Origin of the sequence: Spirulina sp. CCY15215 (assembly GCF_016888125.1) — a bacterium.
Taxonomy (GTDB): domain Bacteria; phylum Cyanobacteriota; class Cyanobacteriia; order Cyanobacteriales; family Spirulinaceae; genus CCY15215.
The window spans coordinates 1-57,475 of sequence record NZ_JACSWA010000352.1; the positions used below are offsets into that span (position 1 = coordinate 1).

47 protein-coding genes and 1 pseudogene are annotated in these 57,475 nt (G+C 42.6%); 24 read left to right on the forward strand and 24 right to left on the reverse strand.

Annotated elements, in window-relative coordinates; genetic code table 11:
• Nucleotides 1-248: 248 nt before the first annotated feature.
• From JUI58_RS08485 to JUI58_RS08500, 4 genes are read left to right on the forward strand one after another with little or no spacing between them, the layout of a single operon-like run.
• A complete protein-coding gene (locus tag JUI58_RS08485) occupies nucleotides 249-914 on the forward strand; it encodes a glutathione S-transferase (RefSeq protein WP_204103332.1) in 666 nt (221 codons plus the stop codon).
• An 18-nt stretch (nucleotides 915-932) separates the two neighbouring features.
• Nucleotides 933-1,235, forward strand: a complete 303-nt coding sequence (locus tag JUI58_RS08490) for a hypothetical protein (protein WP_204103333.1) — start codon at nucleotides 933-935, stop codon at nucleotides 1,233-1,235.
• A 33-nt stretch (nucleotides 1,236-1,268) separates the two neighbouring features.
• Nucleotides 1,269-1,448: a hypothetical protein gene (locus JUI58_RS08495; RefSeq protein WP_204103334.1), complete on the forward strand. Its 180-nt coding sequence runs from the start codon at nucleotides 1,269-1,271 to the stop codon at nucleotides 1,446-1,448.
• Nucleotides 1,449-1,474: 26 nt separating this feature from the next.
• Nucleotides 1,475-2,392, forward strand: coding sequence for an alpha/beta hydrolase (locus JUI58_RS08500; protein ID WP_204103335.1), 918 nt, complete (start codon nucleotides 1,475-1,477; stop codon nucleotides 2,390-2,392).
• Between the two features lie 17 nt (nucleotides 2,393-2,409).
• On the opposite strand, the gene hisD is transcribed toward JUI58_RS08500, so the two are convergent.
• Complete coding sequence (gene hisD / locus JUI58_RS08505; RefSeq protein WP_204103336.1) at nucleotides 2,410-3,720, reverse strand: histidinol dehydrogenase; 1,311 nt, start codon at nucleotides 3,718-3,720, stop codon at nucleotides 2,410-2,412.
• Nucleotides 3,721-3,817: 97 nt separating this feature from the next.
• A complete protein-coding gene (locus JUI58_RS08510) occupies nucleotides 3,818-4,048 on the reverse strand; it encodes a hypothetical protein (RefSeq protein ID WP_204103337.1) in 231 nt (76 codons plus the stop codon).
• An 80-nt stretch (nucleotides 4,049-4,128) separates the two neighbouring features.
• On the opposite strand from JUI58_RS08510, the gene rpsT reads away from it, so the two are divergent.
• The 8 genes and pseudogenes from rpsT (at nucleotide 4,129) to JUI58_RS08550 (ending at nucleotide 18,105) form a co-directional block, all read left to right on the forward strand.
• Entirely contained in the window at nucleotides 4,129-4,464 is a 336-nt protein-coding gene (gene rpsT / locus JUI58_RS08515; protein WP_204103338.1) for a 30S ribosomal protein S20, read from the forward strand.
• A 72-nt stretch (nucleotides 4,465-4,536) separates the two neighbouring features.
• Nucleotides 4,537-5,316 carry a TatD family hydrolase gene (locus JUI58_RS08520; RefSeq protein ID WP_204103339.1) on the forward strand — a complete coding sequence of 260 codons (780 nt, stop codon included), beginning with the start codon at nucleotides 4,537-4,539 and terminating at the stop codon, nucleotides 5,314-5,316.
• A 50-nt stretch (nucleotides 5,317-5,366) separates the two neighbouring features.
• A complete protein-coding gene (gene rpoB, locus JUI58_RS08525; protein ID WP_204103340.1) occupies nucleotides 5,367-8,759 on the forward strand; it encodes a DNA-directed RNA polymerase subunit beta in 3,393 nt (1,130 codons plus the stop codon).
• 86 nt (nucleotides 8,760-8,845) lie between these two features.
• Nucleotides 8,846-10,729 carry a DNA-directed RNA polymerase subunit gamma gene (locus JUI58_RS08530; protein WP_204103341.1) on the forward strand — a complete coding sequence of 628 codons (1,884 nt, stop codon included), beginning with the start codon at nucleotides 8,846-8,848 and terminating at the stop codon, nucleotides 10,727-10,729.
• A gap of 203 nt (nucleotides 10,730-10,932) precedes the next feature.
• Nucleotides 10,933-14,739, forward strand: a pseudogene (locus tag JUI58_RS08535) (DNA-directed RNA polymerase subunit beta''); the annotation flags it as partial.
• 630 nt (nucleotides 14,740-15,369) lie between these two features.
• A complete protein-coding gene (locus JUI58_RS08540) occupies nucleotides 15,370-15,699 on the forward strand; it encodes a metal-sensitive transcriptional regulator (protein WP_348539864.1) in 330 nt (109 codons plus the stop codon).
• A 98-nt stretch (nucleotides 15,700-15,797) separates the two neighbouring features.
• Nucleotides 15,798-16,772, forward strand: coding sequence for an undecaprenyl-diphosphate phosphatase (locus JUI58_RS08545; RefSeq protein ID WP_239121341.1), 975 nt, complete (start codon nucleotides 15,798-15,800; stop codon nucleotides 16,770-16,772).
• 16 nt (nucleotides 16,773-16,788) lie between these two features.
• Complete coding sequence (locus JUI58_RS08550) at nucleotides 16,789-18,105, forward strand: TIGR03279 family radical SAM protein (RefSeq protein ID WP_204103343.1); 1,317 nt, start codon at nucleotides 16,789-16,791, stop codon at nucleotides 18,103-18,105.
• Here the strand turns inward: JUI58_RS08550 and JUI58_RS08555 are convergent.
• The 14 genes from JUI58_RS08555 to ftsZ form a co-directional block, all read right to left on the reverse strand.
• Nucleotides 18,097-19,215 (reverse strand): glycosyltransferase, encoded by a 1,119-nt coding sequence (locus JUI58_RS08555; protein WP_204103344.1) that lies wholly within the window; start codon nucleotides 19,213-19,215, stop codon nucleotides 18,097-18,099. The genes JUI58_RS08550 and JUI58_RS08555 overlap by 9 nt on opposite strands.
• A gap of 5 nt (nucleotides 19,216-19,220) precedes the next feature.
• Nucleotides 19,221-21,044 carry a hypothetical protein gene (locus JUI58_RS08560; RefSeq protein WP_204103345.1) on the reverse strand — a complete coding sequence of 608 codons (1,824 nt, stop codon included), beginning with the start codon at nucleotides 21,042-21,044 and terminating at the stop codon, nucleotides 19,221-19,223.
• Between the two features lie 45 nt (nucleotides 21,045-21,089).
• Nucleotides 21,090-22,928, reverse strand: a complete 1,839-nt coding sequence (locus JUI58_RS08565; RefSeq protein WP_204103346.1) for a hypothetical protein — start codon at nucleotides 22,926-22,928, stop codon at nucleotides 21,090-21,092.
• Between the two features lie 22 nt (nucleotides 22,929-22,950).
• On the reverse strand, nucleotides 22,951-24,069 hold the full coding sequence (locus JUI58_RS08570) for a glycosyltransferase family 4 protein (RefSeq protein WP_204103347.1): 1,119 nt from the start codon (nucleotides 24,067-24,069) through the stop codon (nucleotides 22,951-22,953).
• Nucleotides 24,066-24,917, reverse strand: coding sequence for a glycosyltransferase family 2 protein (locus JUI58_RS08575; RefSeq protein WP_204103348.1), 852 nt, complete (start codon nucleotides 24,915-24,917; stop codon nucleotides 24,066-24,068). The genes JUI58_RS08570 and JUI58_RS08575 overlap by 4 nt, the downstream gene beginning before the upstream one ends.
• A complete protein-coding gene (locus JUI58_RS08580) occupies nucleotides 24,914-26,071 on the reverse strand; it encodes a glycosyltransferase (RefSeq protein ID WP_204103349.1) in 1,158 nt (385 codons plus the stop codon). Before JUI58_RS08580 ends, JUI58_RS08575 begins: the two co-directional genes overlap by 4 nt.
• A gap of 28 nt (nucleotides 26,072-26,099) precedes the next feature.
• Nucleotides 26,100-26,663, reverse strand: a complete 564-nt coding sequence (locus tag JUI58_RS08585; protein WP_204103350.1) for a Uma2 family endonuclease — start codon at nucleotides 26,661-26,663, stop codon at nucleotides 26,100-26,102.
• 36 nt (nucleotides 26,664-26,699) lie between these two features.
• Entirely contained in the window at nucleotides 26,700-27,536 is an 837-nt protein-coding gene (locus JUI58_RS08590; protein ID WP_204103351.1) for a hypothetical protein, read from the reverse strand.
• Nucleotides 27,529-28,593 (reverse strand): glycosyltransferase family 2 protein, encoded by a 1,065-nt coding sequence (locus tag JUI58_RS08595; RefSeq protein ID WP_204103352.1) that lies wholly within the window; start codon nucleotides 28,591-28,593, stop codon nucleotides 27,529-27,531. The genes JUI58_RS08590 and JUI58_RS08595 overlap by 8 nt, the downstream gene beginning before the upstream one ends.
• 12 nt (nucleotides 28,594-28,605) lie before the next feature.
• Complete coding sequence (locus JUI58_RS08600) at nucleotides 28,606-29,700, reverse strand: glycosyltransferase family 1 protein (protein ID WP_204103353.1); 1,095 nt, start codon at nucleotides 29,698-29,700, stop codon at nucleotides 28,606-28,608.
• 9 nt (nucleotides 29,701-29,709) lie between these two features.
• Nucleotides 29,710-30,564 (reverse strand): class I SAM-dependent methyltransferase, encoded by an 855-nt coding sequence (locus JUI58_RS08605; RefSeq protein WP_204103354.1) that lies wholly within the window; start codon nucleotides 30,562-30,564, stop codon nucleotides 29,710-29,712.
• A 6-nt stretch (nucleotides 30,565-30,570) separates the two neighbouring features.
• Nucleotides 30,571-31,860: a polysaccharide ABC transporter ATP-binding protein gene (locus JUI58_RS08610; protein WP_204103355.1), complete on the reverse strand. Its 1,290-nt coding sequence runs from the start codon at nucleotides 31,858-31,860 to the stop codon at nucleotides 30,571-30,573.
• Nucleotides 31,861-31,895: 35 nt separating this feature from the next.
• The gene (locus JUI58_RS08615; RefSeq protein ID WP_204103356.1) at nucleotides 31,896-32,477 is read right to left on the reverse strand and encodes a hypothetical protein; all 582 of its coding nucleotides are present in this window, start codon (nucleotides 32,475-32,477) and stop codon (nucleotides 31,896-31,898) included.
• Between the two features lie 301 nt (nucleotides 32,478-32,778).
• Entirely contained in the window at nucleotides 32,779-34,068 is a 1,290-nt protein-coding gene (gene ftsZ, locus JUI58_RS08620) for a cell division protein FtsZ (RefSeq protein WP_348539865.1), read from the reverse strand.
• Between the two features lie 188 nt (nucleotides 34,069-34,256).
• Between ftsZ and JUI58_RS08625 the strand changes: the two genes are divergently transcribed.
• Both JUI58_RS08625 and JUI58_RS08630 read left to right on the forward strand, forming a co-directional pair.
• Nucleotides 34,257-34,760: a DUF29 family protein gene (locus JUI58_RS08625; RefSeq protein WP_204103357.1), complete on the forward strand. Its 504-nt coding sequence runs from the start codon at nucleotides 34,257-34,259 to the stop codon at nucleotides 34,758-34,760.
• A gap of 69 nt (nucleotides 34,761-34,829) precedes the next feature.
• Complete coding sequence (locus tag JUI58_RS08630) at nucleotides 34,830-38,054, forward strand: efflux RND transporter permease subunit (RefSeq protein ID WP_204103358.1); 3,225 nt, start codon at nucleotides 34,830-34,832, stop codon at nucleotides 38,052-38,054.
• 70 nt (nucleotides 38,055-38,124) lie between these two features.
• On the opposite strand, the gene JUI58_RS08635 is transcribed toward JUI58_RS08630, so the two are convergent.
• Nucleotides 38,125-38,382, reverse strand: coding sequence for a hypothetical protein (locus tag JUI58_RS08635; protein WP_204103359.1), 258 nt, complete (start codon nucleotides 38,380-38,382; stop codon nucleotides 38,125-38,127).
• 155 nt (nucleotides 38,383-38,537) lie between these two features.
• Here JUI58_RS08635 and JUI58_RS08640 point away from each other — a divergent pair, with 155 nt between their 5' ends.
• The 6 genes from JUI58_RS08640 to JUI58_RS08665 all read left to right on the forward strand — a co-directional run bounded on the left by JUI58_RS08640 (nucleotide 38,538) and on the right by JUI58_RS08665 (nucleotide 45,414).
• Entirely contained in the window at nucleotides 38,538-38,969 is a 432-nt protein-coding gene (locus JUI58_RS08640) for a hypothetical protein (protein WP_204103360.1), read from the forward strand.
• Between the two features lie 264 nt (nucleotides 38,970-39,233).
• On the forward strand, nucleotides 39,234-39,920 hold the full coding sequence (locus tag JUI58_RS08645; protein ID WP_204103361.1) for a Uma2 family endonuclease: 687 nt from the start codon (nucleotides 39,234-39,236) through the stop codon (nucleotides 39,918-39,920).
• 65 nt (nucleotides 39,921-39,985) lie between these two features.
• Entirely contained in the window at nucleotides 39,986-40,138 is a 153-nt protein-coding gene (locus tag JUI58_RS08650) for a hypothetical protein (protein WP_204103362.1), read from the forward strand.
• A 7-nt stretch (nucleotides 40,139-40,145) separates the two neighbouring features.
• Nucleotides 40,146-43,802, forward strand: a complete 3,657-nt coding sequence (gene smc / locus JUI58_RS08655; RefSeq protein ID WP_204103363.1) for a chromosome segregation protein SMC — start codon at nucleotides 40,146-40,148, stop codon at nucleotides 43,800-43,802.
• Nucleotides 43,803-43,826: 24 nt separating this feature from the next.
• Nucleotides 43,827-44,156 (forward strand): hypothetical protein, encoded by a 330-nt coding sequence (locus JUI58_RS08660; protein ID WP_204103364.1) that lies wholly within the window; start codon nucleotides 43,827-43,829, stop codon nucleotides 44,154-44,156.
• Between the two features lie 133 nt (nucleotides 44,157-44,289).
• Nucleotides 44,290-45,414 carry a 5-(carboxyamino)imidazole ribonucleotide synthase gene (locus JUI58_RS08665; RefSeq protein WP_204103365.1) on the forward strand — a complete coding sequence of 375 codons (1,125 nt, stop codon included), beginning with the start codon at nucleotides 44,290-44,292 and terminating at the stop codon, nucleotides 45,412-45,414.
• 13 nt (nucleotides 45,415-45,427) lie between these two features.
• Here JUI58_RS08665 and JUI58_RS08670 read toward each other — a convergent pair whose 3' ends face one another.
• Both JUI58_RS08670 and JUI58_RS08675 read right to left on the reverse strand, forming a co-directional pair.
• Entirely contained in the window at nucleotides 45,428-46,066 is a 639-nt protein-coding gene (locus JUI58_RS08670) for a pentapeptide repeat-containing protein (RefSeq protein ID WP_204103366.1), read from the reverse strand.
• Complete coding sequence (locus JUI58_RS08675; protein ID WP_204103367.1) at nucleotides 46,067-47,443, reverse strand: DICT sensory domain-containing protein; 1,377 nt, start codon at nucleotides 47,441-47,443, stop codon at nucleotides 46,067-46,069.
• A gap of 275 nt (nucleotides 47,444-47,718) precedes the next feature.
• On the opposite strand from JUI58_RS08675, the gene cysK reads away from it, so the two are divergent.
• From cysK to JUI58_RS08690, 3 genes are all read left to right on the forward strand, one after another.
• Nucleotides 47,719-48,678, forward strand: coding sequence for a cysteine synthase A (gene cysK / locus JUI58_RS08680; protein ID WP_204103368.1), 960 nt, complete (start codon nucleotides 47,719-47,721; stop codon nucleotides 48,676-48,678).
• 155 nt (nucleotides 48,679-48,833) lie between these two features.
• The gene (locus JUI58_RS08685) at nucleotides 48,834-50,186 is read left to right on the forward strand and encodes a sorbosone dehydrogenase family protein (RefSeq protein WP_204103369.1); all 1,353 of its coding nucleotides are present in this window, start codon (nucleotides 48,834-48,836) and stop codon (nucleotides 50,184-50,186) included.
• A gap of 86 nt (nucleotides 50,187-50,272) precedes the next feature.
• Complete coding sequence (locus JUI58_RS08690; protein WP_204103370.1) at nucleotides 50,273-51,460, forward strand: hypothetical protein; 1,188 nt, start codon at nucleotides 50,273-50,275, stop codon at nucleotides 51,458-51,460.
• Between the two features lie 72 nt (nucleotides 51,461-51,532).
• Here JUI58_RS08690 and der read toward each other — a convergent pair whose 3' ends face one another.
• Both der and JUI58_RS08700 read right to left on the reverse strand, forming a co-directional pair.
• Entirely contained in the window at nucleotides 51,533-52,891 is a 1,359-nt protein-coding gene (gene der, locus JUI58_RS08695; RefSeq protein ID WP_204103371.1) for a ribosome biogenesis GTPase Der, read from the reverse strand.
• Nucleotides 52,892-52,993: 102 nt separating this feature from the next.
• A complete protein-coding gene (locus tag JUI58_RS08700; RefSeq protein ID WP_204103372.1) occupies nucleotides 52,994-53,545 on the reverse strand; it encodes a hypothetical protein in 552 nt (183 codons plus the stop codon).
• 65 nt (nucleotides 53,546-53,610) lie between these two features.
• On the opposite strand from JUI58_RS08700, the gene JUI58_RS08705 reads away from it, so the two are divergent.
• The gene (locus tag JUI58_RS08705; RefSeq protein ID WP_204103373.1) at nucleotides 53,611-54,699 is read left to right on the forward strand and encodes a tetratricopeptide repeat protein; all 1,089 of its coding nucleotides are present in this window, start codon (nucleotides 53,611-53,613) and stop codon (nucleotides 54,697-54,699) included.
• On the opposite strand, the gene JUI58_RS08710 is transcribed toward JUI58_RS08705, so the two are convergent.
• From JUI58_RS08710 to JUI58_RS08720, 3 genes are all read right to left on the reverse strand, one after another.
• Nucleotides 54,696-55,466, reverse strand: coding sequence for a hypothetical protein (locus JUI58_RS08710; RefSeq protein WP_204103374.1), 771 nt, complete (start codon nucleotides 55,464-55,466; stop codon nucleotides 54,696-54,698). The genes JUI58_RS08705 and JUI58_RS08710 overlap by 4 nt on opposite strands.
• 18 nt (nucleotides 55,467-55,484) lie before the next feature.
• Nucleotides 55,485-56,222, reverse strand: coding sequence for a hypothetical protein (locus JUI58_RS08715; RefSeq protein ID WP_204103375.1), 738 nt, complete (start codon nucleotides 56,220-56,222; stop codon nucleotides 55,485-55,487).
• Nucleotides 56,223-56,853: 631 nt separating this feature from the next.
• A partial coding sequence (locus JUI58_RS08720) for an RNA-guided endonuclease TnpB family protein (RefSeq protein ID WP_204103376.1) occupies nucleotides 56,854-57,475 on the reverse strand: 622 nt, incomplete at its 5' end.

Consider the following 57,475-nt stretch of genomic DNA (forward strand, 5'->3'; position numbering starts at 1 on the left):
TGTCGTGACCCAAATAACGTAGTACGCGGGGTACTTAGTCTGGTCAGAATGGCTTGTTAGATTTCTCTTTCAAGCCTCACGCCTTTAGGCTGAGGTTTCTGACAATCCTAACATTAGAAGTTAAAGTTTGGGGTTGCCCGTCAGACCGAGAAGAGGGGGTGATAACACGAGGGGAGTAGACCCCGATGACCTTATTCTCCTAATCTTTAGATAGATTCCCAATTTTTTTGCTCCTTCACTCATCGATTATGCTATTACTCCAATTCAGTACCTCTCACTACTGTCGCAAAGCGCGATTGGCACTGGGCTATAAAAAAATCGCCTATGAGGTTGAAAATTTGACTCCGGGGTTGCATATTTTAAAACTTAGACCCCTTACAGGTTTAACAACAGTGCCAGTGCTACTCCCTCAAAAGGCTGGAGAACCCGAGGCGATCGCCGATTCAACGGCAATTTTTAAATATTTGGACAAAATTTGTCCCGAGCCGTCTTTATACCCCACTGAGCCAATTTTAAAAAAGCAAACAGAGTTACTAGAAGATTGGTTAGATGAGAGCATCGGCACGGCAACCCGCTTTGTTTATTATGACTATAGAGCGGGAGAAGGGCAATCAATCGATCCGTCTTTATTCTCTCGCTTGCTGATCAATGTGGTTCGCCGTCAATATGGAATCACCCCTGGAGCGGTCAAGTTAGCGCGATCGCGTTTGCTTCTGGCAATGCAGGTGTTATCTTCTTGGCAGGAAAGTTCCACTCTCATTGGCGATACTTTCAGTATTGCAGATCTAGCGGCGGCGGCGTTATTGAGTCCCCTGGCTTTACTTCCCGAATACAGAGAAGCCTATCCTTGGATTTTCGATCGCATTCGGGAAGTTCACGATCGCTGTAATGAATCTTTACCTCCAGGATTTTAATTAGTTACCAGTTGCAGAATGATGAATAAATTATTATGTTTGGGTATTGGACTTAGTTTTGGGTTGGTGGGAATACAGGAGGGTTTGGCTTTACCGCCTCCAGAAGATATACCCGAAGAGGTATTGCGAAATGAGATTATTTTAGAAGCGCGATCGCCTCTTGACGGCGAACTGCTGACGGCGGCAGAATATGCGGAACTAGAAGAAAAACTCTCTCAACCCCAAGCCTTTATCGATCTAGATCCCAATCTCGAACAGCTTATTCTCTTACTCCACATTCGCAAAACAATTAACACGCTGATTCCTTTTGCTAACTTTTAACAATCAAGAAATATTGTTCATTAATTGTTGAAAATGGGTAGACAATCTAAACGCAAACAAATCAAAAAAGAAACCCCTTCGCCATCTCAATCCTCCGAAGGGAATTCCAATCCCAACCAATTTATAAGCCAAGTTGAAAAACAAGGATATCGATTTGAACAGATCGATCGCTCTCCTGATATTCCCCAAGATAAAATTGAGCCAGAAGTTTAATCAGTAAAATTCCTAATTAATTCTCAATGCAAGACTGGTGGGAAGATACTTTTCCAAAAGGAAAGCAAATGCTAACGATTACCGATGCAAATGAGGCATCGGTACAGATTGCTTATGGCGAAAAAGGAACAGGAAAACCGCTCATTTTGGTGCATGGTATTGCCAGTTGGAGCTATAGTTGGAGACATACGATCGCCCCTCTTGCAGAGCATTTTCGCGTCCTTTGTATTGATGCAAAAGGACATGGTTTTTCCGATAAACCTTTAAGCCCCGATAAAATTGGACATCAAATCATTGAACTGCAACGCATTATTGAAGCATTGTGCGATGAACCTGTTACGATTATTGCCCAATCTTTAGGGGCATTAATTAGTTTAGCCCTCGTACAGCAAAAACCAGAATTATGCGATCGCCTCATTCTCATTAATGTACCAATTTTCTTGGATACTTTGCCCACGTGGTGGATGCAATTCTTGGCTTATTTACCCTTAGAAATAGTGCAGTTTGTGGATCGATCGCGCCTATTGAAAAAAACTGCACCATTAGCAAGGGGAATAACCGGATATTTTCGGCGCGAAGTTGTTGCCGATCCTGCTTTAATTAATCCTACAGATGTTTATTGGATTACCTATCCTTATATCGAAATGGAAGGGGCGATCGCCAAATATGCCGAAGATATCCAATTATCAATCAAAGTGATTCAAGGTATATCTTCCGACCCCACCAATTTTATTCGCAGAGTACGAGAAAATTTAGCAAATACTCATAATTCTTGCCTAATTATTTGGGGCGATCGCGATCGCTGGTTTCCTTATACCCACGGAGAACAACTACACCAATGTTTGCCCAATTCGCAATTTAAACTCCTCAAAAACTGCGGACACGATGCCTCTGGGAGTTGTTCGGAACAAGTTAATTCAGCACTGTTAGATTTTCTACTTTAACAATATAACTAAAAACTTCAAAGTCTTTCCTCTTTTATTTCCGTCCGCAAACGGACTGACTCTGCATGAGAATGTAATCCTTCCGCATTAGCTAGAGTTTGAATTGCCCGAGAAACTTTACTTAATGCCGTTTCAGAATATTGAATTAGACTTGAATGTTTCATAAACGTTTCTACTCCTAATGCAGACGCATATCGTGCCGCCCCAGAGGTGGGTAAAGTATGATTGGGTCCTGCCAAATAATCCCCCACTGCTTCAGGAGTTGAATTCCCCAAAAAAACCGCTCCCGCATGACGAATGCGATCGAGTAAACTCCAAGGATCGGCAATTTCTAACTCTAAATGTTCCGGTGCAAATAGATTAGAATAATGCGCCGCCGTTTCCAGAGAATCAACAATTGCAATTAAGCCATAATGGGCGATCGCCTTTTCCGTTAAAATGCGGCGAGGATGATTTTCTAATTGTTTTTTAACTTCTAATTTGACCCGTTGTGCCAATTTTTCCTCAGTAGTCAGTAAAATAGCTGCCGCTAGAGGATCGTGTTCCGCCTGCGCCAACAAATCCGCCGCAATATGAACTGGGTTAGCATGGCGATCAGCAATAATTAAAACCTCCGAGGGACCCGCTAGGGAATCAATACCCACGGTTCCATAAACCATCTTTTTCGCTAGGGTGACATAAATATTCCCAGGTCCCGTAATCACATCGACATTAGGGATAGTTTGCGTCCCATAAGCCAGCGCCGCGATCGCCTGGGCTCCCCCAACGCGATAAATTTCCGTTACCCCCGCTTCTTGAGCCGCAACTAAAACAGCAGGATTAATTTTGCCATCCTCGGCTGGGGGTGTAACCATGACAATATAAGGAACTGCGGCCACTTTTGCTGGGATAGCGTTCATCAATACTGTACTGGGGTAGGCACCCCGACCACCCGGTATATATAAGCCCGCTCGATCGACCGGGTGATAGCGCTTGCCCAAAACAACCTCATCATCGCCAAAATGTACCCAAGACTTAGGGATGCGCTGGCGATGAAAGGCTTCAATTTGACGGCGAGCCAAGGCGATCGCCTCGAGTAATTCCTTCGAGACTTGTTGGTAAGCAGCATCCAATTCCGAGCCACTCACCCGCAATTGCTCTATCGTTAAAGTCTGCCCGTCAAACTTTTCCGTGTAATCAAGTAAAGCGCGATCGCCCTCTCGTCTCACGGTTTGAATAATTTCCCGTACTGCTTCTTCTTGAGGTAGCATCCCGCCATTGTGAGTACGACTGCTGATGCGCTCCAGTTCGGTTTTAGCTTCAGTTGGTTCGGTAATGATTCGCAGCATAGAATCCCAGTGCCTTTGCTACTTGGTGGGTTAGAGTTTGGACTCTGACACTTTCTAAAGACGCATCTCCAGATTTAGCCGATTCCTAATTTCTTTTCTATAGCTTAACTTGGATTCCCGATTGGTTGCTTGTTCCTCCTGCTAGAGATCGAGAAAACTTTTCCGAACCCAGACTCAAATTCTCTCTCAATTCAGTGACAATTCCTTGCACGAGTCTCAAAAATAGTGCTATATTAGTATGTCCACAGTCTGTGCCTAGACTGTCTCGACTCGATCGCCAGCAAAGAATAATTTGCGATCCTAGCGCGATCCCCCAAATACAACCCATTCTCAAGGGCTGTGACCGGGGTTTGAGTCCCACCAACCTAAAATCCAAAATACGTTTCCCCCTAAAGTTTTAAGACAACCGTGGCTAACTCTAAATCTGCAATTAAACGCATACAAATAGCCGAACGCAATCGGCTGAGAAATAAAGCATATAAATCTGCTGTAAAAACCTTAATGAAACGCTATTTTACTGCTGTAGAGGCTTATGTTGCTTCTCCGACAGAGGCAGGGAAAGCAGAAATCGATCTGGCACTATCCAAGGCATACAGCAAAATCGACAAGGCTATCAAACAAGGCACTCTGCACCGCAATACTGGTTCGCGCAAAAAATCCCGTTTGGTCAGATTCTGGCAACGGACGAGCGCAACACTTCAAGATTCATCTTCCTCAACTTCATCGGCAGAAATCGCGTCTTAAAATAAATTCAATTTTGTATACGATCGCTCAACTCAATTCGGCTCAATAATCAGTTCGGCAACACGGGTTTAAATGCAGTTAATCGATACGCACGTTCATCTGAACTTTGATACATTCCAAGGAGATTTAGACGCTCTGCAAACCCGTTGGCAAGACGCTGGAGTAGTTCAACTTATCCATTCTTGTGTAGATCCCAGCGAATTCCCCCAAACCCAAAACCTCGCCGATCGCTTTGGGAATCTTTCTTTTTCAGTGGGTTTACACCCCTTAGACGCGGACAAATGGAAAGCCGACTCGCAAGAAGAAATTCGCACCCTAGCCATTTCCGATCCGCGAGTCGTTGCCATTGGCGAATTGGGTTTGGACTTTTATAAGGCTGAAAACAAAGAGCAGCAAAAAAAAGTCTGTCAGGCTCAACTCGAACTAGCAGTAGAACTCGATCTCCCGGTTATCGTGCATTGTCGCGATGGGGCAGATTCATTGCAAGAGTTAATCGAGACAGTGAATCGAGACAAAGGAGAGATACGAGGGGTGATGCACTGTTGGAGCGGAACTCCAGAAGAAACCCAAAGATTTCTCGATTTAGGGTTTTACGTGAGTTTTAGCGGAATTGTCACCTTTAAAAAAGCAGAAACCGTCCAACAGTCTGCTCGTATTGTTCCCAGCGATCGCCTGCTCATTGAAACCGATTGTCCCTTTCTCGCTCCCGTTCCCAAACGAGGCAAGCGCAACGAACCCGCCTTTGTTCGCTACGTTGCCGAAGAACTCGCCAAATTGCGCGAGTGCGACCTAGAAACCCTAGCAGCGCAAACCACAGCCAATGCTTGTCGGCTATTTAACCTAAAAATTTAGTATTTATTTGTTGTTTGTCGATCGCCCCCAACACCCCAACTCCAATCCTTATGAGCGAACTCACCCACCATCTTCTCCCGGATTTTATTGCCATTCAACGGTCGAGTTTTCGTTGGTTCTTAGAGGCTGGACTCATTGAAGAACTCAACAGTTTCTCTCCGATTACCGATTACACGGGAAAACTGGAACTACACTTTGTCGGTCACGAATATAAACTGCATTCCCCCAAATATGACGTGGATGAAGCCAAGCGTCGGGATGCCAGTTATTCCGTACAGATGTATGTACCGACCCGATTAATCGATAAAGAAAACGGCACCATGAAAGAGCAAGAAGTCTTTATCGGCGATCTGCCCTTAATGACCGATCGCGGTACTTTTATTATTAATGGGGCAGAACGGGTCATCGTCAACCAAATTGTGCGATCGCCTGGGGTTTATTACAAATCAGAAACCGACAAAAACGGTCGCCGTACTTACTCAGCCTCCCTCATCCCCAACCGAGGTGCGTGGTTAAAATTCGAGACGGATAAAAATGGGTTGGTGTGGGTTCGCATTGACAAAACGCGGAAACTCTCCGCCCAAGTTCTCCTCAAAGCCCTAGGCTTATCAACAGGGGAAATCCTCGACGCTTTGCGCCACCCAGAATACTATCAAAAAACCCTCGACAAAGAAGGCGATCCCAGCGAAGAAGAAGCCTTAATGGAACTCTACAAAAAACTGCGCCCAGGAGAACCCCCCACGGTTAACGGCGGTAAGCAGTTACTAGAATCGCGCTTCTTCGATAATAAGCGTTACGACTTGGGTAAAGTTGGACGCTACAAACTCAACAAAAAATTGCGCCTAAATATCGCCGATACCATTCGCGTGCTGACCTCTCGCGATATTATGACGGCGATCGATTATCTCATTAACCTTGAATTTGATATCGGTCAAATCGACGACATCGATCACTTAGGCAACCGTCGGGTGCGATCGGTGGGAGAACTCCTGCAAAATCAAGTCCGGGTAGGTCTAAACCGCTTAGAGCGCATCATCCGCGAGCGAATGACCGTCAGCGAAGCCAATGCCCTTACCCCCGCTTCCTTAGTCAATCCTAAGCCCCTAGTTGCCGCCATTAAAGAGTTTTTCGGCTCCTCGCAACTCTCCCAATTCATGGATCAAACCAATCCCTTAGCCGAATTAACCCACAAGCGTCGCCTCAGCGCCTTGGGACCCGGCGGTTTGACCCGAGAGCGGGCAGGTTTTGCCGTGCGAGATATTCATCCCTCCCACTACGGGCGCATCTGTCCCGTAGAGACCCCCGAAGGACCGAACGCAGGGCTAATTGGCTCCCTTGCCACCTACGCCCGCGTTAACGAATATGGTTTTATTGAAACCCCCTATTACAAAGTCGAAAATGGGCGAGTTTTGCGCGATCGCGATCCCGAATATCTCACCGCAGACCAAGAAGACGATCTGCGAGTCGCACCGGGAGATGTCGCCACGGATGAGAACGAAAATATCATCGACGAGCGCATTCCCGTCCGCTACCGCCAAGAATTTTCCACCACTACCCCGGAACAGGTGGATTATGTAGCGGTTTCCCCAGTGCAAATCGTCTCGGTAGCAACCTCTTTGATCCCCTTCCTCGAACACGACGACGCGAACCGCGCCCTGATGGGATCGAATATGCAGCGTCAAGCAGTACCTTTATTGCGCCCAGAACGTCCCTTAGTAGGAACAGGCTTAGAGGCACAGGCCGCCCGAGATTCCGGTATGGTCGTGGTCTGTCGAGTGCCAGGAGTTGCCGTTTACGTGGAAGCAACCCGCATCATTGTTAAATCCAATGTTGAAGCCAGCATCGATGGCATCGTTGGTTCCGAAGACTACAAGTTTGATATTCGCGAATACGACGAATTAAAACGCAAAGACCTCAACCAATTCGACGCTAAATATGGGGATTGTATCGAATACGAAATCCAAAAATATCAGCGTTCCAACCAAGATACTTGTTTGAACCAACGCCCTTTGGTTTACCAAGGAGAAGATGTTGTTCCAGGTCAAGTCTTGGCAGATGGTTCTGCCACAGAAGGGGGAGAAATTGCCCTCGGACAGAACATTGTCGTCGCCTATATGCCCTGGGAAGGCTACAACTACGAAGATGCCATTCTCATCAGCGAACGGCTAGTCATTGATGATGTTTATACCAGCATCCACATTGAGAAATATGAAATCGAGGCACGACAAACCAAACTCGGGCCAGAGGAAATTACGCGAGAAATTCCCAATGTTGGGGAAGATTCCCTGCGTCAATTAGACGAACGCGGCATCATTCGCATTGGTGCTTGGGTAGAAGCGGGAGATATTCTCGTGGGTAAAGTCACCCCCAAAGGAGAATCGGATCAGCCCCCAGAAGAAAAACTGCTCCGCGCCATTTTTGGGGAAAAAGCACGGGATGTTCGCGATAATTCCCTGCGGGTGCCTAATGGAGAAAAAGGCCGGGTGGTTGACGTGCGGGTGTTTACCCGAGAACAAGGGGATGAACTCCCCCCCGGTGCGAATATGGTGGTACGAGTCTACGTTGCTCAAAAACGCAAAATTCAGGTGGGGGATAAAATGGCAGGCCGCCACGGCAATAAGGGGATTATTTCTCGGATTTTACCCGCCGAAGATATGCCTTATCTTCCCGATGGTCGTCCGGTGGATATTGTCCTCAATCCTTTGGGTGTTCCTTCCCGAATGAACGTTGGGCAGGTGTTTGAGTGCTTGTTGGGATGGGCTGGAGAAAACTTAGGCGTGCGCTTTAAAATGACTCCTTTTGATGAAATGTACGGCGAGGAAATCTCTCGAGAATCCGTACATGGCAAACTGAAAGAAGCCAGTGAGAAACCAGGGAAAGACTGGGCGTTCAATGAGTCTAGTCCAGGGAAAATTCAAGTCTATGACGGTCGTACCGGAGAACCCTTCGATCGCCCCGTCACCGTCGGAATTGCCTATATGTTGAAATTGGTTCACTTAGTGGATGATAAAATTCACGCCCGCTCTACGGGACCTTACAGTTTAGTCACCCAACAACCGTTGGGAGGCAAAGCACAACAAGGAGGACAGCGTTTTGGAGAAATGGAGGTTTGGGCTTTGGAAGCCTACGGAGCCGCCTACATTCTGCAAGAGTTGCTGACGGTCAAATCCGACGATATGCAGGGGCGCAATGAAGCCTTAAATGCGATCGTCAAAGGCAAACCCATCCCTCGCCCTGGTACGCCAGAATCCTTCAAGGTTTTAATGCGAGAACTTCAATCTTTGGGCTTAGATATTGCCGTTCATAAAGTCGATTCTTCTGCTGATGGCATGAGTAACGATATTGAAGTGGACTTAATGGCGGACAGCGATCGCCGTCGCGCCCCCTCGCGCCCCACCTACGAATCCCTGAGTAGCGAAGAACTACAGGAAGAGGAAGTGTAATTAGTTGACAGTTGATAGTTAATAACACACAACCAACAACTATTAACTATCAACGAGTAACCAGTAAGGAACAACGAGTAACAAAAATGAGCAGAACCCAAAACGAACAGCGTTTCGACTACGTTAAAATCGGTCTGGCTTCCCCAGAGCGGATTCGCCAGTGGGGGGAGCGGACTTTGCCCAACAGTCAACTGGTGGGAGAAGTGACCAAACCGGAAACCATTAACTATCGCACCCTAAAGCCCGAAATGGACGGCTTATTCTGCGAGCGCATTTTCGGTCCCGCCAAAGATTGGGAATGTCATTGCGGTAAATACAAGCGGGTACGCCATCGCGGTATCGTTTGCGAGCGCTGCGGGGTGGAAGTCACGGAATCGAGGGTGCGTCGCCATCGTATGGGCTTTATTAAATTAGCTGCTCCGGTGACTCACGTTTGGTATCTAAAAGGTATTCCCAGTTATTTAAGTATTCTCTTAGATATGCCTTTAAGGGATGTAGAGCAAATTGTCTACTTTAATGCCTATGTGGTGTTAGAGTCGGGTAATGCCAGCAATTTATCCCAGCGTCAATTGTTGACGGAAGACCAGTGGTTGGAGTTGGAGGAACAACTTTACGCAGAAGATGCGGAATTGGCAGGGATTGAAGTTGGCATTGGTGCCGAAGCAATTCAGCGCTTATTGGAGGAAATCGACCTCGAAGCAGAAGCCGAAAAGTTGCGGGAAGACATTGCTGGATCTAAGGGACAAAAGCGAGCCAAATTGATTAAACGCTTGCGGGTGATTGATAACTTTATTGCCACCGGCTCCCGACCCGAATGGATGATTTTAACGGTTATTCCTGTGATTCCGCCGGATTTGCGCCCGATGGTGCAGTTGGATGGGGGACGCTTTGCGACTTCCGATCTCAATGACTTGTATCGGCGAGTGATTAATCGCAATAACCGTTTGGCACGGTTGCAGGAAATTCTCGCCCCCGAGATTATCGTGCGGAATGAAAAGCGAATGCTGCAAGAAGCGGTAGATGCCTTGATCGATAACGGACGACGGGGACGGACGGTAGTGGGAGCGAATAATCGCGCCCTCAAGTCCTTGTCAGATATTATTGAAGGAAAACAGGGACGCTTCCGCCAAAACTTGTTAGGAAAACGAGTCGATTATTCCGGGCGATCGGTCATCGTCGTTGGACCGAAGTTAAAGATATATCAGTGCGGTTTGCCCAGGGAAATGGCGATCGAACTGTTTCAACCCTTTGTGATTCACCGCTTGATCAAGGGTGGTTTGGTCAATAATATCAAGGCTGCGAAAAAGTTGATCCAGCGTGGCGAAGGAGCCGTTTGGGATGTTTTAGATGAAGTCATTGCCGGGCATCCCGTCATGCTCAACCGCGCTCCAACGCTGCACCGTTTGGGGATTCAGGCCTTTGAACCAATTTTAGTAGAAGGGCGGGCGATTCAGTTGCATCCCTTGGTCTGTCCGGCGTTTAACGCGGATTTTGACGGCGACCAAATGGCGGTTCACGTCCCTCTCTCCTTAGAGGCTCAAGCGGAGGCACGATTGTTAATGTTAGCCTGCCACAATATTTTATCCCCAGCAACGGGGAAACCGATTGTTGCACCTAGTCAAGATATGGTACTGGGCTGTTATTATCTAACGGCAGAAAATCTGGCGGCACAAACCCCCGAGAAGGGTGCGGGGCGCTATTTTGCTTCGATGAAGGATGCTCTACAAGCCTTCGAGCAAGGTCTAGTAGATATTCATGCTTATGTCTGGCTGCGCTACAACGGTGAAATAGAAACAATGGAGGGAGATGACTCTCCCCAGATTGAAGAAAAACCCGATGGTAGCAAGATATATCAATACAAATGGCGAAAAGTGCGGGAACTCCCCGATGGACAGCGCTTTCAATATGTTAAGACAACCCCAGGACGCATTATCTATAACAAAACAATTCAAGATGCTTTAGTTAGTTGATAGTTGATAGTTGATAGTTGATAGCGGGGAGGAAGAGATTCTAACCGATCGCTAATTGCTTAGGACTTACGCATTAACGGGCAAGATGCCCGCACTACTATAACAAGAGAATACAGTAGTGGGAGCGTCTCGCTCCTTGGCTGCATCAGTCCTATCACTAATAAATAAAAACTAAACAAGAACCAATACACACCAACAAAGTCATGACAGAACAACCCGCTTTTTACAATCGCATTGTGGATAAAAGTCAGTTAAAAAAACTGATTGCTTGGGCGTATCGGCAGTATGGAAGTTCTCGCTGTGCAAGCGTGGCGGATGAGTTGAAAGCAATGGGCTTCCGCTATGCGACGCGGGCGGGGGTTTCAATTAGTGTAGATGATTTGCAAATTCCTCCTATCAAGAAAGAATTGCTGGCGGAGGCGGAAGCAGAAATTGCTAAAACCGAGGATCGCTATCGCACGGGTAAGATTACGGAGGTGGAACGTTTCCAAAAGACCATCGATACTTGGAATAGCACTTCTGAGGCCTTGAAAGATGAGGTTGTTCTCAATTTTGAGAAGACAGATCCTCTCAATTCTGTCTATATGATGGCCTTTAGTGGGGCGCGGGGGAATTTATCTCAGGTGCGTCAGTTGGTGGGAATGCGAGGTCTAATGGCAGATCCGCAAGGGCAAATTATCGATCAGCCGATTAAAACTAATTTCCGGGAAGGACTGACGGTAACAGAATATATTATCTCCTCCTATGGAGCGCGGAAGGGGTTGGTGGATACGGCGCTACGGACGGCGGATTCGGGTTATTTAACTCGCCGCTTGGTGGATGTGAGTCAAGATACAATCGTGCGGGAATTCGATTGCGGTACGGATCGGAGCTTGGTTTTAGGCTCGATGATGGATGGCGATCGCGTTTTGATTCCCCTCGAAACTCGTTTATTTGGGCGGGTATTAGGAGAAGACGTGGTAGACCCCAAAACAGGGGAAGTCATTGCCAAACGCAATCAAGATATTGATGAGGCTTTGGCGAAAAAAATTGCCGATCGCGTTGATGAAGTCACCCTGCGATCGCCTTTGACTTGTGAAGCGGCGCGGAGTTGCTGTCAGCATTGCTACGGCTGGAGTTTGGCTCATGGGAAAATGGTAGATTTGGGGGAGGCGATCGGCATTATTGCAGCGCAGTCGATCGGGGAACCGGGAACCCAGTTAACCATGCGGACTTTCCATACCGGGGGGGTATTTACCGGGGAAGTAGCTCGGAGTTTTAAGGCCAGCCGACAAGGTACGGTGAAATTTGGCAAAGAATTGCGGACAAGGGGGGTACGGACGCGCCACGGAGAGGATTTGGAGCAAGTCGAGGTGGCGGGTAACATCATTGTAGAATTTGCTTCCGGGAAATCTCAATCCTATCCTCTCAATCCAGGTACGCTCCTGCACGTCAGAGAGGGGGATGCGGTAGGGAAGGATCAAGTGTTAGCGGTGGTTCCGTTGATGAAGCGACAATCCACAGAGAAAGCCACCAAGGATGTAGCCTCGGATTTAGCTGGAGAGGTTTTATTTGCTGGACTCATCGGCGAAGAAAAAACCGATCGCCAAGGCAATATTACTCATATCGCTCAACGGGGGGGGTTGATGTGGGTGCTGTCTGGGGAGGTTTATAATTTACTGCCTGGGGCGGAACCGGTGGTGAAAAATGGCGATCTTGTCAAACAGGGGGATGTATTGGCTCAGACCTTATTGCGGACGGCTCACGGGGGCATTGTCCGCTTGCAGGAGAATAGTCGGGAAATCGATATCGTAACGGCAAAAGTCTCCTTGGATCGGGCGATCGTGAAACGAGAGAGTACAGCAGGACGGGAACAACATATTATCGAAACAGCATCGGATCAGAAGTTTCTGTTAAAGGCAACTCCAGGCACGAAGATCTTAGAACATCAGGTGGTGGCAGAATTGTTGGACGATCGCTATCGCACGGAGATGGGGGGCATTCTCAAGTATGCCGGAGTCGAAGTTGGTAAGAGTCGCGGCAAGAAACAGGGCTATGAGGTATTGAAGGGGGGAACTTTGATCTGGATTCCCGAGGAATGTCACGAAGTCAACAAGGATATTTCTTTGTTGGTGGTGGAGGAAGGCCAATATGTAGAAGCCGGCACTGAGGTGGTGAAGGATATTTACTGCCAGTCCTCGGGAATTGTAGAGGTGGTGCAGAAGAATGACATTCTACGAGAAATTGCCATTAAACCAGGAGACTTACATTTATTGGAAGAACCCCCCTTAATAGAAGCGGATGGGGTGTTATTATCACCGGGAACGGAGGTACTGCCTGGACTGGTTTTAGAGAGCTTAAAATACGGAGAGTATATTGATACGACGGAAGGCATGGCGCTGCTCTTGCGTCCGGTGGTAGAGTACACCGTGGAGGATTCCCCCCTGGTGCCCTCCCAATCTATTGATAAGGGAGCCGGACCGAATATTTCTTTGCGGGCAGTGCAACGCTTGTTCTATAAAGATGGAGAACGAGTCAAGTCTGTTGATGGGATAGAATTACTGGGAACCCAATTGGTCTTTGAGATCGATGTGGCAGAAAGTATCAGCAATGAAGGCGGTTTAAGTGCGGATATTGAACTCATTCCGGTTTCCAAGGATGAGGAGGAATTGGCGATCGCCCCTACCCCCCTTAATAAGGAGGGAAAAGAAGGGGAGAGCCTAGAGGAAGAATCAGAAATGACCCTCACTGGCCCATCCCAACCCACCTCCGAGACTTCCATTGAAGAGTATCATTTACAGATCGTGATTTTGGAATCTTTAACCATTCGTCGGGATGTAGAAGGAGATGTCACCAGTGGCGGGACGAGGACTAAACTGGAAGTGGATGATGGGGATGAGATTCCTAAAGGAGCCGTGGTCGCTAAAACGGAGATTCAGTGTAAGGAATCCGGAGAAGTGCGGGGTATTGCCTCGGGAGCAGAGGCGATTCGTCGTATTCTTTTGGTGCGGGAGAGCGATCGCTTTACGGTGGAGTATGAAGGAGAATCGTTAGTATCCGTGGGAGATTTAGTGGTTTCGGGCAGTGAAATTACCCCAGGGGTAGCACTGGAGAAATCCGGCCACGCGATCGCCATCGAAAAGAATAAGATTGTTTTTCGGGCAGCACGTCCCTATCGGGTATCCGCCGGAGCGATGTTACAAGTAGGAGATGGGGACTTAGTACAACGGGGAGATAATTTGGTCTTGCTGGTATTCGAGCGATCGAAGACCGGGGATATCATTCAGGGTTTGCCTCGCATTGAGGAACTTTTGGAAGCGCGACGACCCAAGGAGGCTTGCGTTTTGGCACGGCAACCGGGGACGGCACAGGTGGTCTACGGTGAAGATGACGTAGTGGACGTAAAAGTAGTCGAGGCAGATGGAACTATTTCTGATTATCCCATTAGTCCGGGGCAGTCGGTGATGGTGGCAGACGGTCAAAATGTGAAGGTGGCAGAACACTTAACCGATGGTATGGCTAATCCTCACGAAATTTTAGAGTGCTTTTTTGAGTACTATCGTGAGGAAAAGGGGATTTATGAAGGGGCGCTCTATGGGTTACAGCAGGTACAGCGCTTCTTGCTGGAAGGGGTGCAAGGGGTGTATCAATCCCAAGGCATCGATATTTCCGATAAGCATATCGAAACCATTGTGCGTCAGATGACCTCGAAAGTGCGAATCGATGATGGAGGAGATACCACTATGCTGCCTGGTGAGTTAATCGAGTTGCGCCAAGTGGAACAAGTGAATGATGCGATGGGGATTACCGGCGGCGCTCCGGCACGCTATACTCCCGTCTTATTGGGAATAACCAAGGCATCCCTCAACACCGATAGCTTTATTTCGGCGGCTAGTTTCCAAGAAACCACGCGGGTTCTCACGGAAGCGGCGATCGAAGGGAAGTCGGATTGGTTGCGCGGGTTGAAGGAAAATGTCATTATTGGGCGTTTGATTCCGGCGGGAACCGGTTTTAATACCCATGAGGATGTACCCTTGGGAGGCGGTAGTAGCATGGACTGGGGGGGACGCGATACGGGAATGATGCCTGAGCCAAACATTTCCCGAGGGGGACGAGAGGATGGCACCGTTGCCAAAACGAAGAAGTCTTCTGGGAAAAGTAGTTCCTCGCGCTCGAAAGGGATAATTTTAGAAGAGAATACTCTGAAGGGAACGGATATTGGCTCTTCCTCTCCTGAAGCTAAATCTACTAATTTTTCGGAGGCAATAGATATTCCCCCGACGGATACGGAGACTCGAGGCGTTGATGACACTTTAAACTCACCCCAGAGCGGTTCTTATGGGGAAAGTCCTCTCTCTGAGCTTCGAGGGGATTATGAGGATAATATGATTCTTGACGACCAGACCGCTCGTGCCTATAACTTGGATTACACAATTCTCCCAGATGGGGATGAAGATGAGGATGGGGATGAGGATGAGGATGGGATGATCGCCGGGAATTCCCTAAAATCGCGCTCGGCTCTTGTCGAACCGACGGAAGAAGAGGAGAATTCTTTTTTAGCTGAGGAGGAGTAAGTGCAAGAAGAAAAGCGAGGCAAAGGAGAAGGGAAACAAGAAGAAAACGAAATTCCCCCTTCTTTTCCCCCCTTAATAGGGCGGGGGATTGCCCATCCTCACTCCCACAACGGTTCTGCCCCTGAGACTAAGGGCGATCGCCATCATGTTCACAATACTGATTCCCAGCGTCGCATCCTCAATCGCTTATCCCGCATTGAGGGTCACGTGCGGGGGGTTAAGACGATGGTGCAGAATGATACTTACTGCCCCGAGGTTTTAATTCAAATTGCGGCAGTGCGCGGGGCTTTAGATCGCGTGGCGAGGTTGATCCTCGACGAGCATTTAAGTGAATGCGTGGCGAGGGCGGCGCAGGAGGGCAATATCGAGGCGGAATTACAGGAACTCAAGGAAATTTTGGATCGTTTTTTGCCATAGTTTTTATGAGTTATGGGTTTTTAGCAATTGGAGGTTGACCAACTTTGAAGCGATACACCCTGCGGATACGCAAGCGAACGCAAAAATCGAGACATTTCTTGATACAATTTGCTCGCCATCGGCTCGATCTTTTGAGTGAGATGGCTTTGGGTTTGGCTTTGGCGATCGCGCTTTCGGCTTTATTCGCCCAGTCTGGCGGGGCGCAAGATGCGGTAGGGACGTTGCCTGCAGCGTCTCTAGATTGGTGGCAGGCTTTTATCTTGGGGATGGTACAGGGACTCACGGAGTTCATTCCTATTAGCAGTACGGCGCATTTAAAGGTCGTTCCGGTGATGTTGGGCTGGGGGGATCCGGGGGTGACATTTGCGGCCACGATTCAGTTGGGCAGCATTGGGGCGGTATTGTGGTTTTTTTGGCAGGATATTGTTGATTTAACGCGGGGGGCGATCGGGGCTTTTCGCAAGGGTACTTATGAGGTGGTGGAATTTCGCATTGCTGTGGGAATTGCCCTGGGGACTTTACCCATTGTCGCTTGCGGGTTGTTATTGAAAAAATTGGTGCCGGATTTGGATAACTCTCCCATTCGCAGTTTGACGGCGATCGCGATCGCCTCGATTGTGATGGGGATTCTCTTAGGTGTGGGAGAAAAGTGTGGTCGTCGCTGGCGAGATTTTCAGCAGTTAAGTGCGCGGGATGGGGTTTTGATGGGATTGGCGCAAGCATTGGCGCTGATGCCTGGAGTGTCGCGATCGGGGGCTACCATTACGGCGGGGCTGTTTATGGGCTTGGAGAGGGCAACGGCGGCACGATTTTCGTTTTTGTTGGGTATTCCGGCGATTACTTTGGCGGGGTTAGTACAGTTTAAAACTGATGTTCTGGATGCCTCGGTGAGTAGCAATGAACTGTGGGTTTTATTGGTGGGGACCCTTTCTGCGGCGGTTTTTTCCTATGGCGCGATCGCTTGGTTAATTGGCTATTTACAACAACAAAGTACCTGGGTTTTTGTCTGGTACCGCGTCATTTTTGGGTGTTTAATTTTAGGCGGAGTTGCTTTAAATTGGTTGAGTAATTAATAGTTGATAGTTGAAAATGACTCGTATTACCAAAGTTTATCCTAATTCTATCGGCGCAGAAATTGGCTTTGAGCCAGGAGATGCGATCGCGTCTATCAATGGGATTAAACCCAGAGATCTAATTGATTATCGCTTTCTTTGCAGTGATGAAGTTTTAGAATTAGAAGTTATTGATGCTTCAGGAAAAGTGCATCAGATTGAAATTGAAAAAGAATATGATGACGATCTGGGATTAGAATTTGAAACGGCGCTTTTTGATGGGTTAATTCAATGTAATAATCATTGTCCATTTTGTTTTATCGACCAACAGCCACCGGGAAAGCGAAAAAGTTTATATTTTAAGGATGATGATTATCGACTTAGTTTTCTTTATGGCAGTTATTTAACTTTAACAAATCTACCAGAAAAAGAGTGGGATCGCATTGAACAAATGCGTCTTTCTCCTTTATATGTTTCGGTTCATGCCACAGAACCCGATCTGAGAATTAGCCTCTTAAAAAATCCTCGGGCGGGACAAATTTTAGAGCAATTTCGCTGGTTTCAAGAACGACGCTTACAAATTCACGCTCAAGTTGTTGTTTGTCCTGGAATCAATGATGGGACACATCTCGAACAAACTTTACTCGATCTCGCTGCTTTTCATCAAGGAGAAATCCCGACTATTATTTCTGCGGCAGTTGTTCCAGTAGGTTTAACTCGCTTTCGTCCCCTAGAGGATGAACTTGTTCCGGTTAGTTTAGAAAAAGCGCAAGAAACGATCGCCTTGGTTAAAAAATTACAAGCACAGTTTCAACAGTCTTTAGGGACAACATTTGCTTGGTTAGCGGATGAATGGTTTTTAATAGCTGGAGAAGAGTTACCGACGGAAAGCCATTACGAAGATTATCCACAAATTGGCAACGGTGTTGGCTCTATTCGTCAGTTTATTAAAGATTTTCAAGCACTAGCCGAGGAGATTTTACCACAAAAACTGCACTCTAGGCGGTCTTATACTTGGGTTGTAGGAAATGCTGTGGAAATGGCGTTTCAACCTTTAGTGAATCAATTGAATGCTGTGGAAGGATTGGAGATAAAGTTGGCAGCGTTGAAGAGTATTTATTGGGGACAAGAAATGACTGTAACGGGATTATTGACGGGACAAGATTTAATCTCAGAATTGTCAGAAAAGGAGTTAGGAGAGGCAATTTTATTACCTTCTCTCATGCTTAAACATGACGATACGAGGTTTCTTGATGATTTAACAGTACAAGAAGTATCAGAACGATTAAATACGCCGATTATTCCTGTTACGGGTATTGAGGAGTTACTGCAAACTTGTATTCGCTTAAGGTGAATTTCGATTAATATTGAAATCAGCAAAAAGACTAAAAATTTCTCGTGCTTGTTTTTGTAAGCTATGGTGAGAGTACCATTCTCGAGCGCAATTAGCAATAGTTTGTCCTTGTTTTAGATTCAAGGTGGAACAATCACTATCTGCTAAATAATAATGGCGATCGCGTTCTAAACCATCCCTTGAAAGGGTGGATCGTCCAGTGATAATCGGAATCAAACCATGAGCGCAATAAGATGCAAATACTGTAGATTTTGCCAAATATTCCGGAGGTATAAAGCATAAAAAACCTGCAACTGCTTCTAACATCAATTGACTGATTGTATCAGCACTTGTGACTCCCATTTCTGTCACGGTGATATCATTTACTGGTGGTAATTGCAAACCAGTAGGAACGCCAATATCATATACTTCCTGAATCTCTAAGGCTTGACAAACTCTTTCAAGGGAAGATAAATTATGCCGATAAACTAGCGTGCGACTGTTATAATGACCGAAAATAATGATCCGTCGCCGACGCTGTTTTAAAGGTAGAATTTCTTGAGGTTCACCGATGTTAGAAAACACAGGAAGAACCAAAATTTCCCGATTTTTTTCATGACTTAACTGTTGGAGAAGAGTGGCATAATTTTGCTTACTGGTAATTGCGCGATCGCTAATATTAAGTAATTTTGTTGCTAGTTTTTTTTGCCAAGGAGATAGCCAAAATGAACTTGTCCAAGGAGGTCCGTGATGATAGGGATAAATTTCATGAAACATGGTAATTAAAGGTTGTTGTGATTCTTTTCGCCATTGTTGTAATCCTTGCAATAACCAAAGAGGATAGCCGCGTTGAGCATAGCCGTATCCTTCATAATTGAGAAAAATAGGGCATTCTCGAGGTAATAAAGACAGAAGAGATTGTGGCGATCGCTGAGAAACTTGACTGATTGCAAAACTTTCAATTTTCGATGCTCCTTGCCCATGAGGATTACCAATAATAAAATGGGTTTGAATCGCAAAATCTCTCGCGATTTGCCGTGCTAAATTTAGAGCATAATCACCGATTCCACCTATTGATGGGGGAAGACTGGGAACAATTTGTAATAAAGTTTTTGAGTCTTTTGTCAGCATAAATTTTAATCAATATTGAGATCTGAAAAATAAATTGAAACATTAGTATCTTGATCGCTCTCAATATCTAGTTTATTCCAAATTAATGCTTGTGGAAATCTCTCTTTTAGTTTAATAAATCGTTGAGGGTTATTTTCAATTAATGGAGAAACAACTAGAATAATGCGTAAATTCTGGGAAGAGAAAAACGGACGATCGCTATAAATACTAAGTGTATCTCCATAACTATGGAAAAAAGACCCGTTAGCTCTAACTAAAGGAATTGTGCGCTGTTTCATTTCTAGCCATGCTTCAAAATTTGTATTTTCATCAATTCCTAAAACAATAATATCTTGAGGTGATGTAATGACTGAATGAATTTGAGAAACAATTGATTTAAGATTAGTTTTTGATAAAATTGGGACATAAAGTTGGTTTTCAGTAGATATATAGGGAAAATTAGAAAGACGTTCAATAACTTTGTCTTTAAGAAAAAAAGAAATATGAAAAAGATTAGGGAGAATAACTAAAAAAGCGATCGCGATCGAGACAATTACTTTTTTTTGTATTGTCTGATAATTCTGTTTCTGAAAGGTTTGAGCTAGTAAATTCCAGAGACTTGCAACTACAATTGCTTCGAGGAGTAAAAAAGAACTAGAGGCATGACGAGTATTATAGATTAAATAATTATAGTTTAGCTTTTGCGCCAAGTAAGCCAAGATAAATAATGGAAAAAAACCTGTCCAACAAGCAAAAACAATAAACTGCGTATCGATGATTTTTCGGGCTTTCAAAACAAGCCAGATTATTAATAATGTTCCCGGAATACCAATGATAGACAAAGGAATTCCTTTTTCATTAAAAGACAAATCGATAAAGGGATTAAAAGAAGTATTAAAATAGATAAGATGAGTAAATAATTGAGATGCTTGAAATAATGATAATCCAGCAGTTCCAATTAAAGCAATCAAGAGAAATATACCATGATTGGTTGGATCGTAATAGTGAGCGAATTCTGTGGAACTTGTAGCTTGATTGATATAATCATAAGACTGAGCAAAAATAAAGTTAATTTTACCTAACAATAGATAAGGAGTCAAAAAAAGTAAAACACTTAGGAAAGTTCCTGTAATCTTTTCTCTTAAACGAGTTTTTTGTTTATATTTTATGAGCCAATAGTATTGCAAATATAAAAATAAACAGAAAGCGACAATAAATGCTGAGTATTTTAGCCAATAAATCCATCCTAAAAGAAAAGAAATGATCGATAAATTTATTACTTTTTTCTTTTGGTTTGTGGCACTTATATTCAACAAATCGGTTATATATAAAACATATAAAAACAACCAAGGCATTATTCCAAAAGGGAATACTTCACCATTGATTAGCTCCGTTGCTCCACCAATGCCTGAAACTGTAGAATATAAGGGCAGAATACAAGCAAAAATACTCAGACTTATGCGATCTATACCGACTCGACTGGCAAGGGTTATCCAACCAAAACATCCTGATAAATAAAAGAAGTAAACTGTTAATTTACTACTAATACCCAAAGGAATTCCTAAAGCGCGTAAAGGATAAAGTAGAATGGTGATTCCAGGAGGATACCAAACAAGCCAAGTGTTTTTATCTTGAGACAAATCTGTTGCATTCGGTATGGTAACAAAATTTAAAAATGGTATTTCTCCTCGAACGAATTGCTGTACAGAATTGAGAAGTAGAGCAATATCATCTTTGACAGTTAATGGATATAAAGAGCCGATCAGAAATAGTAAACTGACCAAAGAGAATGAGATCAGAAATGCAGGAAAGCTCTTTTTTTGTTTAATTGAAATAATTAAGTTTCTCATTATTTTCAGTACTTTACATTTAGAAGAAAGTCTAAGACTCTTGATTTATTTTTTTGGGGTAAGGATTCTCACAAATCCTCCTGCTAGTCCTTTTTCAGGATTGCGTAAGCGAATATTTTGATGGATTAATTCAGAGGTACAAGGGAGTTCTGCATTCCAGCAACGATCTTCTGAGGTAAAGAAACCAGGCGATCGTTCCCATCGATAATTAGGATCGGGGATAAGATAAGTAATATCATTGATTTTGCGCTGAACAAAGTAAGAAGGATTGAGAGTTCTAATTCGATCGGGTAATAACCAATGAATTTGGTTCTCTGAAGAAATCAAAGCTGTTTTAAGAGGAACTAAACTGACAAGAAGTAACAAAAATCCCAAAAAAAGTTGTGCTTTTATTGTACGGTAATATCGCCAAATAACAATACTAAAAATTGTAGATAAACCGAGCAATAATACAAAAGTTGGTGAAAAATTAAGCCATAAATTTGCCGTTCCAACAATAACCCAAATTCCCGTGATTTGCCAAGGAGAGCGCTGCTGGCAATAGATGGCAATGAGTAAAGCCGGAATTACAAAAAAGTAGGTAATTCCTATTCTTAAGTAAGGACTTCCATACATTACAAAAATAGTGCCGATCGCTCCTAATCCAATTAAATAATTTTGCCCAGGAACTCGCTCTTTTTTTTGCAATACAAAGAAGCCTAGGATAGAACAAGAGATTAAAAAGACGGCTCGTTTTTCTTGTTGTAGCCAATTTATCACCCACTCCCATGTTTGGTAGTTTGGAGGTGCTGTTGGAGGACAAGTCCATCTCGCACAATCTTTGAGAATTTGAGAAATTATTTGAACTGTATCTGTACCAAGAGACCAAGGTAAAAAATCAAGACAAAATAAAGAAGAAGGGAATAGAGGACATCCTGTTGCGGTTATAGCATAACCAAATAAAGGAAAGAGTAAAACGATCGCAAAAATTCCTCCTCCAATAATTCGTTTCCATTGCAAAGAAGAACTGAAGCTGAAAAAAACTGCAGCAGTTAACAATAATGGTAATGCACTTAGTTTACTGGTAACGGCGGCTGTGGCTAAAATAATGGGAATTAGATAAGGATCGAAGGGTGTTTGCTTAGGATTTGGACTTTCACCAGCTAAAACTAAAATAGCCCAAGTTATTACCATTGCTAAAATTGTGACAGCAACATCGGGGGAGGGAGAAACTGGAAGGTTAAACCAGATAAGAACGGGAAGACAAAGGAAGGTAGAAATAACAAAAAACCAATCGCTTAATTGCTGTTTTTGTTTGATAATTCGGATGCTGCAAATTGCGAACTGAACCAATGCCAAAAAAACAGCAAAACCTCCTGTTACTGTAGTCGCGCGATCGGTTAATATCCAGGCATTAAATGATGCAGCTAAGGCCAACCATGAGGAAGGATAACCCAAAGTATAGTGAATTAAACTTAGCCCAGGAACAACACCGTATTCAGATAGCCATTTAATTACCGGGAAATGATAAAATCCGGTATCGTAAGCGATGACTTTTTGGGAAGCAAAAGCGGCTAAAATAAGCATGAGGAAACTGAGAAATCCCCCCCATCGCCATGAGAAATGAGCCAATATTGTGTTGATTTCTCGATGGGTATTTTGGGGGTGATAGGTTATAATCAAAAATCCTATCGTGATAAGTAATCCTATAATTGGTGAAAGCGGTACAAATAAAGAAGCACCGAGAAGAGAAATTGCGATGAAAGATAGTCCCAACCATATCGCTAGGATTGTGCGATCGCCTTGTTTCCAAAAAGATTCTGTCTCAAGACGATGCAAGATACCAACTCCGATAAACCAACAAGTTAATGCCAAACTCAGCCAAATAATTAGTAAAAATAGCATATTAATAAAATCTAGTTCTTAGTTATTTTTTTATTTCTTGTAACCAATTAGTATAAGCAGTTTCAATATCTTGAAGCGCTCTATTCCATCTTAATGTTTGCACTTTTTTATATCCATTTCGAGCGATATTATACCGCAAAGTTTCATTACTGAGTAAAATCTTAACACCATTGTACAAATAAGGAGAAGATATTGGCTCTAATAGCATTATCTCTTCTCCCGAGTCAAGACCAACCGCAAATCCGACGGGACTGGTAATTACCGCACAACCGCAAGCCATTGCTTCTGCGATCGCCAAACCGAAACTCTCATAAATGGAAGGAACAAGCATAATTGAAATAGATTGATAGACTTTAGCGAGTTCTTTTTTACTTTCAATAAAAGGAATCACTTCAATGCGATCGCAGATTTCGACTGGAAAATAATCTTTCTTTTTGAAGTCTTTGCCAACTCCAATTATTTTGAACTGACATTGAGGAAATTCGGACAATATTTGCGGGATATCTTGTTGAATAATTTTGATGCCTTTACGAGCAATCCAAGAACCACAATATCCTAAAATTGGCGATCGCTCAAAATTGACATCTAAATTCAAGTAATCATCCGATAACCCTGAAGGAATTGTCAGGATATGTTGTTTGTCCCCATAGCCTTGTTGAAGGGCATAATCGCGATCGAAATCAGATTGAGTAACGATCCCATCTACAAATTTAAAAGCATTTTTAAACAAGAAACTTTGATCGAGTTGATACCATTTTTGGTTTGTATTTAAAGTTTTCTCATATTGTTTCATTATTTTATTAAAGTGTGTTTCTATACCGTTAGAATGACTAATGAGAAGATATTTATTTTTCCAGAAATAGTTCAAAAAAATTACAGTTAGCCAGGAATCTCCACCATAAAACTCAATAATATCATAATCTTTTTGGCGAATTTGTTGGAGGGTAAATCCCAGCATTCCTAAAGCAATACGATAATTATTAGCTCTTCCTCGCATAAATTGCAAAGGTTCATAAGAGTCTGGCCCAAAACTATCAACTTTATGGCCTAATTGACTCAAACCTTTACAAAAATTAACAGTTACATATCCCGAACCTTGGGACTCGACAAGAGGACAGTTACTAATTGAGAGAATTTTCATAGGTTTGTTGTGGATTTTTCCCATCGCGATCGCACTTTTGCTAAGATATCTGGAAGATAAAATAGGAGATTTTTGTGTTTGCCTAAATAGAAAGAATAAGAGGCTAAATAACGAAGAAATTTGCAATAGTTTCTTTGCAAATAGAGATTATAACAGATACTAGAATAAAGGCGACTTTCATACATACTAACAGGACGGCGGGTAATTGTTTCCGATTCTGCATAATGTTCTATATAGGCACCCGAAATACAGCGACTGTGAAAACCATTCATATACAAATATGCCCCAAATTCAAGATAACTTTCACCATAATTATACTCTTCGATCGCGCGAAATCCGCGATCGTAAATCAAGCGAGGATAAATTGTGGAACCATCAGCAATACCCCAATTATTATCGGGGTTGGTAATGCCAATTCCTGTCCCCGAGGCAGAAAGTTGATTAGCCACTGCAACTTTTTTGTAAAATTTACCATCAATAAATCCCAATTCTCCTGTTGTCCAAATGGCTTGGGGATCGATGGCGATCGCGTCTAAACACTGTTGCAAATGACCGGGAGGAAGGATATGATCGTCATCCATTGTGCGGATGTGAGTCCCATGACAGGCTAAAGCGGCATGGTTTCTGTTAGCATATAATCCCCGTTGACTACCTTTAATATAGCGACAATCCCAGCGATCGGCTACCTCTTTTATCGCATTTGTCCATTGTGGATCCGAATCATCGGAAATAACAACTTCAAAGGGCTGTCTATTTTGCGATCGTAGGCTTTGTAAACAACGATTTAAGGAGTCGGGACGGTTGCGGGTGAGAAGTGCAATACTTAAGCGAATTTCTGAAGGTTTCATGGCAATTTTTGCAAACTCTCTTGATAAACATTGAGAGTATCCTTCGCTATTTTACGCCAAGAAAAGCGTTTGGCAATTTTTACGCATTCTCGGGACAGGCGATCGCGATCGTCTTTAGACAGTTGTAAAAGTTCAATTAATTTGTTGCTAAATGCGTCTATATCTCCTGCTTTTACCATGAGAGATATTTCCAAATGGTGCAACATTTCGCGAGGACCCGGAACATCATAAGCAACTGTGGGAAGTCCAGCCGCAAGTTTTTCTAAGACAGCAAAACCAAAGCCTTCAATATAACTGGGAAATGCCCCAATGGTTGCATTTTTCAATAATTCAGGAAGATCGTCGCTATGGTAACTGGGAATAATTTTAATTCCATCTTCTCTCGATAATTGTAAGTCTGCAATAATTTTTTTACTTCCTACTCCTGTACCCAAGAACAGAAAACGAACCTTGGGAATACTGTTACGAACTTTTTGTACAATTGATTGCCAATCTTTTGAACCCTTACGAGGACACCATGTACCGATAAAAACAATTTGAGGAGGGAGTGTATAAGAGGTTTTAGCGTTAACAATTTGAGTGAGTGTTTCTTGTCGAGATTGGGAAAGACCAAAAGGGAAAACAGCACATTTTTTGCCCAATTTTTTAGTTTGTTCGAGATATTGTTTTTCGTCACTATTGGGAAGGTTAATTAGATCGCAGGTTTCGTAAGTGCGAAAACAATAATCGAGTTCTTTGCGATCGCGCCATTTTAACAATTTATGAACAATTTTAGTTTTCAAGTTTGTTGTGGGAAGTTGGGCAATTTTAGTGCGATTAAATTGTTCGTATAATGGATAAAGTCCCACAGAACGAGTCACTAATAAACCGGAAAAACCCAAGGCTGTTTTAGAAATAGGCAAGTTTCCTTGATGTGCGTCGATGATATCAAAACGATGGCTATTTTCTCGAATATAGGCGATCGCTTTTTGAGAAAAATGCGATCGGGTTAAAGTTGCCAAAAGTGAAGGATTTTGCTGAGGAAAAGCATCTTCTAGATCGAATTTTTCAATAATATGTCCTTCTTTTTGCCATTCTTCGGCGAGTTCTAATTGTACTCGAGATGCGCCTAAATTTCGCTTTAAAGGAATGTGAATCATTAATAAGATTCTCATTTTTTAGATAATTTATTTGATTATTATTCTATCTTTGAGGAGGAAACAATTGAGATAAAGAAACTTCTAAATCGGGAAAAGCGAGAGGTACAATAGTTTCTGTTGTATTCAATTGTTGTTCGGATTGATAGCCAGATGGACTCGGATCGCGGAAAATATAAGCTCGATTTTCGCTAACATTTAATAACCAATATTCGGGAATATTTCCTCTTGCATAAATTGGTGCTTTTTCCTGATAATCTTTATGAAATGTTGTGAAAGCAATTTCAATGAGAAGGAAAATATCTTCTGGATGAGGGTGGCGATCGCAGTAGAAATTAGGATCAATGCGAACAATTGCAAGATCGGGTTCGGGTTCGGATGTGGTTAGGGTAATGGGGAGTTGAATACGGACTGAAGCAAGACCTCGCAATCTATTTTTCAAGTATTCATCGCTTCGTTGTGTTGTTCCAGCATGGAAAGTACCTTGAGGTGACATTTGGACAATACGACCCTCCAAAAGTTCTACTTTATCATCTTCTGTCAGAATACCTGCTTCTATCATCTGATGGTATTCTTCAACCGTCCATAAGCGAATTTGTGTTGCGGTCATTTTTCAAAGTGGGAAAATAAACTCTCTAGACTTATTTTAAACTAAATATTGAGGATTGCACCAAAATTTGTGGCGAACTGGGGTGACATAATGCCTTAATACAGTTTTCTCTGTTGCATAGCGATCGCGAAATATAAATTCATCATCTCGACTCATAATATACCGATCTTTTGGTAATGGTTTTGACTTTTCTCGATGTAAGGTTAAGTGCATCATAGTTTGTTCTGTAAAATAATTAGGAGGTTCTTGAAGATTCAAAAATCGTTCCATTGCAAAGTCCCAATTCACTTTTTTCTTAAATATAATAAAACCACCGTTGATGGGATTTTCGCGTTCTGATTCTTGGAGAATGCGTAAATCAAAAGCAGGATCGATATCTGGTAAATAATAAGAGTGAGGATCGGCAGTTTGGATTAAACTTTCCAGTTCTTTTGCTTGAGGGAAGAAGAGAATATCTGAATCTGTATAAATTGAAACGCGATCGCAAGGAATCGATAAAATTGCCGCTAGTTTTTTCCCCATTGGATTAATAGCTGCATATTCATAAACTTTTTGAGGTAATCCTCGCGTAAATTCAGATAAAGAAATGACGATAATACAAGGATGTATACTTTTCAGTAATTGGCATTCTCGATCTGAATAACCATCAGAAATGACAGTAAATTGTTCTGGAATTCCTGCATAATTTAAAAAGCTACAAATGCTGGCAATTTGTTCGGGTAAGTCTCTGGGACAGGATAGGGAATAAATAGCGACTTCGATTCGTTTTTCTTGTTGAATAGGACGGCGAATAATTCGACGCATTTGTTTCTGATAAAGCGATCGCGTAATTTTTCCTTGTAATCTTGCGAGACGATAACCAATGTTAACCATTTGATTTTATCTGAGAATAAATTTGTGAACGAACTTGTTCTTTTATTGTAATTAATTTCTTTAAATTCTCTTCACCTACCCAAGATAATCCATATTTTAAACCGATTCCACTGATAACAGATTGAATTCCAAACATTTTAACAAGTTCTCCTACTGTTTGACGAAAAATTTTAGCCCGTCCTTTGGCAAAATTATCTAAACATAGTCCATAAAGACAGCTTTTTGCTTTATCGCGAATCTCGCGATCGCAAGTTTTATCAAAATAAACTTGTTGGCATAACTGAAAGGCTTCTATTGCCCAAATATCCATCTGTTGGGAGGATTTTGTCAAGTCATAAAGCCGCCAATTGGCAATAATTTTAGGCTCAAAAATAAACTTATATTGTTTAAGTAATAATCTGAGAATAAATTCTTGATCCATACAATGTTTTAAATTAATATCAATAAAATTCTCTTCCTGAAAAATCTTAGCAGTATAAAAAACCGAATGATTTGTCACCGCAGAATAGGGAATCATATTCTTAATTGTAGCAGGTTGTACGGGATAGTCTGCGATGAATTGACTCTCGCGATCGATATGCTTAACTAACCCATAAATAACATCAACTTCTGGATGAGAAAGATAAGTTTTAGCCGCATATTCAAAAGCATGAGGCTGATAGGTATCGTCAGAGTTTTGCCAGCCAATTAAATCACCTGTAGCACGTTTAAAACCCTTATTGAGTGCATCGGATTGTCCGCGATCGCTTTCACTCACCCAATAAGCTAAATAAGGTTCGTATTTACGAATAATTTCTACACTCCCATCGGTACTTCCTCCATCAATAATAATATATTCTAAATTTGGATAACTTTGTAAAAGAACGGAACGAATTGTTTCTTCTAAAAACTCTGCTTGATTGTAACTGGGAGTGATAATAGTAATGAGAGGATATTCTACTCGATCTGCTGAAATCAGAGGTAAGATTTGGCTTTGTTCTGTCCAGCACCATCCTGTTTTATTTGACGGTGAAGGAGGTAAGTTTTTTGAGGTTAATACTGTTTTTATAATCGCCATAAAGAGAAGAGATTAAAGAAGAGATTGATAAGTATTAATTGTTTGATTAACAGTTTTTTCCCAGCTAAATAACTTTACTTGTTGTTTCCCTTTCTCAATTAAACGCTCCCGTTCTAAAGGATTCTCTAACAAAAATATCATAGAGTCAGCTAACTCATCAACCGATGTTGGCTTAAATAATAAGGCAGCATCTCCCACGATTTCGGGAATACTAGAAACATTGGATGCGATCGCAACAGTTCCACAGGACATTGCTTCCAGAGGAGGTAAACCGAATCCCTCATAAAGAGAAGGATAAACTAAAGCAATACTTTTATGATATAGTTGGGCAAGAGTGCGATCGTCAATGTGATCGTAAAGAATAAGATAATCAGTTAAATTTAATTCTGTAAGTTCCCTTTTTTCTTGTTCGCTGAATGCTGAACTAACTAAACAAAGTTTAATATCTTTATAAACGGAAATGACTTTCTTAAATGCTTTTAAGAGAGTTTCGACATTTTTATAAAACCAACGACTACCAACATATAAAAAATAAGGCTGTTCAATCAGAGTGCGATCGCCAAGAACTAAACTTTGATGAAGTTCTGATGCTAAATATGTAACTTTTACTTTTCCTTCCGCATGGGGATAGTATTTTAATAAATCTTGATGGGTATTTTCAGAAACGCATAAAATTGTATCTGCGGCTGCAATTGCTTTATCTTTAATTTGTGCCTGTATTCCTTCAGGATCTAAGCGATCGGCAAAAATTTCATGAATTGTATCGTGAACAGTAATAACAATCGGTCGAGAAATCTGCGATATCTCTCTCTGATTTAAAAGATTATAATAGGTTGGATGCCAAAGATCAGGATGAACCTTCCCTTCAATCCATCTAAAATAATAAGGTTCGATAAAATAGGAAATTCGTCCTGGATGTAATCCGAAACGATGATAACATTTCAGCTTTAAATTAGAGTGTTGCGGACAACCTATATGGCTAATTCCTGTTGTTGTTAAAATAGGAGTATAGCAATCGGGTAATCGTTGAATCAAATTCTGAAAGTAACGATTGACTCCTCCCGTTACTTGCATTTTATAGATGCTACCATCGTAGAGAATCCGCATTATAATCAATTACTGGGGTTTTGTACACAAAAAAGAATAGAGACGACCGGGAAAATCACAAGATCCCGATAAACGACGACGATAGGCTATTTCAAGAAATGAAATCTGACTGAGAATAGAAGCTAAAGATTTTCCCAAATATTTAGAAAAACCCGAATATAACCAATCTTTAATTTCTGCATTTGTTGTCGGATAATGATTGATAACGGTATCAAAATGTCCAAAAATTCGACTAATTTTAAGTCCAGAAATCTGCAATGCACCGAGATAATCTTCAACCAAATAAGCATTTTCTTGACCATGCAATCGATGTAAAACATGATTGCTTAAAAAGTCTTTTCGTTGTTGCATATTGCTAACAACGTGTTCTCGGGTTGCTAAAAAAAATCCTCCCGTTTTTAAAACTCTTGCTGCTTCTTGTAATCCTTTCGTTAAATCGCTAAAATGGTGCAAGGCTTGGCGTGCATAAACAATATCGAATGTTGCATCAGCAAAGGGTAAAGATTCTGCACCAGCTTGCTGTGTTGTAATTTTACCTATCTCGACTTCTGATGCTAGGCGATTTGTTGCTCCCAATCCTACATCAAAACTTGGATCGGGATCGATCGCAGTAATTTCATGACCCAAACTTGCAAAAGCATAAGAAGCAATACCATTACCACAACCAAGATCGAGAATTTTTAATACTTGTCCCTTATTCTCAATATCCAGCAGTTCAATTGTTGCTTGAAATTCTTCACTTTCAGAGAAACGTTGTGCTGCTGCAAGATTATCTTCATCTAAATAAGAGAATTTGACCAACTCGGTATGTTCCGGTTGTACGCGAAACCATTGAACCGATTCTTCATAAGAATATTGAAACATTGTCATTTACCTCAGATAATTGGCTTTTTCTTGATTTCCAACAAGATGAGTCCATGAATAATTACAGAGAAAACCAGCACAAGTTTGCATTCTCCCACTTTGATAATAGTCTCCCTCGCGAACTTCAACAAAAGCTGCTGCTTCTACCCAATCAACGATCGCTGCATCGAGTTTAATGCCTATGGAGATCGAATAACATCCCATCTCAATGGGAAGATTGAGAATTTGACAGCGAAAACATCCCGATCCTTGCACGGATTCTATATCTTTACGCACAATATTCGTACCTAAATAAAGAAAGGGAGAAAGATCGAGGTAATTGATTCTTACCACAACTTCTATATTTTGATATAGTTTATTTTCTTGGCATTCATAATTAATGTTTAAAGTTGCATCTTCTCCGGTTATCCAATAACCGCTAGAGAGATTGCTTTGAGTTCCAAAACGAATGGAAGTTGCCAATACATCACCGCTTCCCTGACGATCGCTGCGATCGCGTAGTTGAATTGAAACTGCTTGTTGTTGTAGATCGCTAAGATAGGTATCAACTACTTTTTTAGCATCTCCTTGAGCTTTAATTTGACCGTCTTGTAACAAAATTCCGCGATTGCACAAATTTTTGATCGTGGTCATATTATGGCTGACAAAAAGCACTGTTCTGCCTTCTTCCGTCACGGATTCCATTTTTCCCAAACATTTCTTTTGAAATTTAACATCTCCTACGGCTAAAACTTCATCAATGACTAAGATTTCTGGTGCGAGATGTGCAGCAATGGCAAAGGCAAGACGCACGTACATTCCTGAAGAATAGCGTTTTACGGGAGTATCTAAAAAGCGTTCGATCTCCGCAAAAGCAACAATTTCATCGAACTGTTTTCTAATTTCAAACTTGCTCATCCCCAAAATTGAACCGTTGAGATAAATATTTTCTCTTCCCGTTAATTCGGGGTGAAAACCTGTTCCCACTTCTAATAAACTGGCAACTCTTCCTTGTAAGTGAATACGTCCAGTTGTTGGTGCAGTAATGCGACCGAGAAGTTTGAGTAAGGTTGATTTTCCCGCTCCATTCCGTCCAATAATGCCGACGCGATCGCCTTGTTTAACTTGAAAAGAAATATCTTTTAATGCCCAAAATTCCTCTTGATTTCTGTGTTTATTTTTACCTGTAAATAACTGTCGTTGCCAATTTTTGATTTGATTGGCGATCGCATAGCGCAATAAGTGACTATCCTGTTGTTGATGGCCGATGATATACTTTTTTCCTAGGTTTTCGGTTTTAATGGCAAACTGAGACATAAGCAATTATTCTGTTTTAACGGCGATCGCGTTTCTTAAGAGCCGTTACTGTTACTATTATTCATCAACCAGGGACGCAAGAACAGAAAACCTGCACTAAATGCCGTCAGAACCATTAAAGCGATCGCGATCGCCAATAACCAGCCGCTAATATCTCCAGAACTATCGAGAAGGCTCAAACGACGGTTTTTAGAAGGCTCTTCTACCTCGATCACATACTCTTCATCCCGATCCATATCTTCAAAAGCAGGCTCGGGAGAGAGAGGAGAATTTAAAGGAGGAGGGGGTGCGGGTTTTCCTTCTGAAGGAAAATCCGCGATCGCGGCTTTCTCTAACCTTAAAACAGAAGGATTGGCTTCGTTAGCGTTACCCTGTACTTGTTGAAATGCTTGCACGCATTGGGTAATTTTAGCCAACTCCTGTCGCATCAGTTTGTTATCATTGGTTAACTGATGATTTTGTACCTTTACCGCCTCTAGTTCGCTTTTTGTTGTCTGTAGTTCTTTCGCCAATTCTCGATAGACGCTAATGGGAACCGCAGGGCGATAGTTTTGCTTCCCTTCAGTTGCTTTCCCATTGTCCTGATCTTTCTGATTTTCTTGTTGATATTTAAACATTCTCGCTTTGCAATAACATCAATAAGGCAACAATTCAGCGTTATTGTCGGGGTGAGAGGGAGAAAAACCGGAGATAAAGCTGCCAAATATTCATCATAAATCAATCCTTTGGATTGCTAAAGTTATTGCTACAAAACCTTAATTTTTGATTTTAAGATCAACTTTTTTGATTTAACCGTTAGCAGATTGCAGCAAGGTAAAAAAGACATCGCAGAAACCGTTCCCGCACCATTCCTAGAGGGAACTTTAAGGTAGAGGAAACATCGTCTTTAACCTGTTTTCTATTCCCTCCCTCTCCGCATTATTTCCGAGGAAAGCGACGACGTTGGAGAAAATCGGGGATATCCAAACCATTGCCCAAGTCTTGGGGGCTAGGAATGGGAGGAGAAGGCGGTGCGGGACGGGGCTGCATCGTGTTGGAGGGGGGAGCCGGACGACGGGATTTCTGCGCCGTTGCGGGGGCATAAAGGGAGGGAGAAGCCCCAGTAGCACTGCCCGAGAATCCCGTGGCGATCGCGGTAATTTTAATTTCTCCTTCCATCGTGTCATCGATCACGGCACCAAAAATAATATTGGCATCGGGATCGACGACTTCATAAATGGTTTCGGCGGCAATATTGACCTCGTGGAGGGTGAGATCGGGACCTCCCGTAATGTTAAAGACGACCCCTTTGGCCCCTTCGATGGAAGATTCTAGGAGAGGGGAAGAAATCGCCATTTGAGCAGCTTCTCGGGCGCGAGATTTGCCCGTTCCCTCACCAATACCCATCAATGCCGATCCCGCATCTGCCATCACCGCCCGCACATCGGCAAAATCCACATTCACCAGCCCAGGGATGACAATAATATCGGAGATTCCCTGTACCCCTTGCCGCAGAATATCATCGGCAATAATGAAGGCTTGTTGAACAGGAATTTCCGCAGAAATGACGGAAAGGAGTTTGTTATTAGGAATAACAATAAGGGTATCAACACAGCTTTGCAGCCCAGCAATACCTTCCTCGGCTTGGTTCATGCGGCGACGACCTTCAAAAGTGAAAGGCCGGGTAACAATACCAACCGTTAAACACCCTAATTCTTTAGCCGTTTCGGCCACAATGGGAGAAGCTCCAGTTCCCGTACCGCCCCCCATGCCCGAGGTGATGAAGACCAGATCGGTTCCTTCGAGGGCGCTAGCAATTTCGTCGCGAGACTCCTCCGCAGCTTTTTGACCGATCGCCGGGTTTCCGCCCGCCCCGAGTCCTCGGGTCAATTTCTGCCCGATTTGTAAGCGATTTTCGGCGGGAGTAAGTTCGAGGGCTTGGGCATCGGTGTTAATTGTCCAAAATTCTATGCCGCTAATTCCACTATCGATCATGCGCTTGACGGCATTGCACCCGCCGCCGCCTACGCCAATCACTTTGATTTTTGCTGCATTGCTCGGCACGATGTTATTTCTCCCTGGGGTTTCTTGAGGAAGGCTTAAATAGTCGTTGCTGGGGGGAAGAGATGTCCCGATATGATTAAAAGGTAAGTTGCTCGCCACGATTACGGAACGGTGAGTGAATTGGATGGATACTGTCTTTATAGTAAGCCTTAGTTTACCGAATATCGCCAGAGACAGATCGCAATTTTCAGATTTTTTGTTAAAAGGGAGGGAAAAAGGGGCAATCCTGTCGGGCGATCGCGGCGGTGGAGGTGCTTCTCTACCCCTCTAAAATATATGGTCTGAGGATTAAAGGGTACTGGTGATGTTGCGATTCTGAAGTATAATACTGGCTAGATCAGAGTTTTTTCACAATGACTCAAGAATTAGTGGATTTAAGAACGGCAATTTTAGAGGGTCGTTATGACGAGGCTTTAGTCATTGTTGACGATCTGGAGTTTATGTCGCGAAAATCAATCGTTCTGAATCTGGAATCATATTTGACGAAAATCTTAATACATTTAATCAAAAATCAGGTTGAGCAGCGTTTAACAAATTCTTGGGCTGTATCGATTCGAGAGTCCACGATGCAAATCAAAAAAATAAATTTAAGGGATAATCGGAAATCATATTATCTCAAATACGAGGAGTGGAATGAGCTTTTAGATGATGTTTTTGACACGGCGATAGATCGAGCAAGTTTAGAAATATCTGAGGGGATTTACGATCCGGAACAATTATCTGAAATGATATCTCAACCTTTAATATTTACTGTGGCCAAATCTTTGATTTTGTTGACTTACAATCAAGAGAATATTAAAGATGCAATTAATCAAGAGTTGGGGAAATTACCAGGAGGGGAAAAATGGAAAAATTAGAATTATAAATCACATTAGTTCAACTTGCTTTAGAGCGATAACTTAGAATTAAAAATCAGGTAAATTACCATGTTGGACGAATCTCCCTCTAAATTTATTCCCTCTTCCCTTAAACCCTCGCGCAAAAAAGTTTTGGGGGCATCCATCAGCGCGATCGCCATTCGCCGTCATATTGGCACTTTGATGCTGGCGATCGCCTTAATTGTGATCGGTCTTTTCTTCATCTCTCGCTTACAAGTCGATCTCCTTCCGGCCATAACTTATCCTCGCATTGGCTTGCGTGCGGACGCAGCAGGTATCTCTCCCCAAGTGGCCGTAGAGGAGGTCACAAAGCCCTTAGAAGAGGCTCTCAGCGCCACGGAAGGGGTCGTACAAATCTTTTCTCAAACTCGCGAAGGTCGCATCAGTATCGACCTTTTTTTTGAACCGGGAGGGGATATCGACCAGGCTTTAAATGATGCGACAGCAACCCTCAACCGCGCCCGCGATCGCCTTCCTGATATTATTGAAGAACCGCGCTTATTCAAATTTGACCCTTCTCAACTTCCCATTTATGAATTTGCCCTAGAATCTTCCCTTTTATCAGATGTCGAATTAAGAACTTTCGCCGATGAAGAATTCAGCCGAGAATTAGGAATTATTCCAGGAGTTTCGGGAGTCGATGTTTCGGGAGGACTGCAAGAAGAAATTCGCATCAATATCGATCTCAACCGTTTACAAGCCCTGGGGGTGAGTTTACAAAATGTTTTAGATGCGCTACAAGAACGCAATCAAGACATTGCTGGAGGACGGTTAGAAGGAGAAGCAGGAGAACCTTTAACGCGGACAGTAGGACGGTTTCACAGTATTCAAGAACTGCGAGATTTATCCTTAGAAATTGAGAATAATTCCGATACAATTTTAGGACAGCGACGCATTTATTTACGCGATGTTGCTGAAATTATTGATGGCAGTGAAGATCGACGAGTTTTTGTCACCTTAAACGGAAAACCAGCCGTTAAAGTGAGCATCCAAAAACAACCGGATGCTAACACAATTGAAGTCGTTAAAAATGTTAAGAATCGTATTAAATTCTTACAAGAAGCGGGAGTCATTCCAGCAGAAATGGAAATGATTACAACTTTAGATGAATCTCGCTTTATTCAAAATTCTATTCGTAATGTCGTCCAAGCGGGATTAACGGGGACAATTTTGGCCGCGATCGCAGTATTTGTCTTTTTAGGATCTCTCAGGCAAACTTTAATTATCGTTGCTGCAATTCCCCTAGCAACCCTTACAGCCATTGTTTTAATGAAACTCTTTGGTTTATCAATTAATGTCTTTAGTTTGGGAGGATTAGCATTAGGAGTGGGGATTGTTGTTGATAATTCCATTGTCATGTTAGAAAATATTGCCGATGGCTTAGGGATAGATGAAGAAAGAGAAAGAAATATTTATATTTCTTCGCCAGATGTAATTGAAATGGCACAAGTTAAGGCACAACAAGTAGAATCTGCTTTAATTGCTTCAACTTTAACTAATTTAGTGGCAGTTTTACCTTTTTTACTGATTGGTGGATTTATTTCTCTCCTCTTTAATGAATTAATTTTAACCATTAGTTTTGCCGTTGCAGCCTCTTTGCTTTTAGCCCTAACTCTCGTTCCGATGTTAGCTTCTCGTTTACTCGCTATTCCTGCCAAAAGTGGTATTAACAAGTTTTGGTTTTTCCGCCAATTTAACCGCCAATTTTCCGGTTTGCAAATCAACTATACTCGCTTACTTTCTCAAGTTATTCGTTTTCGCATTCTCGCCATTCTTTTAGCTTTTCTTCTCTTGGGTGGAGGAAGTTGGTGGATGCAAGATCGAATTCCTCGGGAAATTCTGCCTCCTATTAATACCGGACAAGCACAATTAATCGCTCAATTCCCTCCTGGAACGACTTTAGAAGCGAATAAAGAGGTAATGGATGCTACGGATCAAATTCTCAAGGAACAGCCGGAAACTGACTATATTTTTACAACGGTGGGAGGGTTTTTATTTGGGAATTTGACTATTTCTAACTTACTGAGAAGTTCGAGTACAATTACGGTTAAACCTGAAACTAATCTACCTGCATTTATTGCAAAAGTCAGCAAGGAGTTTCAAAGATTAAATTTGGTCAATACTCGCTTGCGTTTAGTTCCCGAAAGAGTTCGGGGAATTATCCTCTCCAATTCTCCTATTTTTCGAGCCGATCTGGATATTATGCTCCAAGGAAGTGATGAAGAAATGTTAAAGCAAGTCGGAGACAAAGTTTTAAAAATATTGGATGAGAATGCAAAATTAGCGCGTTTTAGTCCCGATGCTGATGCACCTCAACCTGAAGTTCGCATTATTCCACAATGGGAAAGATTAGCCAGTTTAGGACTGAATACGGAGAATGTCGGAGATACTATTCAAACGGCTATTCAAGGAACAGTTTCAACGCAACTACAACGGGGCGATCGCCTCATCGATATTCGGGTACAATTAGGAGAAGAATATCGTCAGCGCACTGCCCAATTAATGCAAATTCCTCTTTTTACTAATAATAATCGCCCAGTGCGTTTAGAAGATGTTGTGACGTTAGAAGAGGGAGATGCACCCGCAGAAATTCAAAGAATTAATCAGCGTCAGGTGTTTATTATCGCAGGAAATTTGAATGAAGGTGCAAGTTTAAGTGGTGCTTTGGCAGAGGTTAGCACAATTTTAGATACGGTTGAGTTACCTTCAGGGGTGCGTTTTTTACCCAGTACCACAGCAGAAAGTAATCAACAATTACAAGACTCATTAAAATTGTTAGGAGGACTAGCAATCTTTTTGGTTTTTGTCGTTATGGCAGTTCAGTATAATTCCCTAATCGATCCTTTTGTGATTATTTTAACTGTTCCTCTTGCCCTAGCTGGGGGTATTTTAGGATTGTATATTACGCAAACTGCGATCGGAGCAACAGTGTTAGTAGGGGCAGTTCTCTTAGTGGGAATTGTTGTTAATAATGCGATTATTATGGTAGAATTGGCCAATCAGATTCGCACAGAATACGAATGCGATCGCGCTACGGCAATGTTAAAAGCTGCACCCCAAAGATTGCGTCCCATTTTGATGACGACAATTACTACAGTATTGGGATTATTTCCTTTAGCATTAGGATTAGGAGAAGGTTCTGAATTTTTACAACCCTTGGGAATTGTTGTCTTTTCTGGTCTATCCGTTGCAACAGTGTTAACGCTGTTTATTATTCCCTGTTTCTATGTTTTATTACATCCCTCTCAATCTGCTTCACTGTATAAGCCTTGATGATATATTCCTAAACCATCCTTGGTTATAGCTATCTTTGGGATCGGTGAGAGCTAGCCAAAATCCTGTATCAGCGATTATCATATTTTTTCGTTAATGTTTGAGCTAAGACTTCCTTATAAGTTGTAGATAAGTTTTCCTCAACAGCACAACAGTCAATAAATCCGATTTCTTCCAATTGCTCATAGGTGCTTTTTTCAGAACTCTCCTGTTTTAGTTCGGGTTGAGGATAACGTTTTTTGAGTAACTGAATGAAATCGATGAGAAGTGTTTGTGCTTCTTCTGGCAAGGTGTCAATATCTTGGCGTATTGTTTCAAATGCAATCATTTTTTTTTAAATAATTGAGTTACTCCACCATTATATTAGAAGTTTGTGAGCAAGTCAAGTCAATAGAGCGATCGCATTGCCTCTCTTTTCTCCATTAATCAAAAGCGATCGCATTGCGCTACAATGATAGTATTGCATTCAAATTGAGGGGAACAATGACAGTAGAAATGCGCCAGAGAGTTATTCAGCTAGTCGATTGCTTGCCCCAAGAAAGTTTGCCCGAAGCGATCGCTTTTCTTGAATCTCTATCGACTAAAGCAAATCCGAGTGCAGTCAATGTACTATCGAATTCGGAAGAACTAGAGTTAATTAAAATTATTCAATGTCGCCTTTCTGCGCGTGATCAAGAGAATTTTGACGATTTGCGAGAACGAAATGAATGGGGGGAGTTAACTGAATCAGAACATTGTAAGTTAATTGAATATATCGAACAAATAGAAGATCGAGATGTAGAAAGAACGGAAGCATTAATGAAATTGGCCAAACTTCGTAATGTTAGTTTAGATAGTTTGCTAAAAGAATTTTGCGATCGCAATAAAGATTCTATTGGTGCATCTCAGTTTGGTAAAAATAGCGAGGTTTGGTAAAAATAGCGAGGTTTGGTAAAAATAGCGAGGTTTGGTAAAAATAGCGAGCAAGATGCTCGCACTACCTCAATTCTCGAAATATTTCAAATATTGTAGTGGGAGCGTCTCGCTCCCTAGAATCTGAGTTATTCGAGGAAATTTTGTAAATTTGCAACTTTGAGATGCACCCGATTCTATTATTCATCTTTTCTACGATCGCATTACGCTACAATGATAGTATTGTGTTAAAATTGAGTCTATCTTCTCTAGAAAAATAGAGGTCTTATGAGACAAGCGCTGGCATTACCTCAACACGATACTGAAGATTTGGGAATTAATGATTTACAAGGGAAGATTACTCAAAGAGTAGTTTTACCCAATGTAAGTTGGCAAACTTATCAGGCTTTGTTAGTTGATTTAGGAGACAGGAGATCGACTCGTTTAGCTTACGATCGCGGTGTATTAGAAATTATTATGCCTTCAGATATTCATGAAATTAATAAACATCTTTTAGAAAGAATTATTATTGCGTTAACGGAAGAATTTAATATGCCTATTCGTGGAGTAGGTTCTGTAACTCTTAACCGTGAGGATTTACAGCGAGGTGCAGAACCAGATGCAGGGTTTTATATTCAAAATGCGTCTAAAGTTCGTGGAAAAAAGATAGATTCGGAAATCGATCCACCTCCCGATCTCATTATCGAAGTAGATATTAATAGTTCTTCAAGTCGTCGGTTTCAAATTTATCAAGATTTGGGCATTTCTGAAATTTGGCGCTATACGAAAAAAGCATTTAAAATCTATCAACTCAAAGCGGAAAAATATGTCTCTTGCGATCGCTCTCTGACATTTCCAGATGTTCCCGCAACCCTGATCAAACAATGGTTAGATTTAGCAGAAACCGAGCAAGATGATAATACAATGGTGCGATCGCTTCGTCAGTGGGTGCGCGATCGGAAAAATGAGCAATAATAGGTTTTTCTTACAATTCCCATTGAATGCACATTCTCCAAAACTACTCCAGAGAAAAAGCTATAATGCTGAAATTCTCTGAATTTTCATTGCGATCGCCACATCCTCCCGTCGTTCCTGCTAAAATCGATCGATACTTCTGTACGTTGACACGCGATCGCTTTTCCATTCCTAATTCCCAAGAGAAAATTGGCGAGCGATCGCGACTAAATCGATAATTGATAAATGGTTCATGTTAAGAGCGTCGAACTGTCTCATTTCAAGTCATTTGGGGGGACAACGAACGTTCCATTACTAACAGGATTTACGGTAATTTCCGGCCCCAACGGGTCGGGAAAATCTAATATTCTTGATGCGCTATTATTTTGCTTGGGGTTAGCCAGTTCTAAAGGGATGCGAGCAGAACGTCTTCCCGATCTTGTCAATCACAATCATCTTAACCAAAAAGGGACTTCAGAAGTTAGCGTTTCTGTTACGTTTGATTTATCGGATTTAGAGGCAACAGGGAACAGGGAACAGGCAATAGTGGAAGAGGGAACAGAGGAGGATAACGAGTTCTTAGAAAATGGTACATCTCCCGCTCCCAAATCTCAACCCCAGACTCCAGATTGGAAAATAACGCGACGGTTGCGGGTGACGAAAGGGGGGAGTTACTCCTCAAACTATTTTATCAACGATGAACCCTGTACGGCGGGGGATTTGCACGAACAATTGCGACGACTGCGGATCTACCCTGAAGGCTATAATATCGTGCTGCAAGGGGATGTTACCAGTATTATTAGCATGAATTCCAAAGAACGCCGACAAATTATTGATGAGTTGGCTGGAGTTGCGGAATTCGATCGCAAAATTGAACGGGTTAAATCAACATTAGAAGAAGTTAAGGAAAAAGAGGAACGCTGTCAGATTATTCAGCAGGAATTAACGCGATCGCTGGAAAAGTTGGCTGGCGATCGCATTAAAGCAGAGAAATACAAAAAACTCAAGGCACAAATTCAAGAACAACAACAATGGGAAGCGATCGTTCTTTGGCGTTCTTTGCAGCAACAGGAACGAGAAGTACAAGATAAAATTATTGCAGAAGATGCAGAATTGGCCAAGTTAGCAGAGAAGTTAGAGAAACTTATTGCTAAGATTGCTGAAGCAACCAAAAACTTAAACGATCTCAATACACGGGTTAAAGAATTAGGGGAAGATGAGCAACTTTCTATCTCTTCTCAATTAGCCAGTCAAAAACTTAAACGCAGCCAACTCCAACAGCGTCAACAAGAGTTAAATTCGCTTTTGCAACAAGCTGAAGCAACAATTTCGCGCACGACTCAAGAAATCGAACAGTTTCGGAATGACTTCGATCGCCTCAGTCAAGAACAGTCGGTGTTGGAAAATGAAACAATGGAGCAATTACAGACAGAATGCGATCGCGATCGTAATAATTTAGCAGCATATAAAGATCAAGCCAATGAACTCGCTGCTGCGTCAGATATTTGGGTTCAACAACAAGCCGCTTTAAGCAAGCATATTGGTTCTCTGCAAAAATTAATCGATCCTCAGCGTACAGAACAAGCACAATTACAAGAACGCCAAAATCAACTCGAACAAAAAATAGCAGAACAAACTCAACTGTTGCGATCGGTTGAAGAAGAACTTGCAACACAACATGAAAATTTCTCTAATTTTAATGATACAGCTTTCGCAGCACAAATTCAAGCGATCGCGCAACAATTGGCTACGGCTGAAGAGGAACGAAATCTTGCTGAAGAAACGCGAAATAGATTATCAAATGAACAGCGAGAGAAACAGCGACAATTAGATAAGTTAGAAGCCAAGGCTCAAGCACAGCAAGAAGTACAAGGAACGAATGCTACCCAAATTATCCTCAAAGCTGATATTCCTGGCGTGTGTGGTTTGGTGGCACAATTAGCGCAAGTCGAACAGCAGTATAAACTTGCTCTAGAAACAGCAGCCGGTGGAAGATTGGCAAATATTGTGGTTGAAGATGATACTGTTGCATCGATGGGCATTCAACTATTAAAACAGAAAAGAGGAGGAAGAGCTACATTTTTGCCTTTAAATAAAATGAGAAAGCCAAATATTCCCCAATCTTCGCCGTTAAATTATGCGAAAGGATTTATTGATTTTGCTTTTAAATTAATTGATTGCGATCCTAAATATAAGCCGATTTTTGCCTATGTTTTCGGTACTACTGTTGTTTTTGCAACCTTAGAAGAGGCTCGTGCTAATCTAGGAAAGGCTCGTATTGTCACCTTAGAAGGGGAGTTATTAGAAAGTAGTGGGGCAATGACTGGAGGAAGTATTAATGCGCGTTCTTCCCTCCATTTTGGCACCGCCGTTCCCGAAAAATCCCAAGAGATTAATACTCTTACAAATCGTTTAAATGAAATTGAAATTATTCTCGAAAAATGCGAGAAATTGTTATCAGATAAATCGGAAACTGTCAAGGAATTGAGCCAAAAGTTAACTGAAACTCGGCAGCAGCAGCGAGAACAAAATCTCCGTCAAGAACAAGCAGAAAAAGAACGCGATCGCCTCTCGAAACAAAAGGAACAATTAACCGTACAATTGACTCATAATTGCCAAGAGTCAGGTAATGCTAAAATTCGCCTGCAAGAATTAGCAAAAACTCTGCCAGAATTAGAACAGCAACTACAAGGAGAACAAGCTAAATTAGCAGAATTGGAAGAAAATCAAACTTCTAGCGAATGGCAAGAAATTCAAACTTTGATTAAAGACCAAGAAAAAGAACTACAGGCCAAAGAACAGGCATTTCGTCAAGCAGAAAATCAATTATTAGACCTTGAAAATCAATGTTTGCGCTTACAAGAAAAAGTAGAGCGATCGCGGGCAATGCTGACGGTAGAACAAAAGAAGAAAATAGAAGCAGAACAACAACAAATCAAAATTACTCAAGACTTAACCAAAGTTGAAGAGAAAATTCAAGAAAGTGAAGGACTTTTGCAACTGTTATCCAGCGAACTGATGGAAGCGAAACGCGATCGCGATCGCGCTGAAGAAACTCTCCGCAGTCTCCAAGATAGTCAACAAAAAACAATTTGGCAACAACAGAAAATCCAAGATAGTCAACAAGAACGCCAGGCATCTTTAGCCAATTTACAACAACAGCGTCAAGAACAAGAATTAGAACTTCCCGATCCTCTTCCCGAAGTCTCCGATCTCGTTCCTTCAGAAGGAGAAAAACTGACCGCAGAAACCTACACAACTCACCTCGAACAACTCCAAAAAGAACTCCGCAATGCTCAACGTCGTCTCGAAGCAATGGAACCCGTTAATATGTTGGCATTAGAGGAACACGAACGCACCAATGCACGCTTACAAGAACTGTCCGAAAAACTAACAACTTTAGAAGGGGAACGTACAGAACTATTACTGCGAATTGAAAACTTTACAACCCTTCGTTTCCGTGCCTTTCGAGAAGCCTTTGATGCAGTAAATGAGAACTTCCAAGGCATTTTTGCCAGTCTGTCTGAAGGTGATGGCTACTTGGGTTTAGATGACGAAGAAGACCCTTTTTCTGGGGGATTAAACCTCATCGCCCATCCCAAAGGAAAGCCCGTACAGCGTCTCAGTTCTATGTCTGGAGGAGAGAAGTCTTTAACCGCACTTAGCTTTATTTTTGCCCTGCAACGCTATCGCCCTTCTCCTTTTTATGCCTTCGATGAAGTGGATATGTTTTTAGATGGTGCAAATGTGGAAAGGTTAGCTAAAATGATTAAAAGACAAGCAGAACAAGCGCAGTTTATTGTTGTTAGTTTGCGTCGTCCCATGATCGAATCTGCACAACGGACTATTGGTGTCACCCAGGCGAGAGGGGCGCATACTCAAGTATTGGGGATTAAGTTGTAAAATTTAAAGAGAGAATTAAAGATCATGAAAACCGTCAAAACTCCTCTAAGCGATAGCTGGCAAGAAGCATTAATTGAATCTTTACAAGATCCGCTTCGGGCTGCAAGCTATATTGAAGCCATCTTAGATTTAGAAGGAGAAGAACCCGATCCCAAATTGTTGCGGGCAAGTCTTCAAGATGTGATAGAATCCCGCAAGCGCACGAATTGCCTTTCAGAAGAAATCGAACGATATTATAAGACGTGCGATCGCCAGTTAGCAGATTCTGAAGGAAGGGAGATTTATGCTTTAATTGAACTGCTCAACGCTTTAGGTTTCGTTTTGGAAATTAAGCCCAAAAAAACTACAACTTAGACTGTTCTAGTGAAGGCGATCGCCAGAATTTTCCTGTTATCGCCGATCGCATTTTCATAATTGCCGAGCTAAAATTCCCCAAATCCGGCATAATCTAGCATAATCTAAAGGTTAAAGATCGGGTAATCGAGACATGAAAAAAGTCGGTGTAATCGGAGGAGGACAACTCGCAGGGATGATGGCAAAAGAAGCCAAAAGCCGCGATATAGAACTGATTGTACAAACTCCCAACCCTGACGATCCTGCCGCGAGAATCACCGCAAATCCTGTTTTAAGCGCGATCGCAGACGTAAATGCAACTCAAAAACTAGCAGATTACTGCGACATCATCACCTTTGAAAACGAATTTGTCAACCTAGAAGCCCTCAAAGTCCTCGCAGAAAAAGGCACTTGCTTTCGCCCCAGTTTAGCGTCTTTAGAACCCTTATTAGACAAAGCCGATCAGCGCCGATATTTGCAGAAAATCGGTTTACCCATCCCTCGCTTTCAAGTCCTCGAAAAAGATGCCAAAATAAACTCAAAATATGGCTTTCCCGTTGTTCTCAAAGCAAGAAGACACGGCTACGATGGACGCGGCACTTTTATCCTCGCCAACAAAAACGCCCTAGAAGCCCTCTGGAATCGCCTAGAACGCCCCTCAATGCTCATTGAGGAGTTTATCCCTTTTAGCTGCGAACTCGCGGTAATGGCAGCGAGAGGGGTCAATGGAGAAGTTGTTGTTTATCCTGTGGTCGAAACTGAACAAGAAAATCAAGTTTGTCGCCGTGTTTTTGCCCCCGCTTCTGTTTCTGTGGAAGTCAACGCAGAGATACAGCGCATTGCAACTATACTCCTCGATCGCCTACAAGTGGTCGGGATATTTGGGATCGAACTCTTTCTCACTCAAGAAAACCAAGTATTAGTTAACGAAATCGCCCCTCGCACTCATAATTCCGGTCATTTTACCTTAGATGCCTGCGATATCTCTCAATTTGCCATGCAACTCGAAGCGGTGACGGGAATGCCGTTACATTCCCCCAAAATGCTTTGTAATAGTGCTGTAATGGTTAATTTATTGGGCTTTGAAAATTCTCAATCCGATTATCAAAATAAGCGAGAACAATTAGCCAATATTCCTCATGCTTTCGTTCATTGGTACAGAAAAACCGAATCTCGCATCGGTCGTAAATTGGGTCACGTTACAGTTTTATTAGGGGAAAAAAATAAAGAAAAAGGAAATGCGATCGCGCAAAAAATTGAGTCTATCTGGTATGAGTAAACCGATCGCCTTATCATTCATTAATATTAATAACTGTACCGACCAAACAAGTGCGATCGAGGTTCACTCCTTTTAAATTAGCACCCTCTAACTCGGCACAAAGTAAATTTGCTCCCGCCAAACTTGCCCCCGCCAAATTGGCTCCGCGCAAGTCTGCTTCTTCTAAATTTGCCTCGCTTAAATTTGCCCCTTGTAGGTCTGCTTGTGCCAAGTTTGCTCCTTTTAAATTGGCACTATTAAAGTTAACCCCGCGCAAATCTGCCCCGCGTAAATCTGCCCCTTGGAGATTCACTCCCGTTAGATTAGAACCACTCAAAAAAGCACCAGAAAGGGACGCTTGGAAAAACTTTGCCCCCATCAAATTCGTTCCTCGTAAATTACTTCCCCGCAAGTCTGCATTGCTTAAATCTGCCTGCATCAAATTCGCCCCTAAAAAATTAGCGCGCAGATCCGCTTGATTGAGATTTGCCCCTAATAAATTAGCACCATCCAAACGTCCCCCTTTGAGAGTCGCCCGAGAAAAATCTGCACCCACTAAATTCGCCCCCGCCAAATTAATATTATCAAGTTGGCAGTCCGAAAAATCTTCATCTTCCAAATTCATTCCCGAAAGTTGCTTGTTTTGTCCGGCGCGAATTGCTTCAATATTCATTTATTTTGGTGATGAGTTGTTTGTTATTGGTTGTTGTTGCCGATTTTCCGATTCATCCAGAAGCCAAATTCCTGTGGAAATTTTGGGCTGACTGGCTTGCAGTGTCATTCCTTGCTGCATTCCCATTGCTAATAGCCCTAAAGCCTCGACTAACTTGGGATCGAAGATTTGCCCCGCTTTTTCTTGACAGTTGCTTAAAGCGTCTCCTAGGGGGTTCTCGCGACCTTCTTCCCGATACCGGACAATACAACACTGAAAATGCGCGATCGCGGCTAAAATTCGCGACTCTAAAGGAATACTATCATAGGATAATCCTTCCGGCTGTCCCGAGCCATCCCAATGCTCGCTCTTATAAGTGATAATGCGGGCGATCGCATTCAATTGGGGCATGATTCGCAAAATTGAGGCTTTCGGTAATAGCCCCTGTTTTTGCAGCATTTCCTCTTGCGCTTTTGACTGAGGATCGCTCATTTGGGTTGCACCTTGTAGGGGGGTAAGGCGATGCAGCCATCCCGCCAAGCGCAAGCGTTTGATCTGCCATGCTGGTAAGTCTAACAGTTGTCCCATTGCTTCGGCAATGGCAGCCACTTCCGCCGCCGCATTGGGGTTACTGGCATCTGTGCGATCGATCAGTTGCGCCATTCGCAGATATGCTTGCACTTCATTTGAGGTTAAATTATTATCTAGCGATCGCGATCTGGCTTCTCTGGTTGTCGAGTCCTGATGAATAGCGTGTAAATAATCAACAACTTTGGCGACGATCTCATTAAGGTCATCCCTCTGACAATGGCCGAATTCTGCGGTCATGGTTTCCACTCGATCGCTGAGGTGTTGTTGCAGATCGCGATCGTATTCGCCAATATGGGCGATGGTTAATGCCACGGCTTCTCGAACTAATTCCGGTTCAAAGGTCCAAAACCCATAAAATTTTCGTTCTAGATCGTTATCGGGTACTCCTGCTTCTCCATAGTCCGAGTCGGATAATTCTTGACAGAGGACCATCGCTGTGTAAGTGGGAGAGAGAATCATTAAATGCCATTCTTGGGCTACGGGATCCCCAGGAGAGAGATCCACCAAAAAAAGATTCTCTTTTTGCGAGGTGGGATGATCTGCCCAATTGCTGTCAGGAGTAGCTAAAATCGCGATATCCGAGGCTTTTGCGGCAATTTCTCCATAGCGATCGGCTTCTTTCAAATACCATTTACCTCGCTGAAAAGCCGCGATCGCAATGGGTTTGCTCTCGGTTTCTAAGATAAAATCTTCGAGGGCATGACATAGCGCAATAAGGGTATTTTTATAATAAACTCCCAAATTGAGAGAACGATTAGCCTTTTTATGGGTTGTTGTGAGTTGTTGTAGGATTGAGCCTTGAAGCATTCTTTTTTCCGCGATCGATATAAGTGGAAGGTTTTGATCCTGAATTTATTATGAAATTATTATAGGCTTTTTCTGGGCTGGAGCGACATTGACAAACGAGATCGGAGAAGAAGTCGCGATCGCTTCCCTATCGCTCATAAGCAAAATTCTAACCCTTTATAATCTTAGGATGGCGATCGCAAGTTTTGCAGAATTTTCGAGGGTATTTCCGATCGGTCGGGTCAAAATGCGATACTTGCAATTGTTCATGGAGATACTAACTAAACATCAGAAATATGCAGGTTGCTAACAGTATTACAGAATTAATCGGTCGGACTCCTTTAGTCAGACTGAACGTTATTCCTCAATCAGAGGGGTGTGTTGCCCAAATTCTTGTTAAATTGGAGGGCATGAACCCCGCCGCTTCGGTGAAAGACCGCATTGGGGTACACATGATTAATAAAGCGGAACAAGAGGGACTTATCAATGCCGCAGAAACGATATTAGTCGAACCTACTTCAGGGAATACGGGGATCGCCTTGGCTATGGCGGCGGCAGCGAAAGGTTATAAACTAATCTTGACGATGCCAGAAAGTATGAGTGTGGAACGTCGGGCGATGTTAGGGGCTTATGGGGCGCAGTTGGAACTAACTCCCGCAAAGACGGGGATGAAGGGGGCGATCGCCAGGGCGCAAGAGATTGCCGATAATACTCCTCATGCTTATATTTTACAGCAGTTTAACAATCCGGCTAATGCTGAAATTCATCGCCTGACCACGGGTAAGGAAATTTGGGAAGATACCGACGGACAAGTGGATTTTCTCATCTCTGGGGTGGGAACTGGCGGTACAATTACGGGGGTTAGCGAGTTTATTAAGGGGAAAAAGCCTTCTTTTCGGGCGATCGCTGTCGAACCGGAAAACAGCGCTATTCTATCAGGAGGAGAACCCGGACCCCATAAAATTCAAGGCATCGGTGCGGGTTTTGTCCCGGAAGTGTTAAATGTTGATTTAATTGATGAGGTGGTCAAAGTCAAGGATGAGGATGCTTTCTCCTATGGTCGTCGTTTGGCGCGGGAAGAGGGGCTATTATCGGGGATTTCTACGGGGGCTATCCTTGCAGCCGCGATCGAGGTGGGTAAGCGTCCAGAGAATAAGGGAAAATTAATTGTCATGATTCAACCCAGTTTTGGGGAACGCTATCTCAGTACGCCTTTATTCCAAGTTCCCGAGGAGAAGGTTGCCGCGTTAGTTTAAGTTAGGATTGACCTATTAACAACCAAGATGCTCCCACTACAATAAACCATAATAGGGGTAGTGCGAGCATCTTGCTCGCTATTTTTACATTGCTCGCTATTTTTACAAAACTGAGATGCACCCAAATAAAATCCAATTTTTATCCATAATTTACCATGAATTTACCAAATTATCTTGCTAAATATAGTTCTAAAAATCTTTTGTGCGCGATCGCCTTTCTCGTCTTAACTGCTTGTAGCACTTCTCGTTCAGTGGAACAAAAAGACTATTCTCAAGAGAAAGAAATTGTGCCGCGATCGCCAGATAATTTAATTCCAACCGAAATTTTCACCCCTCAACCCATTCGCATTTCCCTCGATCGCCTTCCCAATCCTTTTTCTACCAGCAGTGCGTCCAAAAGTCCTCAAGTTGTGTCTATTCCTAACAATCCTAGCCTCAATCTTCCCCAAGGATTTCAGGTGAATATTTTTGCTGATAATTTAGATCGTCCTCGTTGGTTAGCGTTAACCCCCACAGGAGATGTTTTAGTTACCGAAACTCGTCAAAATCGCATTCGTTTATTAAAAGACAAAGATGGAGATGGTTTTGCAGAAACTCGCAACACTTTTGCAGATGCTGAAAATGACTTAAATATTCCTTTTGGAATGACCTTTTCTGATGATGCTTTTTTCTTGGGAAATACTAATGCAGTGCGTCAATATAGTTATCGCGAAGGACAAGAAGAACTAGAAGGAAGAGGAACAAAAATTATTAATTTACCAGGAGGAGGATACAATCAACATTGGACGCGCAATGTTGTCATTTCTCCAGATCGAAAAAAGCTCTATATTTCTGTTGGTTCTCGTTCTAATGTTGATGTTGAAGAATTACCTCGCGCTTCCGTACAAGTTACCAATATAGACGGATCGAACCAGAAAACCTTTGCTTTTGGGTTAAGAAATCCTGTCGGTTTGGATTTTCATCCCGTGACGGAAGAACTTTATACAACTGTAAATGAACGGGATGGGATGGGGGATGATCTCGTTCCTGATTATTTGACTCGCATTCGAGAAGGGGAGTTCTACGGCTGGCCATTTACTTATCTTAGTCCTAACTTACTCGATCCGCGTCAACTGCAAAATGGTCGCAGTAAAAACCCAGAATTAGCAGCAAAAACCTTAACTCCCGATGTTTTATTTCAATCTCATTCTGCGGCTTTAGGGCTACAATTTTACGATGGAGAAACCTTTCCCCAAAAATATCATAATGGTGCATTTGTAGCCTTTCGCGGGTCTTGGAACCGCGATCGCGGAACGGGATATAAATTGGTTTTTGTTCCTTTTGATGATACAGGCCGACCGACGGGGGAATATGAAGATTTTTTAACCGGTTTTCTCCTCGATCCATCAATTCCTTCCACTTGGGGACGACCTGTGGGATTATTAGTATTACCCGATGGTAGTTTGCTATTTACGGAGGAAGCAAACGGACGCATTTATCGCATTCAGTATGGGGGGAATAGGGAATAGGGAATAGGGAATAGGCAACAGAAAATTTAGATATTTTTTAGAGCTTTATTCCTAATAATCAGTAATCAATAAAAAAGAGAGAAAAAATGACACAACAAATTTACCATGCCTTGGGCTTGCATATGCACCAACCTCCAGGGAATTTGCAGCTATTAATCGAAGAAAATCCCTTTGAAGCAGAGCAAATTATGCGCTGTTACGAAAGAGCGGTACGCTATGCCAATTTACTGCAAGATGCTGCTGCTTTGCAAGTGGGTTTTTCGGGGATCCTCTTGGAACAATTTCTCGATCCTGAAATTATCGAAAAATATGCACCATTTATTAACATTCCCGATATGCTCGACCGCTACGGAAAAGCGAACAATATCGAGTTAATTGGCATGGGATACTATCATCCCATTTTCCCGCTTATTCCGCAACGAGATTGGCAGGAACATTTAGTACGAGGAAAAGAGATTGTCGAGAAAGCATTTGGACGTTCTCCTACAGGTTTTTGGCCGCCAGAAATGGCATTTTGTATGGAAATGATTCCCGCATTAGTTGAGGTGGGATATTCCTATGTTGTTGTCGATGGGGTGCATATTAAACCCGAAAGCGGTATCCTTGATATTTACAAGCCCTACAAGGCAACTTACGAGGGCAAAACTATTGCCATTATACCACGAGAACGAGATATTTCTAATGCTCAAGAAAGCGGCACCGATCCGGTTTGGTTCGATCGCGAAGTCTGTCAGAAAATAGCGCATTCTCCCGCACCAGATGCACCGCGTTTAGTTACAACTTGGTCTGATGGAGAAAATGGTGGTTGGTTTCGACAAATGCACGAACAATCTGGCTTTTTTGGTCACTTTTTCACGCCATTTATTGAGATGATTCGCAATAATTCTACGTCCTTGCGATCGCTGAAATTATCGGACTATTTGCAAGAACATCCTCCAGAAGAGGAAGCATTTGTGCAAACAGGGGCATGGAATGTGGGTAATACCTCCGGATTCGATCTGAGTCAATGGGCAGGTTCTGAGGCGCAAAAACAGGCAGTAGAAACGATTTGTCGGGTCAGCGATCGCTATTGGAAAATTGTCGATTCTGGGAACAATTTATCAGCAACAGGACAACAATTTTTAATAGAAGCAAGGGAATGGATTCTCGAAGGAGAAACCAGTTGCTTCTTATTTTGGGGAGATGATTGGGTTCCTAAATTATACGATCGCACTCGTCCCGCAGAAGCATTACTCGATCGCGTTGAATCTGAATTATTGGCATTAACTCATTAAGTTAGGTTTTGGGACTGAAAAGGCGATCGCTTGCTATTTTGTCATGAAGATGGAGAGGCGATCGCTTATCCCTTAAACCCTCGTAGCCTTGTTGGCCGTTTTTTCCAGATCTCGTACCTTTTTCCCTCGCCAAAGAATGCGAATGGGAGTACCAGTAAAATCTAACTGTTCTCGGAATTGGCGATCGATATAGCGACGATAACCATCATTAAAACGCTTAGGATCGTTGACAAAAAGGGTAATAGTAGGAGGCTGAATACTAACTTGAGTTCCGTAGTAAATTTTCCCTTGTTTGCCTTGACGAGAAGTAGGAGGAGAATGCCATTCAACCGCCTCTTGTAAAACTTCATTAACTACCGCAGTAGTAACGCGCCTTTGATGGGATTCATAAGCCTTATCGACAAGATTTAAAAGTTTTTCTACCCGTTGTCCAGTTAAGGCGCTAATGAATAAAGGTTCAGCCCAATCCAAGAAATATAAGCGGTCTTTAATTTGTTTCTCGTAATCATAAATCGTGTAAGAATCCTTTTCAACTGCATCCCATTTATTAATAGCTAAAACTGCTGCACGACCTTCTTCCATGACCCGATTTGCTAACTTTTGATCCTGTTCTGTTACACCATCGACGGCATCTAAAACAAAAATAATTACATCGGCGCGACGAATAGCTTTAAAAGCACGGTGAATGCTAAAAAATTCTGCCCCATATTGTACATTTTTCTTTTTACGAATACCCGCCGTATCGATAAGACGGTAATACTTTCCATCTCGTTCAACTCGCATATCAATTGTGTCTCGAGTTGTCCCAGAAATCGGGCTAACAATAGAACGATTTTCCCCGGTTAACATATTCAGTAAAGTCGATTTACCTACATTAGGACGACCGATAATTGCCACTTTCGTTTCCGGAATCTCGGGAATATCTTCGTTTGCGGGTAATACCTTCACCACTTCATCCAGTAATTCTCCCGTACCACTGCCGTGAATAGCAGAGACGGGATAGGGTTCCCCGCAACCGAGTTCCCAAAACTGTGCTGCTTGTACGAGTCCTTCTTCAGCAGATTCGCATTTATTGACCGCGAGAAAGAAAGGGACGGGTTGTAGGCGTAACCATTGGGCAATTTCCGCATCGGCGGGGACAGGTCCGGTTTGTCCGTCTACCACTAAAATAGCCACATTTGCCTCTTGTAGCGCCGCCATTGCTTGTTCCCGAATCATGGGGAGGAATTCTGTATCGTCGTCAAAAACTAACCCTCCTGTATCCACTACCAGAAAGTCACGATCGCCCCAAAATCCTTCTTGATAAGTGCGATCGCGGGTGATTCCAGGTTCATCGTGAACGATCGCAATGCGATTCGCCACTAAACGATTAACAAAGGTGGATTTGCCCACATTGGGACGACCGATAATAGCAATAATAGGGAGAGACATGGTAATAATTGATTTAGAATTCTGTGAATAAAAGAGAGAATTGCGATCGCGCCAAAAAGGGCAATCTTCCTATGATAGCGAATTAAAGGGAAAACTTCCCCCTTAGCGAGCGCCGATCCCAACGGGTGGATAATACCTTTGTGTCCTCGGCTGATAGTGCCAACCCGTGGCTAACTCCATCGCCGCTTCAACGGGTAAAGTTGCTCTGTGGGCTCGAGTAGAAACTGATTCGAGGTTGAGTTGTTTGAGGTCGCAGAGTTCCTCTAAAGTTAGTCCAGATTTGGCTAGATTTTCCAAGTTTACTGGGTGAGATGGGGGGGTATCCCACTCAGGGGAGACAAATTCTGCTTCTACGGTTTCCACTATCGCCGGGGCGATCGATTTAACTAACTCATCTTTTTCATCTTTCTTTTCAACAGTTTGCAAGCGTTTGTGCAGATTTTTGACTTGTTTGCTAACGAGGGTTAACTGTTTAGTGAGGGCAGCTAACTGATCCGATTCTGGGACAATAGAGGAAGAGTCCAGTTCGAGAAAAGAGGCGATCGCCAATTTGAGAACATCAGACTGATTCAGATCCCGTTCGGAGGCATAGCGATCGATGGCTTCAAGCCATTCTTGGGGGATTTGACAGCTAATTGACGGGATGGAGGACATAATAGAAAAAAACCCTATTGCTGAATCGCAAGCCGATAGTACAACAACAACACTTTATCTCAATCATGCTCGATCGCGTTGCAGAAGCCATCAAGCGGCAAGATTACCGGGGGGCGGCTAAACTCTTAAAACCCCTGATTGACAAGGATGGTAAGAACCCTTGGGTGCGATTTTATGCTGGGCGCATTCAGGAAGGACTCGGGAAGCGAGAAGCTGCGGAAAAAATTTATCTTTATCTTTTACCCAAAACGACGAATCCTAAACTTATTGCTCAAATTCGTAAGGGAATTTCTCGCCTGGAAATAGCGGCGCGATCGCAAAAGGAACAGGCGATCGCCGATGCGGTGACAACCCAAGGAGGGGAAAGTTTAGGGGTCTTAATTCTCGAACCGATCGCCCCAGCAGCGAAGCAAGAAGCGGCGAAGGCCTTTGGTAAGATTGTCAATTTGGATGCTTATACTGCCCGTTTGCGCTTACCGACAAGAGGATGGCGGCTATATCGTCCTGGAAAAATGGGCGAACTTGTTTATTATGTTTCCCGTTTCCAACAGGTTAATATTCCCAGTTTTTGTTTCCCTTTGAGTCAAATTGAGGCGATCGAGGTGTTGGAGGTGCATTATTTTAAAACCCTCAACTCTCAAATTCTAGTACGCTGTAAAAGTAGTGCCGGATCCGAGGGAGAATTTAGTTTCACTTGGCCAGAAGTCACTCAGCGCGTTATTGGGCGCATTCCTTTATTTGAGTCGGTGGTGGTTTTTGGTGCGAGGCGCAAATTACAGCGCAAAATTCAAAAACAAGATAGCGTTCCTTTTTGCGATCTGCACCTACCTCAGAGAAATTGTATTCTTCGCTTTTGCGATCGCACTTATCAATTTCAAAAAGGGGTTACTTTCGCCACAAAACCTACTTCTTTGCCTCTTGGAGAACGAGAAACGGCGAGTAAAAATTGGCATTATTTGACGGAATTTTTAGATGATACTTTAAGCAAATGCCCTGTTCGAGATGATTTTACTATTTTTGCTGAGACGGCGATCGACTTTCGTGAAACCCTCGATCGCCTCAAATCTCGTATTGATCTCGAACGACGCAAACCTAGTCTTTGGGATCAAGCCTTTCAACTCTATAGTGGCTTGCATTTTTGGCGCGATCGTTAAGGAGATTTGCTTTTTCGCCACGGAAACTGCATTAATAGTCTCATAATTACACTGGATATAAAACCGACAACCAAGCTGAGAAGCAGGGCAAAAAGATAAATCTGGAATAAATATCCAGTTGTTAAAGGTTGTTGCTGAGGGGGATGAATATTCATCATAATATCTTCAGCAAAATTGGCAACGGAAGAGGCAGAAGCGGAAGCGGTGCCGATCCCTGCACTAACCACAAAAATTGTTTCATTGAGATGGCGATCGCGTTTCGTTTGTTCGAGTTGGATAATTCCTTCGATTTGCCACGTTTCGTTAGAAAAAACAGCGTAACATTGTTTAGCCGTTTCTTCTAGATTTTGGTCGATCTCGGCTAATTGTCCCCAAATTAACCAAGTTTCCCCTAATGTGCCTGGCTTTCCTTGGCGATCGCGAATAATAAATTTTTTGTTTTCTGCTAATGTCTTAATTTTACAAGGTTGTTTCGATCCTTGAAGATTAGCAGAATAATCGATTTGTAAAGCTAAAGTATCATTGAGTTTAACAGGGTAATAAAATCCATTTTTATTGTCTGGTAAAGGTTGATATTTTTGGGGGAGGAGTTCGATAAAACTGCCTTCTTTTTCTTCTTCGACTAAAGCGCGATCGCCATTGGGAAGCCGTTGCCAAAATGCGCTGCTTTTCTGCTTTATTGCTTCTGGACTATCTCCTAAACCATCGCGCAGATCGTAGAGAAATAGATCGATTGTGGGATAAATTAAAGAAAGTTCTGAGGCCATTAGTTAGAGTTTCTGTTTTTAAAAACCAATTTGTCCGAAATTAAAAGCATTTTTTAATTCTTCTGCTGGATCGGAAGCCGTAAAAACAGCCCATGTTTTCTTTGCTAAAGTTTCATTATCAAACTGTTCTAATTTTGCTAATACTTCTGTCATTTGAGGACGCTGGCTGGGATCGGGAACGCTATTATCAATAGTTGTTGAAAGGGTGGGTATAGAGGAGTCATCGGGAGTAAAATCTAATCCCATTCCCCGTTCTGCGGATGCCGTGTTTAATAGATCGTAAGCGCGATCGTATTCAGTGGCAAATTCAGGGATTTTTGTGGCTATTGTGTAGAGTTCTTCTAAATTTTGGCTGAGGTTTTGGGCAATTTTGCGGAGGTTATTGGGTAAACTTTGGGGAAGGGTATCTTGTTGACTGAGGGCTGCAAGAAAGGCTTTAACGATTAAAGCATCGCTGTCGTCAATTCGAGAGTTATCCATTGTTGATTGTGGGTTGGATGTAAATTCAGGGTACTCAATATCTTCTTCGGGATCGTTTAAAGATGCCATTAATTCATCAACAGTGACTTGTTGCGTTTTACCCATTTTATATTCCCGATGGGCTTCGGCAATACTTTCTGTAAGTTCTTGTCGGCGTTTTTCGATCTGTCGTTCTTTGAGAATATTGAATAGTAATTCTTGCTCTGAATTGGAGAGGCGATCGACAATTTGCAAAACTCTACCAACGTTAGGTTCTATTTCTGTTGCAGTAGACATGGGTTAACCTTCAAGTCAAACACTTTGATTGTAGCATTTTTTAACACCCTGCTAGAGGTAGCATTTTTTAACCATCCTGCTAGAGGTAGCATTTTTTAACACCCTGCTAGAGGTAGCATTTTTTAACACCCTGCTAGGGAGCGAGACGCTCCCACTACTGTATTCTATTGTTATGGTAGTGCGGGTATCTTGCCTGCTAATATGTAATTCCTATTTCCGAGTTAATATTGTTTGATGCCATGATTTTACGCTGTCAATTCTTCAAAAGCGAGCAAAAATTTATTTAATATCAAATCCGGTTAATGGGGATAACAAGCGTGCAAGATGCCCGCACTACTACCCTTAGATATTACGGTAGTGGGAGCGTCTCGCTCCCTAGATTTTGAATTATGGTATTTCTATTATTTTATCGCTTTTTTGGTAGCCCGCCAGGATAAAAGCTGCCCAATAATAGGGATTTTCATAAGGGGTTGCGGTGGGTTGTAATTGAGCAATTTGCTGTTTTCGTCCTTCTAACTGTTTACGGTGTTCAAAGAGAGTGAGGTTTTGCAGGTGAAAGTCGCAACTTTAATTTGCAAGGCTTGGTCCTAAGAGGCGATCGCTTCTTCTAACCTTCGTGAATTACTACTCATCAATCCGTAGGATGATGAGTAGCTTCGGAGTTCACAGGGGATAGCTTTTTGCTAGTAGAACCAGCAACGAGTCTTACATCCCCTCCTTCCGCAGAAGCGCTGATTCCCAACGCCTGTATTTGTCTGATGCCTTCTGCTCTGATGGTTTTCGAGGCATTCTCATCGCGGTCATGGGTCGTACCGCATTCGGGACAAGTCCACTCCCTCACATCCAAGGGCATTTTGTCCATTTTGTGACCGCATTCAGAGCAGGTTTTAGAACTGGGAAACCATCTATCAATCTCGATTAATACTTTTCCTTCTTTGGCAAGTTTATAATCGAGAAAGTTGACGAATTTTCCCCAACCGACATCGGAGATAGCTTTAGCGAGACAGTGATTTCTTACCATTCCCTTCACGTTAAGATTCTCCACAACAATGACTTGGTTTTCGTCTACCAATTTTCTTGACAGTTTATGCAAGAAATCTTGGCGGGAATTTCTAACTCGCTCGTGAACTCTGGCTACCAGTTTACGCGCTTTTTTTCTCGATTTAGAGCCTTTAACTTTGCGAGAAAGTTTTTGTTGTTTGCGCTTGAGGTTCTTTTCATGTTTGGCAATATGTCTAGGATTGGCATATTTT

Bases quoted from the DNA above. Each gene is read 5' to 3' on its own strand.
- hisD (WP_204103336.1), bottom strand. From the start codon at position 3,720: ATGCTGCGAATCATTACCGAACCAACTGAAGCTAAAACCGAACTGGAG.
- JUI58_RS08495 (WP_204103334.1), top strand. From the start codon at position 1,269: ATGGGTAGACAATCTAAACGCAAACAAATCAAAAAAGAAACCCCTTCG.
- JUI58_RS08645 (WP_204103361.1), top strand. From the start codon at position 39,234: ATGAGACAAGCGCTGGCATTACCTCAACACGATACTGAAGATTTGGGA.
- JUI58_RS08580 (WP_204103349.1), bottom strand. From the start codon at position 26,071: ATGAGAATCTTATTAATGATTCACATTCCTTTAAAGCGAAATTTAGGC.
- JUI58_RS08490 (WP_204103333.1), top strand. From the start codon at position 933: ATGATGAATAAATTATTATGTTTGGGTATTGGACTTAGTTTTGGGTTG.
- JUI58_RS08565 (WP_204103346.1), bottom strand. From the start codon at position 22,928: ATGCTATTTTTACTAATTATTTGGCTGAGTTTGGCATTAACTTGTTGG.
- JUI58_RS08605 (WP_204103354.1), bottom strand. From the start codon at position 30,564: ATGTTTCAATATTCTTATGAAGAATCGGTTCAATGGTTTCGCGTACAA.
- JUI58_RS08500 (WP_204103335.1), top strand. From the start codon at position 1,475: ATGCAAGACTGGTGGGAAGATACTTTTCCAAAAGGAAAGCAAATGCTA.
- smc (WP_204103363.1), top strand. From the start codon at position 40,146: ATGGTTCATGTTAAGAGCGTCGAACTGTCTCATTTCAAGTCATTTGGG.
- JUI58_RS08510 (WP_204103337.1), bottom strand. From the start codon at position 4,048: ATGGGTTGTATTTGGGGGATCGCGCTAGGATCGCAAATTATTCTTTGC.
- JUI58_RS08690 (WP_204103370.1), top strand. From the start codon at position 50,273: ATGACACAACAAATTTACCATGCCTTGGGCTTGCATATGCACCAACCT.
- JUI58_RS08530 (WP_204103341.1), top strand. From the start codon at position 8,846: ATGAGCAGAACCCAAAACGAACAGCGTTTCGACTACGTTAAAATCGGT.
- JUI58_RS08670 (WP_204103366.1), bottom strand. From the start codon at position 46,066: ATGAATATTGAAGCAATTCGCGCCGGACAAAACAAGCAACTTTCGGGA.
- JUI58_RS08650 (WP_204103362.1), top strand. From the start codon at position 39,986: ATGCTGAAATTCTCTGAATTTTCATTGCGATCGCCACATCCTCCCGTC.
- der (WP_204103371.1), bottom strand. From the start codon at position 52,891: ATGTCTCTCCCTATTATTGCTATTATCGGTCGTCCCAATGTGGGCAAA.
- JUI58_RS08615 (WP_204103356.1), bottom strand. From the start codon at position 32,477: ATGTTTAAATATCAACAAGAAAATCAGAAAGATCAGGACAATGGGAAA.
- JUI58_RS08575 (WP_204103348.1), bottom strand. From the start codon at position 24,917: ATGAAACCTTCAGAAATTCGCTTAAGTATTGCACTTCTCACCCGCAAC.
- JUI58_RS08595 (WP_204103352.1), bottom strand. From the start codon at position 28,593: ATGGCGATTATAAAAACAGTATTAACCTCAAAAAACTTACCTCCTTCA.
- JUI58_RS08555 (WP_204103344.1), bottom strand. From the start codon at position 19,215: ATGCTGACAAAAGACTCAAAAACTTTATTACAAATTGTTCCCAGTCTT.
- JUI58_RS08640 (WP_204103360.1), top strand. From the start codon at position 38,538: ATGACAGTAGAAATGCGCCAGAGAGTTATTCAGCTAGTCGATTGCTTG.
- JUI58_RS08485 (WP_204103332.1), top strand. From the start codon at position 249: ATGCTATTACTCCAATTCAGTACCTCTCACTACTGTCGCAAAGCGCGA.
- JUI58_RS08560 (WP_204103345.1), bottom strand. From the start codon at position 21,044: ATGAGAAACTTAATTATTTCAATTAAACAAAAAAAGAGCTTTCCTGCA.
- JUI58_RS08705 (WP_204103373.1), top strand. From the start codon at position 53,611: ATGCTCGATCGCGTTGCAGAAGCCATCAAGCGGCAAGATTACCGGGGG.
- JUI58_RS08700 (WP_204103372.1), bottom strand. From the start codon at position 53,545: ATGTCCTCCATCCCGTCAATTAGCTGTCAAATCCCCCAAGAATGGCTT.
- JUI58_RS08675 (WP_204103367.1), bottom strand. From the start codon at position 47,443: ATGCTTCAAGGCTCAATCCTACAACAACTCACAACAACCCATAAAAAG.
- cysK (WP_204103368.1), top strand. From the start codon at position 47,719: ATGCAGGTTGCTAACAGTATTACAGAATTAATCGGTCGGACTCCTTTA.
- JUI58_RS08570 (WP_204103347.1), bottom strand. From the start codon at position 24,069: ATGAAAATTCTCTCAATTAGTAACTGTCCTCTTGTCGAGTCCCAAGGT.
- JUI58_RS08600 (WP_204103353.1), bottom strand. From the start codon at position 29,700: ATGCGGATTCTCTACGATGGTAGCATCTATAAAATGCAAGTAACGGGA.
- JUI58_RS08715 (WP_204103375.1), bottom strand. From the start codon at position 56,222: ATGTCTACTGCAACAGAAATAGAACCTAACGTTGGTAGAGTTTTGCAA.
- JUI58_RS08610 (WP_204103355.1), bottom strand. From the start codon at position 31,860: ATGTCTCAGTTTGCCATTAAAACCGAAAACCTAGGAAAAAAGTATATC.
- JUI58_RS08630 (WP_204103358.1), top strand. From the start codon at position 34,830: ATGTTGGACGAATCTCCCTCTAAATTTATTCCCTCTTCCCTTAAACCC.
- JUI58_RS08685 (WP_204103369.1), top strand. From the start codon at position 48,834: ATGAATTTACCAAATTATCTTGCTAAATATAGTTCTAAAAATCTTTTG.
- JUI58_RS08665 (WP_204103365.1), top strand. From the start codon at position 44,290: ATGAAAAAAGTCGGTGTAATCGGAGGAGGACAACTCGCAGGGATGATG.
- JUI58_RS08520 (WP_204103339.1), top strand. From the start codon at position 4,537: ATGCAGTTAATCGATACGCACGTTCATCTGAACTTTGATACATTCCAA.
- JUI58_RS08550 (WP_204103343.1), top strand. From the start codon at position 16,789: ATGACTCGTATTACCAAAGTTTATCCTAATTCTATCGGCGCAGAAATT.
- rpoB (WP_204103340.1), top strand. From the start codon at position 5,367: ATGAGCGAACTCACCCACCATCTTCTCCCGGATTTTATTGCCATTCAA.
- JUI58_RS08625 (WP_204103357.1), top strand. From the start codon at position 34,257: ATGACTCAAGAATTAGTGGATTTAAGAACGGCAATTTTAGAGGGTCGT.
- JUI58_RS08590 (WP_204103351.1), bottom strand. From the start codon at position 27,536: ATGGTTAACATTGGTTATCGTCTCGCAAGATTACAAGGAAAAATTACG.
- JUI58_RS08660 (WP_204103364.1), top strand. From the start codon at position 43,827: ATGAAAACCGTCAAAACTCCTCTAAGCGATAGCTGGCAAGAAGCATTA.
- JUI58_RS08635 (WP_204103359.1), bottom strand. From the start codon at position 38,382: ATGATTGCATTTGAAACAATACGCCAAGATATTGACACCTTGCCAGAA.
- JUI58_RS08585 (WP_204103350.1), bottom strand. From the start codon at position 26,663: ATGACCGCAACACAAATTCGCTTATGGACGGTTGAAGAATACCATCAG.
- JUI58_RS08710 (WP_204103374.1), bottom strand. From the start codon at position 55,466: ATGGCCTCAGAACTTTCTTTAATTTATCCCACAATCGATCTATTTCTC.